The 57,671-nt window shown below is 50.5% G+C and carries 49 protein-coding genes and 1 tRNA gene (2 of these 50 only partly in view); 28 read left to right on the top strand and 22 right to left on the bottom strand.

The genetic code is table 11. The features are described from left to right. From cdd to COW20_07355, 6 genes are all read left to right on the top strand, one after another. Positions 1-87: the 3' end of a cytidine deaminase gene (gene cdd / locus COW20_07330; protein ID PIW48926.1), read on the top strand. 363 nt of this gene lie to the left of the window's left edge; only the last 87 of its 450 coding nucleotides appear in the window; its start codon lies beyond the left edge, outside the window; the stop codon is at positions 85-87. 72 nt (positions 88-159) lie between these two features. Beyond that, the gene (locus COW20_07335) at positions 160-1,011 is read left to right on the top strand and encodes a 3-hydroxybutyryl-CoA dehydrogenase (protein ID PIW48927.1); all 852 of its coding nucleotides are present in this window, start codon (positions 160-162) and stop codon (positions 1,009-1,011) included. An 86-nt stretch (positions 1,012-1,097) separates the two neighbouring features. Further along, the gene (locus COW20_07340; protein PIW48928.1) at positions 1,098-1,397 is read left to right on the top strand and encodes a hypothetical protein; all 300 of its coding nucleotides are present in this window, start codon (positions 1,098-1,100) and stop codon (positions 1,395-1,397) included. Between the two features lie 55 nt (positions 1,398-1,452). Further along, positions 1,453-2,034: a hypothetical protein gene (locus COW20_07345; protein ID PIW48929.1), complete on the top strand. Its 582-nt coding sequence runs from the start codon at positions 1,453-1,455 to the stop codon at positions 2,032-2,034. A 64-nt stretch (positions 2,035-2,098) separates the two neighbouring features. Next, positions 2,099-3,886, top strand: coding sequence for an ATPase (locus COW20_07350; GenBank protein ID PIW48930.1), 1,788 nt, complete (start codon positions 2,099-2,101; stop codon positions 3,884-3,886). After that, on the top strand, positions 3,840-4,373 hold the full coding sequence (locus COW20_07355) for a GNAT family N-acetyltransferase (protein PIW48931.1): 534 nt from the start codon (positions 3,840-3,842) through the stop codon (positions 4,371-4,373). Before COW20_07350 ends, COW20_07355 begins: the two co-directional genes overlap by 47 nt. Before the next feature lie 104 nt (positions 4,374-4,477). On the opposite strand, the gene COW20_07360 is transcribed toward COW20_07355, so the two are convergent. Beyond that, positions 4,478-4,732 carry a hypothetical protein gene (locus tag COW20_07360; protein PIW48932.1) on the bottom strand — a complete coding sequence of 85 codons (255 nt, stop codon included), beginning with the start codon at positions 4,730-4,732 and terminating at the stop codon, positions 4,478-4,480. 106 nt (positions 4,733-4,838) lie between these two features. On the opposite strand from COW20_07360, the gene COW20_07365 reads away from it, so the two are divergent. After that, positions 4,839-5,627, top strand: a complete 789-nt coding sequence (locus tag COW20_07365) for a histidinol phosphate phosphatase (GenBank protein PIW48933.1) — start codon at positions 4,839-4,841, stop codon at positions 5,625-5,627. On the opposite strand, the gene COW20_07370 is transcribed toward COW20_07365, so the two are convergent. Continuing rightward, the gene (locus COW20_07370; GenBank protein ID PIW48934.1) at positions 5,618-6,052 is read right to left on the bottom strand and encodes a Fe-S metabolism protein SufE; all 435 of its coding nucleotides are present in this window, start codon (positions 6,050-6,052) and stop codon (positions 5,618-5,620) included. The genes COW20_07365 and COW20_07370 overlap by 10 nt on opposite strands. 64 nt (positions 6,053-6,116) lie before the next feature. Beyond that, positions 6,117-7,556, bottom strand: coding sequence for a hypothetical protein (locus COW20_07375; protein PIW48935.1), 1,440 nt, complete (start codon positions 7,554-7,556; stop codon positions 6,117-6,119). Positions 7,557-7,806: 250 nt separating this feature from the next. On the opposite strand from COW20_07375, the gene COW20_07380 reads away from it, so the two are divergent. The 4 genes from COW20_07380 to COW20_07395 all read left to right on the top strand — a co-directional run bounded on the left by COW20_07380 (position 7,807) and on the right by COW20_07395 (position 14,443). After that, entirely contained in the window at positions 7,807-8,277 is a 471-nt protein-coding gene (locus tag COW20_07380; protein PIW48936.1) for a hypothetical protein, read from the top strand. Between the two features lie 286 nt (positions 8,278-8,563). Continuing rightward, positions 8,564-9,295, top strand: coding sequence for a glutathione peroxidase (locus COW20_07385; protein PIW48937.1), 732 nt, complete (start codon positions 8,564-8,566; stop codon positions 9,293-9,295). Positions 9,296-9,318: 23 nt separating this feature from the next. After that, the gene (locus COW20_07390) at positions 9,319-10,764 is read left to right on the top strand and encodes a dihydrolipoyl dehydrogenase (protein PIW48938.1); all 1,446 of its coding nucleotides are present in this window, start codon (positions 9,319-9,321) and stop codon (positions 10,762-10,764) included. Positions 10,765-10,864: 100 nt separating this feature from the next. Then, the gene (locus COW20_07395; GenBank protein ID PIW48939.1) at positions 10,865-14,443 is read left to right on the top strand and encodes a hypothetical protein; all 3,579 of its coding nucleotides are present in this window, start codon (positions 10,865-10,867) and stop codon (positions 14,441-14,443) included. Positions 14,444-14,445: 2 nt separating this feature from the next. Here the strand turns inward: COW20_07395 and COW20_07400 are convergent, their stop codons facing one another. From COW20_07400 to COW20_07410, 3 genes are all read right to left on the bottom strand, one after another. Then, complete coding sequence (locus COW20_07400; protein PIW48940.1) at positions 14,446-15,471, bottom strand: hypothetical protein; 1,026 nt, start codon at positions 15,469-15,471, stop codon at positions 14,446-14,448. An 81-nt stretch (positions 15,472-15,552) separates the two neighbouring features. Beyond that, positions 15,553-16,695, bottom strand: coding sequence for a glutamate 5-kinase (locus COW20_07405; GenBank protein ID PIW48941.1), 1,143 nt, complete (start codon positions 16,693-16,695; stop codon positions 15,553-15,555). Further along, positions 16,692-17,576 (bottom strand): hypothetical protein, encoded by an 885-nt coding sequence (locus COW20_07410; GenBank protein PIW48942.1) that lies wholly within the window; start codon positions 17,574-17,576, stop codon positions 16,692-16,694. Before COW20_07410 ends, COW20_07405 begins: the two co-directional genes overlap by 4 nt. A 152-nt stretch (positions 17,577-17,728) precedes the next feature. Here COW20_07410 and COW20_07415 point away from each other — a divergent pair, with 152 nt between their 5' ends. From COW20_07415 to COW20_07425, 3 genes are read left to right on the top strand one after another with little or no spacing between them, the layout of a single operon-like run. Then, positions 17,729-19,747, top strand: coding sequence for a sodium:proton antiporter (locus tag COW20_07415; protein ID PIW48943.1), 2,019 nt, complete (start codon positions 17,729-17,731; stop codon positions 19,745-19,747). Further along, positions 19,710-20,840 carry a hypothetical protein gene (locus COW20_07420; protein ID PIW48944.1) on the top strand — a complete coding sequence of 377 codons (1,131 nt, stop codon included), beginning with the start codon at positions 19,710-19,712 and terminating at the stop codon, positions 20,838-20,840. Before COW20_07415 ends, COW20_07420 begins: the two co-directional genes overlap by 38 nt. Before the next feature lie 12 nt (positions 20,841-20,852). Beyond that, positions 20,853-21,644, top strand: coding sequence for a hypothetical protein (locus tag COW20_07425; GenBank protein PIW48945.1), 792 nt, complete (start codon positions 20,853-20,855; stop codon positions 21,642-21,644). A 179-nt stretch (positions 21,645-21,823) separates the two neighbouring features. Here COW20_07425 and COW20_07430 read toward each other — a convergent pair whose 3' ends face one another. Together COW20_07430 and COW20_07435 are read right to left on the bottom strand one after the other, a co-directional pair. Next, positions 21,824-22,486, bottom strand: a complete 663-nt coding sequence (locus COW20_07430) for a hypothetical protein (protein ID PIW48946.1) — start codon at positions 22,484-22,486, stop codon at positions 21,824-21,826. Positions 22,487-22,566: 80 nt separating this feature from the next. Then, a complete protein-coding gene (locus tag COW20_07435; GenBank protein ID PIW48947.1) occupies positions 22,567-24,483 on the bottom strand; it encodes a hypothetical protein in 1,917 nt (638 codons plus the stop codon). A 112-nt stretch (positions 24,484-24,595) separates the two neighbouring features. Here COW20_07435 and truA point away from each other — a divergent pair, with 112 nt between their 5' ends. Beyond that, a complete protein-coding gene (gene truA, locus COW20_07440; GenBank protein PIW48948.1) occupies positions 24,596-25,459 on the top strand; it encodes a tRNA pseudouridine(38-40) synthase TruA in 864 nt (287 codons plus the stop codon). Position 25,460: 1 nt separating this feature from the next. Here the strand turns inward: truA and COW20_07445 are convergent, their stop codons facing one another. The 4 genes from COW20_07445 to COW20_07460 form a co-directional block, all read right to left on the bottom strand. After that, the gene (locus COW20_07445) at positions 25,461-26,393 is read right to left on the bottom strand and encodes a hypothetical protein (protein PIW48949.1); all 933 of its coding nucleotides are present in this window, start codon (positions 26,391-26,393) and stop codon (positions 25,461-25,463) included. Continuing rightward, the gene (locus tag COW20_07450) at positions 26,393-27,463 is read right to left on the bottom strand and encodes a hypothetical protein (GenBank protein PIW48950.1); all 1,071 of its coding nucleotides are present in this window, start codon (positions 27,461-27,463) and stop codon (positions 26,393-26,395) included. Before COW20_07450 ends, COW20_07445 begins: the two co-directional genes overlap by 1 nt. An 84-nt stretch (positions 27,464-27,547) precedes the next feature. Continuing rightward, complete coding sequence (locus tag COW20_07455) at positions 27,548-27,730, bottom strand: hypothetical protein (protein ID PIW48951.1); 183 nt, start codon at positions 27,728-27,730, stop codon at positions 27,548-27,550. 99 nt (positions 27,731-27,829) lie between these two features. Beyond that, complete coding sequence (locus COW20_07460; protein PIW48952.1) at positions 27,830-28,048, bottom strand: hypothetical protein; 219 nt, start codon at positions 28,046-28,048, stop codon at positions 27,830-27,832. A 167-nt stretch (positions 28,049-28,215) separates the two neighbouring features. Between COW20_07460 and COW20_07465 the strand changes: the two genes are divergently transcribed. The 5 genes from COW20_07465 to COW20_07485 all read left to right on the top strand — a co-directional run bounded on the left by COW20_07465 (position 28,216) and on the right by COW20_07485 (position 31,669). Beyond that, on the top strand, positions 28,216-28,980 hold the full coding sequence (locus COW20_07465) for a hypothetical protein (GenBank protein PIW48953.1): 765 nt from the start codon (positions 28,216-28,218) through the stop codon (positions 28,978-28,980). Positions 28,981-29,088: 108 nt separating this feature from the next. Continuing rightward, entirely contained in the window at positions 29,089-29,712 is a 624-nt protein-coding gene (locus tag COW20_07470) for a hypothetical protein (GenBank protein PIW48954.1), read from the top strand. A 27-nt stretch (positions 29,713-29,739) separates the two neighbouring features. Then, positions 29,740-29,817 (top strand) — tRNA-Val (locus COW20_07475). Next, the gene (locus tag COW20_07480; protein PIW48955.1) at positions 29,808-30,605 is read left to right on the top strand and encodes a hypothetical protein; all 798 of its coding nucleotides are present in this window, start codon (positions 29,808-29,810) and stop codon (positions 30,603-30,605) included. The genes COW20_07475 and COW20_07480 overlap by 10 nt, the downstream gene beginning before the upstream one ends. After that, positions 30,605-31,669, top strand: coding sequence for a Holliday junction branch migration DNA helicase RuvB (locus tag COW20_07485; protein PIW48956.1), 1,065 nt, complete (start codon positions 30,605-30,607; stop codon positions 31,667-31,669). Before COW20_07480 ends, COW20_07485 begins: the two co-directional genes overlap by 1 nt. Here COW20_07485 and aroQ read toward each other — a convergent pair. Beyond that, positions 31,645-32,097: a type II 3-dehydroquinate dehydratase gene (gene aroQ / locus COW20_07490; GenBank protein ID PIW48957.1), complete on the bottom strand. Its 453-nt coding sequence runs from the start codon at positions 32,095-32,097 to the stop codon at positions 31,645-31,647. The two genes, COW20_07485 and aroQ, sit on opposite strands and share 25 nt — an antisense overlap. Beyond that, on the bottom strand, positions 32,091-33,929 hold the full coding sequence (locus COW20_07495; protein PIW48958.1) for a hypothetical protein: 1,839 nt from the start codon (positions 33,927-33,929) through the stop codon (positions 32,091-32,093). The genes aroQ and COW20_07495 overlap by 7 nt, the downstream gene beginning before the upstream one ends. A gap of 113 nt (positions 33,930-34,042) precedes the next feature. Here COW20_07495 and COW20_07500 point away from each other — a divergent pair, with 113 nt between their 5' ends. The 3 genes from COW20_07500 to COW20_07510 all read left to right on the top strand — a co-directional run bounded on the left by COW20_07500 (position 34,043) and on the right by COW20_07510 (position 39,850). After that, positions 34,043-34,486, top strand: coding sequence for a hypothetical protein (locus COW20_07500; protein PIW48959.1), 444 nt, complete (start codon positions 34,043-34,045; stop codon positions 34,484-34,486). Positions 34,487-34,492: 6 nt separating this feature from the next. Beyond that, a complete protein-coding gene (gene cpaB / locus COW20_07505) occupies positions 34,493-35,812 on the top strand; it encodes a Flp pilus assembly protein CpaB (GenBank protein PIW48960.1) in 1,320 nt (439 codons plus the stop codon). A 282-nt stretch (positions 35,813-36,094) separates the two neighbouring features. Further along, positions 36,095-39,850 carry a hypothetical protein gene (locus tag COW20_07510; protein PIW48961.1) on the top strand — a complete coding sequence of 1,252 codons (3,756 nt, stop codon included), beginning with the start codon at positions 36,095-36,097 and terminating at the stop codon, positions 39,848-39,850. A gap of 78 nt (positions 39,851-39,928) precedes the next feature. On the opposite strand, the gene COW20_07515 is transcribed toward COW20_07510, so the two are convergent. Further along, positions 39,929-42,100: an ATP-dependent RecD-like DNA helicase gene (locus COW20_07515; GenBank protein ID PIW48962.1), complete on the bottom strand. Its 2,172-nt coding sequence runs from the start codon at positions 42,098-42,100 to the stop codon at positions 39,929-39,931. A gap of 112 nt (positions 42,101-42,212) precedes the next feature. Between COW20_07515 and COW20_07520 the strand changes: the two genes are divergently transcribed. Further along, the gene (locus COW20_07520) at positions 42,213-42,479 is read left to right on the top strand and encodes a hypothetical protein (protein PIW48963.1); all 267 of its coding nucleotides are present in this window, start codon (positions 42,213-42,215) and stop codon (positions 42,477-42,479) included. A gap of 9 nt (positions 42,480-42,488) precedes the next feature. Here COW20_07520 and COW20_07525 read toward each other — a convergent pair whose 3' ends face one another. Genes COW20_07525 through COW20_07535 form a run of 3 tightly spaced genes read right to left on the bottom strand, consistent with a single transcriptional unit; the run spans position 42,489 to position 47,429 of the window. Beyond that, on the bottom strand, positions 42,489-43,901 hold the full coding sequence (locus COW20_07525; protein ID PIW48964.1) for a hypothetical protein: 1,413 nt from the start codon (positions 43,899-43,901) through the stop codon (positions 42,489-42,491). Continuing rightward, positions 43,898-45,241, bottom strand: coding sequence for a transporter (locus COW20_07530; protein PIW48965.1), 1,344 nt, complete (start codon positions 45,239-45,241; stop codon positions 43,898-43,900). The genes COW20_07525 and COW20_07530 overlap by 4 nt, the downstream gene beginning before the upstream one ends. Position 45,242: 1 nt before the next feature. Continuing rightward, the gene (locus COW20_07535) at positions 45,243-47,429 is read right to left on the bottom strand and encodes an ABC transporter ATP-binding protein (protein ID PIW48966.1); all 2,187 of its coding nucleotides are present in this window, start codon (positions 47,427-47,429) and stop codon (positions 45,243-45,245) included. Positions 47,430-47,783: 354 nt separating this feature from the next. Between COW20_07535 and COW20_07540 the strand changes: the two genes are divergently transcribed. From COW20_07540 to COW20_07555, 4 genes are read left to right on the top strand one after another with little or no spacing between them, the layout of a single operon-like run. After that, positions 47,784-49,010: a sporulation protein gene (locus COW20_07540; GenBank protein ID PIW48967.1), complete on the top strand. Its 1,227-nt coding sequence runs from the start codon at positions 47,784-47,786 to the stop codon at positions 49,008-49,010. A 34-nt stretch (positions 49,011-49,044) separates the two neighbouring features. Continuing rightward, entirely contained in the window at positions 49,045-50,073 is a 1,029-nt protein-coding gene (locus COW20_07545; GenBank protein ID PIW49097.1) for a tRNA preQ1(34) S-adenosylmethionine ribosyltransferase-isomerase QueA, read from the top strand. Between the two features lie 58 nt (positions 50,074-50,131). Further along, positions 50,132-50,518 carry a hypothetical protein gene (locus tag COW20_07550; GenBank protein PIW48968.1) on the top strand — a complete coding sequence of 129 codons (387 nt, stop codon included), beginning with the start codon at positions 50,132-50,134 and terminating at the stop codon, positions 50,516-50,518. A 19-nt stretch (positions 50,519-50,537) separates the two neighbouring features. Continuing rightward, positions 50,538-52,673: a hypothetical protein gene (locus COW20_07555; protein ID PIW48969.1), complete on the top strand. Its 2,136-nt coding sequence runs from the start codon at positions 50,538-50,540 to the stop codon at positions 52,671-52,673. On the opposite strand, the gene COW20_07560 is transcribed toward COW20_07555, so the two are convergent. The 4 genes from COW20_07560 to COW20_07575 form a co-directional block, all read right to left on the bottom strand. Further along, entirely contained in the window at positions 52,670-53,980 is a 1,311-nt protein-coding gene (locus COW20_07560; protein ID PIW48970.1) for a hypothetical protein, read from the bottom strand. The genes COW20_07555 and COW20_07560 overlap by 4 nt on opposite strands. 68 nt (positions 53,981-54,048) lie before the next feature. Beyond that, a complete protein-coding gene (locus COW20_07565) occupies positions 54,049-55,092 on the bottom strand; it encodes a hypothetical protein (protein ID PIW48971.1) in 1,044 nt (347 codons plus the stop codon). Then, positions 55,089-56,951: a hypothetical protein gene (locus tag COW20_07570; protein PIW48972.1), complete on the bottom strand. Its 1,863-nt coding sequence runs from the start codon at positions 56,949-56,951 to the stop codon at positions 55,089-55,091. The genes COW20_07565 and COW20_07570 overlap by 4 nt, the downstream gene beginning before the upstream one ends. Before the next feature lie 94 nt (positions 56,952-57,045). Then, positions 57,046-57,671, bottom strand: partial view of a bifunctional homocysteine S-methyltransferase/methylenetetrahydrofolate reductase gene (locus COW20_07575; protein PIW48973.1) — the final stretch only. Its footprint extends 1,219 nt past the window's final position; the window shows 626 of its 1,845 coding nt (coding positions 1,220-1,845); its start codon lies beyond the right edge, outside the window — the gene reads right to left on this strand; its stop codon occupies positions 57,046-57,048.

The following is a 57,671-nucleotide window of genomic DNA, read 5'->3' on the forward strand; positions in this document are numbered from 1 at the left end:
AGCGCTCAGGTGCTGCCGATCGCTGAAATGCTGCCCTATACCTTTACCGGAGAAGACCTGCGGCGCTCTGACGAAGAAAGCGACTGAAACCAGCCCCCAATCCCCTCCCTGTTTGTGTTAGGATGCCTGCAGATATTTTTTGAGACAGGAGAGAGTGTCATGTCTGAAATCAAAACGGTTGCCGTATTGGGCATGGGAACCATGGGCTCTGGAATAGCCCAGGTCTGCGCCCAGGCCGGCCTGAAAACCCGCTGCTATGAAATCAAGCAGGAATTGGTCGACAAAGGTCTGGCCATGATTCACAAAAATTTGGATTTTGGCCTGAGCAAAGGCAAATTCACAGAAGAAAATGTCAGTACCGCCAAAGCCAATCTGCACCCCAGCACCGATCTGAAGGATCTGAACGATGTGGATCTGGTGATCGAAGCTGTGGTAGAGGATATCGCCATCAAGCAAGAAGTTTTTGCCCAATTGGATAAAATCTGCCCCGAGCACACGCTTCTGGCCAGCAATACCTCCTCCCTTTCGATCACTGAAATTGCTGCGGCCACCCAACGCACCGACCGGGTCCTGGGCTTGCATTTCTTTAATCCTGCCTATCTGATGAAATTGGTAGAAGTGGTCAAAGGGCTCGAAACCAGCGAGGAAAGTGTCAAGCTGGCATACAGCTTTGTGGAAAAGCTGGGGAAAACCGCTGTTTTGGCCAAAGACACCCCCGGTTTTATTGTCAACCTGCTGCTGATTCCCTATCTGCTGGATGCCGCTCGGGTCTATGAAAATGGCCTGGCCACCGCCGTGGATATCGACAATGCCATGAAGCTGGGCGCAGGTTATCCCATGGGCCCCCTGACCCTGATGGATATGATCGGCATTGATGTCTGCGTCAAGGTCGGAGATATTCTCTTTGATGCCTACCACGAGCCCAAATACAATGTGCCCCCCCTGATGCGCCGCATGGTCATGGCTGGGCATCTTGGCCGCAAGTCTGGCCGGGGCTTCTACGCCTATTAAACCAGAAGCAGGCCGGAGCAAATTTTCTGGCCTGCTCTCCGAGAAAGTATAGATACCCCATTGCACGCTTTTGAAAGGATTTTTGAATGCCGTTTTCTTTTAGCCTACGCACGTTGAGCACTCTTTGTGTGTTTTCTCTGCTCTCATTTTCTCTCATCAATCTGACAGCATCAGCCCAGGCACAAACAACAAAGATTCCCGTTGCCGTTCTGGATTTATTGGCAAAAGGCGATGCCATGGCCAGTGAAGCAGGTATATTAACGGATCGGGTGCGCAGTCTGGTGGTGCAAAGCCAGACTTATCAGGTCATGAAACGTGAATCCATGGACAAAATCATGCGTGAACAGGGGTTTCAAAGCACCCAAGACTGTACCGGAGAAGCCTGATCGATTCAAATGGGCCGACTCTTGGCTGTCAAACAAATCATGACAGCCAACACGTTTGAACCAAAATTATGCCCTCACCCTGCGCGTAATCGATGCCGAAAAAGGTTTAATTCTGAGAGAAGAGTTTTTAGATTGCGCTTATAATCTCGAGACCCTGACCCGCGATCGCCTGCCCAATTTGGTGGCTTTGCTGATGGGGGCAAAGCCCACCCCACAGCCCGAAACCAGCCACAAACCCATACGTGTTCTGCGCCCCTGGCTTCTGCTTGGAGAAGGGGGGAATATCAACGTGGGCAAACTGGGCGTTCAGTTCAACTTCAATGAATATTTCGCTTTGCATGGGGGACCGGGTTATGGTTTTGCCAATAATCTTCAGATTAAATATCCTGGCGATTTGGGATACGACTTCGCTCAACCCATGGGTTTTGGCGGGGTTAAAGTCTATTTCAACCCCCATGATCTGGCAGGTTTTCTCGATCTGGATTACGTCAGCACGAATTTTATCAATGGCATGCTCGGGCTTGAATATCGCCACCCTCAAGGCCTGACCTTTTCAGCCTCTGGGGGATTGGGCTATGATATCCGCGTAAACAGTCCCCGGTTGATATTTGGCGGCGGCGTTGGGTTTTCCTTTTAAGATAAGTTGACACGCTGGGCTTCTTCCTGGGTTAAACTGCGTTTACCAAGGAGAACCCCCTGCCATGTCCATCATTGCCCCTCCCATTCGTCAACTTTTCGCCTATCTGCGCCCCGATGCACTGCGCTTTCGCTGGGCCAGTCTCTGCAGTATCCTCAATAAAATCCTAGATCTGATGCCGCCTTTGCTGGTAGGTTGGATCACCGACTCTGTCAGCGGCAAGCCTCCTGGCTGGATCCAAGCTGTCATGGGTCAGGCCAGCCCCTGGAACATGGCTGTTTTTCTTTCGATTCTGGCCGTCTTGATTTTCGCAGGCGAAAGCCTGTTTGAATGGCTCTTTCAACGAGAATTTATGAGCCTGGCCCAAGACGTGCAACACCGTCTGCGGGTTGAAACCTATGCGCGGATTCAATCCCGTGAAATCCGTTTTTTTGAGAACCAGCGCATGGGTGAAACCTTGGCCATACTCAACGACGATGTCAATCAACTCGAACGCTTTCTCAATACCGGCTTCAATGAAATTTTGCAGCTGATTGTGCTCTTTGTTTTTTCAATGGTGGTCATGCTGACTGTTTCCTGGGAGCTTTCGCTGATTGGGTTGATACCCATTCCCTTGATTCTTTTGGGCAGTGCCCTCTACCAGAAAAAAATTGCCCCCCGCTACGATCAGGTGCGTCAGGCTGTAGGAGCTCTGGCCAGCCGGCTTGAAAACAATCTGGGGGGAATTCTTGTAATTCAGAGCTTTACCGCTGAAGCCTTCGAATTGGAAAGGGTTCAAAGCAGCTCTGAAGATTATCGCAAAGCCAATCTCGATGCGATTCGCCTTTCCGCAGCGTATATTCCGATCATTCGCATGGCAATTGCCTTGGGGTTTGGAGGCGTGCTCCTGATCGGGGCCTGGTGGGTTCTACAGGGAACAGGCCGTGTCAGCGTGGGCGAACTTGTGCTTTTTTCAATGTTGGTTCAACGTTTGCTCTGGCCCATTACCCGCCTGGGCCAAACCTTCGACCTCTACGAACGGGCCCGTGCCAGTGCCAAGCGCATTTTTGAACTGCTGAATACTCCCGCTGAAATTCAAAGTCCCCCTCAAGCCAAGCCCCTGCTGCGGGCCGAAGGTTCCGTTCATTTTGAACAGGTCCATTTTGCCTATGACCCGGCCCTGCCTGTTCTGAAAGGCCTGGAATTTGAAATTCCGGCCGGAGAAATGGTTGGCTTTGCGGGTACGACAGGAGCAGGCAAATCAACCTTGATCAAACTGCTTCTGCGACTCTATGACCCCAGCCAGGGAGCCGTCAAACTCGATGGCATTGATCTGCGTGACCTGGATTTGCGCGATCTGCGACGCCAGATTGCCCTGGTCAGCCAGGATGTCTATCTTTTTCATGGCAGCCTGCGTGAAAATATTGCCTATGGCCTCAGCGAGGTTTCAGATGCTGCAATTGAAGAAGCTGCGCGCAAAGCCGAACTGCATGAATTTATTGTCAGCCTGCCCCAGGGCTACGCAACCCTGGTCGGAGAACGGGGAATCAAGCTTTCAGGGGGTCAGCGTCAACGCTTGAGCATTGCCCGCGCCCTGCTCAAAAATGCCCCTGTACTGGTATTGGATGAGGCAACGTCTTCAGTCGATACCGAAACCGAACGCGCCATTCAACGCAACCTGCATACCCTGGTACAAGGACGCACCGCCCTGGTGATCGCCCACCGGCTGTCGACCATTCGCCACGCCCACCGCATTCTTGTTCTGCGGGAAGGCCAAATCGCCGAGCAGGGCACCCACGAAGCCTTACTTGAACAGGCCGGAATCTATGCCGATCTCTGGCACTTACAATTGGGTGACGCCTATGTCAGTTGAGATTGTCTATGCCCGCCCCGAGCTGTTGGAATCCTTTTGGCAAACCCTGGATACGGTGGCGCGGGAGCGCATGTATATCGAAATGACCGAAGCAGCACCGCTGGAGCAGATTACCCGGTTTCAAACCCAGATGATCGCAGCCCAGATGCCTGTTTATTATGCCTTGAAAGATGAAAAAGTGATCGGTTGGGTGGATATCTGCCCCCCGGGCAACCCCCGCTTGGCCCACCGTGGTTTTTTGGGCATGGGGCTTTTGCCCCAAGCCCGTGGGCTGGGCCTGGGCCAAAAATTGCTTGAAACCGCCCTTGAACACGCCCGCAAAAAAACGGCGCTTGAGAAAATCGAACTCTTGGTCTTTACCAGCAATATTGCAGCAATAGGCTTGTACCGCAAACTGGGGTTCAGTGAGATCGGCATTATACGCCACTTTCGAAAATTAGACGGGGTTTATTTTGATTGCCTGGAAATGGAGCTTTTTATAAAATAAATGAACAATCATTTATTAATGAATTGTTATTCAATAACTTTTCAAAACCAAAACTATTTTAAATGATCGTTCAAATTTAGTCTGTGGCAGAGCACACTTTTGCCTCAAACCAGGGCTGAAAAACCAGCAAAAAAGCAAGGGGTTTCAAACGATAAGCTGAAAGCGCCTCGCAGGCGAATATCGGCATCAGTGGCGCCTGCCTGTTTGAGAACCTCCACCAAACGGTTGACTTCTTTGGCCTGGGTCAGGGCAGCACGCCCAAAACAGAGCAGCCCTTCACCACAAGATGAAGGTCGACAGCATGCGCAGCCACCTCCTTGCTCGGCTTCCAGTTCAAGATAGGGTTCAGACTCAGGCAAAAGCTCCTCCAGCACAGTGATACACTTAATCATCGCAGCTATACGCTTGTTTTAGAGCTCGGCAAAGCTTAAACTGCGCTCAGAAAAAACTGAAAAGGAAAAAAACATGCCCTTGCCCCCCTTACGAGACTTGTTGGATGTGGCCATGGAAGCAGCCTGGACAGCTGGACGGCAAACCTTGGGCTGGTTCAATACCCGGCTGGAGATTGAGTGGAAAGCCGATCTCTCCCCTGTGACCCAGGCCGATCGCGAAGCGGAACGCAGCCTGCGCCGGATCATTCACGCCGCATTCCCTGATCACGGAATTCTGGGCGAAGAATATGGTGAACAACCCGGCACAGAGCCTGTGCGCTGGATTTTGGATCCGATTGACGGCACCCGCTCCTTCGCCCGCGGCATTCCCCTCTATGGCGTACAGGTTGGGGTAGAAGTTCAAGGAGAACCTGTGGTCGGCGTGATTTATCTGCCCGTTCTGGATCAAATGCTGGCAGCCCATCAAGGCGGTGGCTGTACTTTGAATGGACGCCCCTGCCATGTCTCTGACGTGTCTGAACCCAGCCAGGCCCTGCTGATCGCCCATGACCTGCATTTGATCGAGGCGCGCTGGGAGGGCCTTCCCCACCTGGCCTCAGAAGTGCAAAATTTTCGCAATTGGGGGGATTGTTATTCTTTTTTTCAAGTGATCACAGGCAAAGCTGAAATGGTAATCGAACCGCGCATGAGCGTCTGGGACAATGCCCCCCTGCTGACTCTGCTCGAAGAAGCCGGAGGCTGTTTTAGCAATTGGCAGGGAAAGCGCACCATTCATGGCGGAGAAGCCTTGGCCAGCAATGGCAGGTTTCACCCCTATTTGCTCGAAAAACTCAGGAACAGCCGGCCTCTGCCTCAGGCTTGAGTGGCGACGTATTCAGCGGCGTAGCGCTTCATATCACGAATCATGGCGACCAGGCCATTGGAACGGGTGCTGGACAGGTGTTGATCCAGACCAATCCGTTGAAAGACATTCAATTCGGCCTGTAGAATTTCAGCGGGCGTATGACCAGAAAGCATACGCACAAGCAGACTGACCAATCCTTTAACAATCATGGCCTCGCTGTCGGCCTGAAACTGAATCACACCCGTTTGGGGATCAAACTCAGCATTGAGCCAGACATTGGATTGACAGCCGAGAATACGCTTTGCTTCAATTTTATGCTCTGGGGCCAAGGGGGGAAGTTCCATTCCCAATTCGATCAAATATTCGTATTTTTCAGACCAATCTGAAAAATCAGAGAAATCCGCAACAATCAGATCCTGGATTTCTGTAATGCTCTGGCTCATATACCGCCCCATGTATTTAGACTTGCTCTATTTTAGCCCCAGATTGGGGCCAGGGGGAAGCAGATCAGCCCATCAGCCCCTTGATCCAGTTCAGGACAAAAACCCCATTGGTCTTAGACACCTTGGGGTCGGCCTTCATTTGCGAAAGGCGTTCCACAAAGACCTGTTTTTCTTCAGGCTTCATATCCCCACGGCCCTGCCATTCAAAGAAGGTGTCCTGGGCCATCTGGGTCACGGTTTCAGGCGTTACTTCTGTCACTGCGTCTATTTCTTCATTTGAGAAATTGCCCTGGATATGGCTCATGGCCGATTCAATATCCTGATCGAGCAGAGGTTTGTCTTTGTCTTTTTCAAGCATTTCAATCTGACGCACCAAGGCCGCCAATTGAATCTTATGAATAATGCCTTTATCTGCCAGCATTTTATCGAAAGGCACCACGGTTCCCGCTTTAACATCGGCCTGCAGGAAAGCAAACCCCACAGGTTTGTCTTCGTGGTTGAGGTTATACGATTTCACCAATTGTTTCTTTTCAATATCTATCTGGGAAATAATCGGCGTAAAAAGCGCGCCCTCGTCGGTATAGGTCATCACCATCAGGCTCTTGCGATCTGGGCTGATGGCAATCAGATCACAGGGGTCATCCACTTCGCTGAAGCGTTTGCCGGGCAGCAGAATCGTGCCCTGGTGGCTGTAATCTTTAATCGAGAAAATCAAGACAGCCGGTTCCTTGCTGGCATCTGCCAGAACAGCAAAAATCAGGCCCAGTTTATCATCCAGGGTTAAATTCCCCAAAATGCCATGCTCGGTATAAATCCGCTCTTTCTGGCGGTTGCTGGGGTTGATCACCAGAATATCCGGGGTATGGTGGTCGGTGATATAAATGGTTTTGGTCTGTTGTGAATAGGCCACATTGATCGCTTTTTTACTGCCGGGATCGCGCACCTGCAATTGGGCACTGGTCTGGCTGAGCGTAAAATCCGACATAAACAACGTGCCTGCGGCACGATCGATCAGAAAAATCCCCGTGTTCTGGTGCGGAGGAATAAAGAAATCATAGGGCCCACGCTTCACATCATTGACAGGCACCATCGTATTGAGCAGCATATTCATCTGGTAAGCCTGGTTTTTCAGCCAGACATAGCCCCCCTTAAAACTGGGGGTGATTTCTGAATGGCCACGATCCTGTACTCCAGTAAAAACACCCTTTTCATTGAAGAGTGCGACTTTATTCGAGGCATAGGGTGCCCATTCTCCCTGAAAAGCTGGGGCGGGCATATCAAAAGAAGCCCATTCATCCATAGCCTCATTGCCAGCGGGTGCGCTGCGATCCCGCAGCAGGAGACGGCCACTGTTGTGCTCAAGCAGGTAATTGCACTGCAGGGCTTCAATTTTCATCAGAATATAGGTCTGAACCGCGATGGCCAGTTGTGAGGCAGAGGCTAAATTCTGCTGAACGGCCAGAGAGCAGAGTTTCTGAACGGATTCGCTTGTTGTAATTGGCATATCTTAATCAAACCAGAGTTCCCAATTTGGCATTCCATCAGTTATACCACGCCCTGTGCGGTTTTCACGAATCTGCGAGACGAAGCGCTGTTTAACTGGTAAATACATTGTACCCCGAATTGACAAAAACCATGTGCGCGAGGGCACATGCACGATCTTTCCTGAAAACTTATTGCAAATAGCTTGCATTTGAATTTTGAGCTGGCTATACTAAAGATATCACCTGCGAATCATAGAAAGATTCACTGCCATGATCCTCTCCGATCGCCCCTTAAAATATCTCGACCAACTGGGTGCCACGCTTTCACTGGCCTGTGCCGTGCATTGCGCCCTGCAACCACTTTTGCTGATAGCACTGCCCTTGATGGGCCTGGGCTTTCTGATGGATGAAACCCTTGAAACCGTTTTTCTGGCAGTGACCTTGAGCATGGCCGGTTGGGCCTTTTTCTCTGGCTTTAACCATCACCGCAAAGGCTCTGTGTTTGTCTTTTGGGGCTTGGCTGCCCTTTTAATCGGTGCCAGCCGTGTGCAGTTTCTTGAAAGCTATGAAATGCTTCTGGCTGTCAGCGGCGCTCTGGCCTTGATGTCTGGGCATCTGCTCAATCAGCATCTTCACCGCCAATACCATCTGCAGATCGCACCGATTCGCGCCACCATCGCAAAGCAGCTCGGCACGGGGCTTTTAAAAACCGAGAAGATCAGCCACTCCTGCCAGCACTGAAGTGCGCAGCCTGCCTTCGCAGACCTGCAACGTGCCTTCCTCTGTTTTATCTCACACAACGTAAAACTTCAGCATTCTGGGCACCCTTGGTGTGCGGGCCAAAGCGTTCTGCCCGTATGACATAGAATATCCCTCAAGGGGAACCCCATCAGGCCCGGCCAGCAAAGCTGGCTAAATTGTTATTTTTAATAGAAATTATCTATCAAAAATTAAAAAATAAACGATTTTACAAATCATAAGATTTCCTGCATACTCACATTAAGCAAACAAACAGGAGATCAAAACCATGAAAAACAGTGAAGGCCAAAAAGTTCCCCAGGTGGTATTCAAAACCCGTACCCCCGAAGGGCAGTGGCAAGACGTTTCAAGCGATGAGATTTTCACGGGCAAAACCGTGGTGCTCTTCGCTCTGCCCGGAGCCTTTACCCCCACCTGCTCAAGCACCCATGTCCCCGGCTATAATGCCCTGGCTCCCGTCTTTCGTGAGAATGGCGTCGATGAAATTGTCTGTCTTTCTGTGAATGACGCCTTTGTCATGGATGCCTGGAAAAAAGATCAGGGGGCCGATCAGATCCGCTTTCTGCCCGATGGCAATGGTGAATTCAGCGAAGCCATGGAGCTGCTGGTCGATAAAAGTGAGATTGGCTTTGGCAAACGCTCCTGGCGCTACTCCATGCTGGTACGCAATGGCAAGATTGAAAAAATGTTCATTGAACCCGAAAAGCCAGGAGACCCCTTTGAGGTCTCTGACGCCGATACCATGCTGGCGTATCTGAATCCTGAAGCCAAAGCACCTGAATATATCAGCCTGATCACCCGTGCGGGCTGTCCGCACTGTACCCGTGCCAAAACCCTGCTCAAAAACCGGGGCCTGGCCTTTGAAGAGATCGAACTGAACGAACAGATCACCACCCGCTCGATTGAAGCCATTACGGGCCGGGCCACCACACCGCAGGTCTTTATCGGCGGTCGGCATATCGGCGGTGCCGATGAATTGGCTGCCTTCCTGGGCGAATAGGATAAAAAGAGAGGATTGAAACCATGCAAGTACGTCATGTTGATGTCGCTGTAATTGGCGGAGGAACCGCCGGACTCGCCGCCTGGCGGGAAGCCACCCAAGCAGGAGCAGAGGCCCTGCTGATCGAGGGGGGCCCCTATGGCACAACCTGCGCACGGGTAGGCTGCATGCCCAGCAAACTGTTGATTGCTGCAGCAGAAGCCGCCCGAGCGGTACGCAAGGCACCGGCTTTTGGCATTCAATCCTCTTTGCCCCAGATTGACGGGAAAGCCGTCATGGCAAGGGTTCGCAGTGAACGCGACCGCTTTGTGGGCTTTGTGCTCGAGGGCGTGGAGGCCATTCCCGCCGAACTGCGGATACAAGGCTACGCCCGCTTTCTCAGCCCTACTCGCCTGCAGGTCGGTGACGATCTACAAATTGAAGCCCAAGCCATTGTGATCGCCACCGGTTCGAGTCCCTGGGTGCCCCCTCTGCTGCAAAATCTGGGCAATCGCCTGATCGACAACGAAGCACTTTTCAATTGGGAAGATTTGCCTGAATCTGTAGCGGTTTTTGGCGCTGGAGTGGTGGGGTTGGAGCTGGGACAGGCCCTTCACCAGCTGGGGGTACGGGTACATCTCTTCGGCGTGCGGGGAGCTGTGGGTGCGCTGACCGATCCTGAGATCAAAGCAGAAGCCCAGGCCCTGTTTGCGGCTGAGTTTCCCTTTCAGACCGATGCTCGGGTAGAACGTGTTGAGCGCAGCGAAACAGGGGTTCGCATCAGCTACCTGAACACCCAGGACGAAACCATCAGCGAAAGCTTTGACTATGTCCTGGCAGCCACCGGCCGCTGGCCCAATCTCAGCCGTTTGGGGATTGAGGTTCTGGGCTTGCCACTGAACCGTTTGGGCTTGCCAGAATTTGACCCCCACACCCTTCAAATCGGGCGTTTGCCGATCTTTCTGGCGGGAGATGTCAACAATGACCGCCCCCTGCTGCACGAGGCTGTGGATGAAGGCCGGATCGCGGGTGCAAATGCTGCGCATTGGCCCCAGCTACAGGCGGGCCAGCGCCGTTCACCGCTTTCGGTAATCTTTACCCACCCCCAGATCGCCATGATCGGTCAAAACTACAGCCAGCTCGATCTGGCCTGTAGCGCGATTGGCGAGGTCTCTTTCAAGCGTCAGGGGCGCAGCCGGGTCATGCTCGAAAATGAAGGGCGTTTGCGCATCTACGCCGATCACCGCAGCCGCCGTCTGCTCGGTGCAGAAATGATCGGCCCCCGTGCCGAGCACCTGGCCCATTTGCTGGCCTGGGCGCACCAGCAGCAGCTGACCATTGATCAGTTGTTGGAAATGCCCTTTTACCACCCCGTGATCGAAGAGGGGGTGCGCACTGCGCTGCAGGAAACTCAGAAGGCCCTCAATCTGGGACCCGCCCGTGGCAAATGCGATTGTGGACTGCCTGAACCCGAGTTGATGCTGGGATAATTTTCTCGACACAAGCAGGGGTTGAAAAGCCCCTGCTTGTGTGTTTTGATATATGATATTTTCATTCATCGATATCAGCAAGCCAGAGTAAACTCAACAAATGCACTTACCATCTTCATTTAAAGCCGTTCTTTTATTTACCCTGATAGGACTTTTTAGATTTATTGTTCCTTTACCCAGCCAAGCTACTCAACCCGAATTAAGTTTTCAGAAATGGGCTTATCCTGAAGCCATGGAAGTAAGCCCAGATGGACGGTTTCTTCTCAGTATCGGCAATGGCTCTCTTCAAGTTTGGGATGCCCGTACAAGCAAACAGTTGTATCAATTAAATGATGTAGTTGCCTATTGTAACCCGCCACTTTGGATCGCTCCAGATTCAAGTAGCTTTGCATCTAATTGCAGTAACGATATCTTGAGCTCAGCACAGAATCTGAGAGTCTGGAAAATGAGCAGTGGACAGAAAATAGAATCCACAGCAGATCTTCAGATCGCTCTGAATACCCCCTTTGACATCAGCCCGGACGGCCAATATCTAGCAATACTCCAAAAAGTTAAAGAGAAAAATAACTTTCGTATCGCAATCATTGATCGAAAAAACAATGAAATTAAACAGGTAATAGATAATCTCGCTGTATTACCTGAAATCATCCGTTTTATAAATCAGGGCCGTTTTCTTGTCTTCAGCATGGGAATTCCCGAAAAAGAGAAAGTTCCCTTTGGCAACTCAGGTAAGGTTGAAAAAGATCCCTATTTGATGATTTGGGATCTTCAAAATAAAAAACCGGCCAAAACCTTGCAAAACAAAGGCTGGACAAGTCAGGCCAGTACGCCTGCAATTACTCAACTAAACCCTTTAATTGATCAAGCGGGAAAAATAATGGTCATCTTTCCTGGAAATACCTTTTCTGGAATTGAAAATCAAAACACCCCTGAAATATGGAGTTTAGAATCTGGAGAGCTTCTCCATACCCTGCCAACCAGAACAAGCACACAGAAAATGCAAACCCTCAGCAAAGACGGAAACCTACTAGCCTATGAAGATAAAAACCAACTCCTCCTTTACCATCTTCCTTCTCAGCGTTATCTCTTCAAAAAAAGCCTTTCTGAAAAACCAAAACCACTGAGTTTTTCTTACGACAATCGCTATCTATACCTGGCAAATCTTAAACAAGGAATTCAAATTCTAGATATAAACGAACAGAAAATAACGCAAAATCTTCAGGGGCATTTTTCTCTCAATCAACGCTCTGAATACAGTCCAGAAGCAGGTATTCTTATCCAAATGGGTTTAGATTGGATCCAAGATATTGACAAACCTTATATACAAATCTGGAATATGCGTCAGGGAACACGCAGTTTTGTTGTTACAAACAAAACAAATCCCAATCCTCCAGATGATTTCAAACTCAGCAAAGATGGTAAAACCTTAGCGGTTCTGAATCGACACAAAATAGCTACTTCTGAAAATGGCTATGAACTCAATCTGTATACCCTTCAAAATGGAATTCCTCAAAAATTACGCACCCTTACGTTTCCTTACCTTGCACAAAGTCGCTTCATTAAAGAACAAGGCTTATCAAAAAAACTTTGGGAATTCAGTTCAAACGGCAAATTCATTTATTTTGCCGAAAATTTATATCCTCCTTCACCCAATCAAAAGGTCATCATCAAACGTTTAGATCTGCAATCGGAAAAAATTGAAACGCTGATACCCCTTTCAGCTTTGGAAAGTTTTCATATTTCGCCCCAAGAAGATCTTCTGATTGCAGAAGAACAACGCAAAACCCAATTTTGGTCACTTCAAAACAAAACACTTTTACATGAAAATCAATTCAATGGCCCAACAAATTCTTACCGTTTTATTTCCCACCAAGCCTTCAGTCCTGATGGAAAATTCTATATCCTCAATTCAATTTCCCATCCGACTGAAATTTGGTCCCTGAAAGATTTAAAAAAAATACAAACCTTAACCCCTGCAATGTTTTTCACGAGCAAAGAACAAGCACAATTGCCTTTAAATCATATATACAAAAGCCTATTTTCACCCGATGGGAAATATTTAGTGACTTTTTATCCCGCCAAACCCGATATGATTACAAATGGCACAACACAACTAGGCATAGCCATTTGGCGAACCTCCGACTGGCATTTAATTGCAAATAAAGAGGTTCCCAGTTTCTGGGGGCTTCCCCCTGGAATCAGCTTTAATAACGAGAATCAAATCTGGGCCTATACCCCTAGCGAAATTCTGGAATGGAATAGTAAAACCGATGCCATCACCCGCTTTTACTTGACTGGATCGGCTCAGGGCTGGGTTCTGGCCACAGATCAGGGATACTACCGAGCCTCTCAAAATGGGGTGGATATGTTTGCCTTTCATGTTGGCGAACACGCTTTTCCCTTTGAACAGTTTGATCTAAATTTCAACCGACCTGATAAAATTCTGGAAGCCTTAAATGCCCCAAAAGACGAGATTCAACTCCACCATCAGGTTTGGCAAAAACGACTGCGGCGCTTGAATATCCGTGAAGAATGGCTGAAACCCAGTTTTCACCTGCCCGAACTTACTTTACTCACCGAGCAGATTCCACCAGCAACTTCAGAACCCCGTCTGAAACTCAAGGTGCTGGCCAAAGACTCAGATTTTACTCTGGACAGGCTGATGGTCTACGATAACGATGTGCCGATTCACGGACGCAAAGGCCTCTCTTTAAACGCCGAAAACCTGCACAGTCTGGAACAAGAAATTGAAATTCCCCTGGTGCCTGGTACCAATAAAATTCAGGTCTCTGTGCTGAATCGAGCAGGAACAGAATCACTGCGTGAAACAGTCAGTATTCATTTCACGGGCCAAACAGCCTCACCGGTTTTACACCTGATCACCGTTGGTGTTTCCGATTACCGCCAGAAAAACTTTAATCTGCGTTATGCAGCCAAAGATGCCCAGGATATTCACAACTATTTCAAAACCAAAACCACTTTAAAATATGAACTCCGACCGACCCAGTTGCTGAACCGCCAAGTCAGCCGGGAAGCGGTTCTCAAACTGCGAAAGCAACTGGAACAGAGCCGGCCTCAGGATCGTGTAATTCTCTTCTTTGCGGGTCATGGCCTGCTTGATCAGGAAAAAAACTATTATTTCGCCCCCCATGAAATTGACTTCGATCACCCTGAAAAACAGGGGCTGCGCTTTGAAGAAATCGAAGATCTGCTCGATGGCATTCCCGCCCGCGAAAAGCTGCTCCTGATTGACACTTGCAATGCCGGTGAATTGGATAAGGAACTCCAGGCTGAACAGATCAGTTTCACTCAACCCCAGGGACAGGTAAAAGCCCGGGCAATTCGCGGTTTCAAGATCACACAACACCTGGGCATGAATAAACTCAATCAACTGCTTGAAGAGAGTTTTCTGGATCTGCGCAGGGATACCGGCGCAACGATCATTACCTCCAGCCAGGGGCTTGAATACGCCCTGGAATCTGCCCAATGGAAAAACGGTGTCTTTACCTTTGCCTTACTCGATGGCCTGAAAAGCAGAAAAGCCGATCTCAACGCCGATGGCGAGGTCAGAGTATCTGAACTCAAGAGCTATATTATCCAAAAGGTTCAGGAGCTGACCCGTTCTGCACAAACCCCCAATTTCAGGCGTGTCAATCTCAACAATGACTTTACGTTTTAACGTTAATTGTGCAGAAAACGAAAGACCCTGACAGCGTTTTGATTGCCTTGCACCCATTCTTCAAGGGCTTGAACAGAAACAGCAGGCGTCACTTGGTAATTCTGAGCTTGTCCAGTACTGATCTGACTGATACCCCGGACTTTTACCATCGCTTCCAGCACTTCAGCAGGCTGAGAAAAATAGCTCTGTTGTAAAAGAATTTGAATATCCGGTTGTGGTGCATGCGCAGCAATCAGATAAAGCTTTTCTTCTCCCCGGTTTTGATCCAATTGATAAAATTTTCCTGGAGCAGGTAAAACATAGGATTTTCCAGCTTTCAGTGCATTATTCAAAAGCCCATCCGGGTGAGGAATTAAAGCAAATACCTGCCCTTGACTGTCAACGCTGGCACCATAGAGATAGCAGTCCTGCTCAGGGCGAAAATGAATCTGAAACTCAGCACCTGAGGACAAACTCTCTCCCTCTTTCAAAATCTTCTGTTGGTATTGCTTGGAACTGTCTGTTTTAATCTGAATCCCGCGCACACCCGCCTGAACAGGCTCCCAGGCAACAAGATTAAAACTGAATTTAAGAGGGGCCAAGGGAGAACTGCCACTTTGTAAACTGTGGTTCAAACTCTGTAAAAGAGCCTGGGCAGCAACCGTTTGAACTTCGGCTTTAATCTTGACCCGAATCAGAAAAGATTTTTGCTCTTCATCAAATTTCGTCTGGGTTTCAAGCACCTCCAAAACCTTGACCAGACCTTGGGCCATGGTTTTAACCTGATCGCGCTGCAAAACATAATTTTCAGTTTCTGTTTGTGAAAAAACCAAGGTGCCAGACTGCTCCAAGGCATTGCGACGGGCTTCAGCAAGTGCTTGGTTTTTGATCTCCTCAAGCGTCGAACCTGTTCCCCCTGAAGCCTCTCCCAAGGCAAAGACAATCTGTTTCTGGGCCTCTGCTTGAGCCGCAGAAGAAGTCTCGGCCTTCAGTTCAAAAGACTGTAAAAGTGAAAAACAAAACAATAAACCTGCCAGCAAAACTCTCATCACTTACCCCACTTTTAAATACCAGCTTATGGGTTCCAGTATCTCAAAGACCCCATCTGAGAATCAAGAGAGCGAGTCGTTTTAATCAAGTATTTGGCCCGTAATATTGCCGGGGCCAAAGCCCAAAACCACCAAATCATCGCGGTGAACCACTTCAGCCCCATGGCTATAACCCAATACAGCCTCAATCTTGTCTGAGCGGCAGCCCTGAATCAGGCTTAAATCAGCCGCATCATAGCGGCTCAGCCCACGGGCAATCTCACGCCCATCCGAGGCAAAGATCCGCACGGTCTGCCCCCGCGAAAAACTGCCAGAAACAGCAGTAACCCCTGCAGCCAAAAGGCTTTTGCCGGATGCTAGCAGGGCTTTGGCTGCCCCCGCATCCACACTGAGATGACTGGCTGTCGCGGTTTCAGATAAAATCCAACGTTTACGTGCTTCCAGGCGTTCAGCATGGGGTTGAAAGAGGGTGCCCACGGCCTCGCCCTGAACAGCCCGCAAGAGAATATCCGGGGCATCCCCCAGCACAATCCTGACCGCCACGCCACTGCGCGTGGCAATCTCTGCGGCCTGAATCTTGGTCTGCATGCCTCCTGTGCCGCGATGACTGCCCACGCCACCTGCCAAAGCCCAAATCTGATCGGTAATCTGGGCCACTTCAGGAATCAGCTCTGCCTCAGCATGGGTGCGCGGGTCTGCCGTGAACAGCCCCTCGCAATCGGTGCAAATCAGCAGCAGATCGGCTTCTACCAGCGAAGCCACCTGGGCAGCCAGATTGTCGTTATCGCCCACTTTGATCTCTTCTATGGCGACCACATCATTTTCATTCACAATCGGCAGCACGCCCTTTTCCAAACAACCCCAAAAGGTCGTGCGGGCATTGAGATAGCGGCGACGGTCACGAAAATCATCACGGGTTAAGAGGGTTTGTGCCACTTTGATGCCATAGATTTCTGCCATCTGGGCATAGAGATGCATCAACTGGCTCTGGCCCACCGCCGCCAGCAATTGTTTTTCAGCCAGGGTACGTTTGCGGGCCGGAAACCCCAATTGCTCCCAACCGGCCAGAACAGCCCCAGAGCTCACCAAAACCACCGCATGTCCCGCCTCGCGCAAGGCGGCGATCTGACGTAGCAGATCCACCATCCGGGGTCGGCAGAGCCGATCCTGTCCGCCGGTTAAAACGCTGGTGCCCAATTTAACAACGATGCGCAGGGGTTTCATACAACCAGGGCCTCGGGTTCTGCCACCAAGCCCTCATAGAGAAAATCCAGGGCCGTGGGCAGGCGGCGGTGCCAGCTCTGCTCATTGTGCAGCCCCTCTGGGTCGGGGTTCCAGAGCAGGTTTTCACCGGGGCGAAAATGCATGACCTCAAGCAGATCAGCCAAAAGCTTGGATTGTTCAAAGCCCAGATTACCATGGCATTCACAGCCTTCTTTGCCCCCATGGTCGATATACACCCGAACCGCTTCATGGGGCTGGGTCAGCATCAGGGCATTGTAGATCGCGAACTGGTTGACCCAGAGCGCAGGCGACATGACCAAACCCCGCCCCAAATGCTGAGGGTAATGAAAGAGTGCATAGAGTGCCAGCAGCCCCCCCAAAGAAGAGCCGCCAATCAGGGTGTCCTGCGGTTTTTTAGAAAGATGCAGCTTGCGGTGCAGGCGCGGCAAAAGCCAGTTCAAGATCCAATCGAGCTTGCGTTCAGCCTTGCCCCGTTTGCCAGGATAGGGGTCCCAGGGGCTCATTTCAGCATCGCGATCGGGGCCATGGTGAATACCCACCACCACCGGCACGGTTTTGCCTTCGCGAGAACGCTGGTCGAGTACCCGGTGCAAATGCCAGCCTCCGGCCATGGTGCCCTCATCCTCATACAGGTTCTGACCATCAAAGAAAAAGGCCAAAGGATAGGTTTTATCTGCCAGAAAATAATCGGGGGGCAGGTAAAGCGAAACCGGGCGTTCGCCATCCAAACCTGGAATTTGAAAGGTCTGGGAGCGGTAGATCAAGCTGGACCAATGCTTAACCCGTTCAAAACGCAAACTCAACTGAGACATGGCACTTCTCTCCACAAAAATCTTTGCCGCTCTTTCTATATACAACATCCCCCGGCTGGTGGGAATCCTTTGCCACGGAGCAGTGAATTTTTTAAGATCCGTTTTCAGCCCCCCTCTGATCGGGTATACTTAGCTGACGGCAGTCTTTGCCCTGCATTGCATCCTATCAATTGAATTCAACAGGGGGGGGGTAAACCGTCTTGGCCAATCGGCGGCTCAAAACCATACTCACGCTTGGCATCTTTTTTCTGGTCTGCTTTTTCCTCTGGAAAGCCAAACCGGATCAGGAATACCTGCGCGTTCAACAGTTTAAGCTGCTGCTGGACAAAGAATTTGCGCATTTGCTGAAAAACACGCCGCAACGAACGCTAACCCTTGAACCCGGCACGGTTTTGCCTGAAACAGAAATGATGGATCAGGCCCGAAAAATGCTCAAGAAACACAATGCCGCCCTCAAACAAGTCAATGGTGCCCCTTTGAGAATCAAGCTCAAGCTGATCGAACAAGGGGGGCAAATGGCCCTTGAAACCACCCCCCAAAAAGGAGCCGCACATCTTGAAACCCGCACAGCCACCACCTGGTTGAGTGTTTTGCCGCCCCTGGTGGCGGTTGTGCTTGCACTTTTACTCCACCGCCTGGTTTTGGCCCTGTTTATCGGGCTCTTGTTGGGCAGCTTTATTTTTCAAGGGTTTCACCCCCTGCCCAGCTTGCTCGAAACCTTTGGCAACTATCTCTGGCATGCCGTCAGCGACTCCTTTCACGTCAAGGTCGTGCTCTTCGCGGCGGTGCTGGTGGGCATGGTCGGGGTCATGAATGCCTGTGGCGGCACCCGTGGAATTGTCGATGTCTTCCGCAAATATACGGGCAATCGCCGTTCAGCCCAGATGATCGCCTCGCTCATGGGTATCTGTATCTTTTTTGATGATTACGCCAATTCGTTCATTATTGGTGGCACGATGCGGCCCGTGACTGACAAGCTCAAAATTTCCCGCGAGAAACTGGCGTATATCGTCGATTCTACCGCAGCACCTGTGGCTGGACTGGCGATTATTTCCACCTGGATCGGCTACGAGGTGGGGCTTTTTCAAGAGGTTTTAACTTCATTGGATCTCAAGATCAGTGGCTATTCAGCATTTCTCAGCGCCCTGCCCTTTCGTTTTTACTGTATTTTCACCCTGGTTCTGGTCTTCATCGTGGTCTGGACCCGCCGTGATTTTGGCCCCATGTACCACGCCGAACGCCGGGCCCTGGAACACGGGCTGGTGATTCGCGACGGCGCAACCCCCATGACCTCTGGCGCGATGGGCAATCTCGAGAGCCGCGAAGACATTCCTGCCCGTTGGGTCAATGCCGTGCTGCCCGTGGTGCTGGTGATTGGCATGACCATTGTCGGGCTCTATGTCAGCGGTGGAGGCTGGGCCAAGTTCCAGGCCAACCCTGCCAATCTCTTCAGTTTTCAGGTGCTCAGCGACAGCTTTTCAGGTGCCGACAGCGCCAGCGTGCTGCTGCTGGCCTCGTTGGCAGGTTCTGCCCTGGCCATTCTGCTCGCCCTCAGTCAACGCCTGCTCAGTTTCAAAGAGACCTTTCTGGCATGGGGCAAGGGGGTTTCCTCGGTTTGGCTGGCCTGTCTGATTCTGGTCGTGGCCTGGGGCTTGAATGGGGTCTCTCAGGATCTGGGCACAGCATCATTTCTGGTTTCGATCTTTAAAGATTCGGTACACCCGATCTGGATTCCCATGCTGATCTTTTTATTGGCCGCCGCGATTGCCTTTTCCACCGGCAGCTCCTGGAGCACCATGGCCATCTTGATTCCCATGGCCGTGCCCCTGGCCTATGAACTGGGCGGGGTGCCCCTGATGCTGATTGCCATGGGGGCCGTTCTGGATGGCTCAATTTTTGGCGATCACTGCTCCCCCCTGGCCGATACCACCATCCTGTCTTCGATGGCCTGCTCCAGTGGTCACCTCGATCACGTACGCACCCAATTGCCCTATGCATTGCTTGGCATGGGCATGGCCACTGCAATGGGCTATCTGCCAGCGGCCCTGGGCCTGATGCCGATCTTCTCAATTGGGGTGGGAACAGGGCTGATGATCCTGATTGTGCGTTTGATTGGCCGCAATCCTGAAGAAGGACTGTTTAGCCCGCCACCGGTCACCGCCCAACCCAATTTGCCCGGCCATGAACCCGTCGTCACCCGACGCTACAGTCTGGAGTAGGCCCATGGAAGATCCACGTTACCACCATACCAGCACCTATCTCACCCGCCTGGCTCTTTACCTGACGGTGATTGCACTTGCTCTGTGGATGCTGAAACCTTTTATCATGCCCTTTATTCTGGCTTCGATTACCGCCAGTATTTTTCTGAAGCTCAAACCCCGTTTGCCGGAAAAGCTAAGAAATAACGCCAATCTTTTTGCCGCGCTGGCAACCTTAACCGCTCTCTTGGTCATGGTTCTGCCGATCTTTTTGCTCTTATTATTGGCGGGGTTTGAAGCCGTGCGCTTTGTGCAGTTTGTACAGGATATGTTCCAAAGTGGCGGTTTCAGTCTGATCGGCAAACGCCTGGCAGGGCTGGAAACCCAAATCAACGCCAAGCTGAAGGTTTTTGGCACCGCCTTTGATTTGCAATCAGTTCAACAAGATGCCCTGGCGCAATTGCAGAATATTGGCTCACTGGTCTATAACAATGCCCTCAATCTGCTTAACAACGCTTTTATGGTGGGTTTGACCACCTTCTACTTCCTGTTTATCTGCTTTTTTCTGATTCGCGATGGAGAAAAGATCATTGAGCTGATCAAACGCCTGCTGCCCTTTGATCGTAAAACCTCACAGGGGCTGGTCGACGCGGTGGAACACGTCGGGCAAACGGTTTTGGTAGGCGGCATGGTCTCCTCCCTGATCTTTGGCACCCTGATGGCCATCGTCTTTGGTTTATTCGGTTTTACCAGCCCCCTGATGTGGGGTATTCTGCTGGGTATTCTGGCCTTGATTCCCCTCGGCACCCTGGCCGTGTATATTCCCAGCGTGCTCTATCTGCTCTTTGTGCAGCCCTGGTGGGTCGCTGTGCTTTTTCTGATCATTGTGGAAGTGATTGAACAAATGCTCTATTACGTGGTCATTCGCCCCAAATTCATTGATGCCCGCACGCGCATGTACCCACTTGCAATCTTTTTGGCAATCGTCAGTGGCATTACCACCTTTGGCCCGATGGGGCTGGTCTATGGCCCTCTGATTATGGCGGCGTTACTGGCCTTAATTGAACAACAGCTGCGCATGGAGGCCCAGACAGATGATTCGTCATCAGACTAGAAAGGCAAAAACGTGAAACGACGCCTGCGTCTCTTTCTCTTGGCAAGTCTTTTGCTGCCAAATCTGCCCGCCTTGGCCCAGCAAACACCGCAAAAGATCTATTCCGTGCAGCGCTTGAAACACAGTGAAGGCCCCTGCGAAAAAAGCTGCGCCCGCTTTCTGCTCGAATTTCCGATCATTGAACGGGCCGCCTCTGCTCAGATCACAGAGAAGCTGAACACCCAGATTCAGAAAGCCGTTGCTCAACAGCTTTCGATGGGCGAAAACCAACCCCAAACGATTGAGCAGGCGGCTCAAAATTTTTTTAGTTGGTACCGTGAAATTCAAGAAGAGGAAGATCTGCCCGATCTGGATTATGAACTGCAACTCCAAGCCCAGGTCGAAACTTTTTCCGAACGCTTTTTATGCCTGCGTCTCAAGAGTTATTTTTATAGTGGGGGTGCACATGGCATGCCCTTTACCAATTTTTTGGTCTTTGATTTAAACACCGGCGAGCCCCTTCAACTTGAAGATCTGCTTCAGCCTTGGAGCCTCGAACCCCTGCGCAGAAAGCTGGAACGCAATTTCCGGGTTCAAAAAGACATTTCCCCTGAAGCCCCCTTAAATCAGGAGGATTTTCTATTTGAGCTTAAAAAACTGCCTTTTTCAGGCGTTTGGGGCCTGGGAGAGCGGGGGCTGATCTTTTACTATAATGTCTACGAAATTGCACCCTATTCCTCAGGCAGCATCGAAGTATTTGTCTCGGTCTACGAGCTTGAGAATATTCTCAAACCGGATCTGCTCAAGCACATACAAGAGGGCTAAACTCCAGGCCTTTTTCAAAGCCAAAACGCTAAACACGATAAAAGGCACAAAAAACATCCAGGCACAGACAGATTTTTCCAGCTTTCCAGTGTCATGCTTTGAAACAGGGCATCAAGGGTTCAATCCTTAGTAATATCGAAACCAGCCAGTATCACCTAAAACAGACTGATTCCAGCTCTTTAGCTGGCTTTCTGGTAAGTTTTCAAGGTCTGCCTGACCCAGCGCATATAGCTCTCATAGGAGCCAGAAACCCGGCTGATCTGATAATCCTCGCGCAGAATCCGACGAATCCCGGCGACCGGACTGGGGCTTTTCGGCGCAGAGCTGAGCACTCTCTGGGTTCGAACGGGCCGTGTCTGCCTCACAGAAACCCGAACCGCTTGCTGGATTCCAGCCCCTGAAAACGAGCCTCTGAGGTTCGCTACGCGCACAGGAGCCTGAACTTTTGGCTTCAGAGCCTGAGTTAGCAATGAACGAGCAGGCTTTGCGGGAGGCTTTACTGTTCCAGGCACCCCGTTCTTCGCTGAAGGCCGTGGCACGGTCTGTTCGGACAAGGCTCTTGCCACAGGCTTGCGTTGAACCGTCTGCTGACTGATACGTATGCTGGAAAGCCCCATCACCTGCCGGAGGGATGGGGCCAGCGAAGCGCTACACATAAAAATAACCAGCAACTGCAGAATAAAACCACTCTCTTGATCCAAGCGGCGCCCCAAAGGGCGCAAAATGTGGAGCCCAAAACGAAATTTTGACGAATTGATTGCAGGTTCTTTTCGATAGGTGGGCGGCTCTGCTTCTGGGTGAAAGCCAGCAGACAAGTCACTATTTTCATCTGAAGATGACATGACTTTTTACCTCCTTATCTGAGTCAAGCTAATCAGTATTATAGCGAAGAGGCCGATCAATTGTAAAGCTTCATTAACTTTTACAAGACTAAATTTACAATTCTGTCGAAGGGAGGCCCTGAGCCCAGTTTTGAATAATGCACGGCCCCTGGTCGCAATTCCAGCACCTCCCCCAGCAACCAGCTTTGATAGACCTCCCAGAGATTCCAACCCAAACGCAACTCCCAAGGCCTTCCTGTGGCCTGGCTGAGAAACAGACGGTGGGCCAAAGTAAGACTGTCTTCGAGCAAGCCTGCAGGCAAACTTTTGCCTGATTCTCGCAAAAGCTGTTTCAGCACCACCAGATTTTGTTGGTAAAAGAGCTCAAGACTCTGACTCTGAAGCATGCCCATCATCACGTAGTCATGCGCTTCCAACCATACCTGCAAAGGAGAGTTGACGGCCAAAGGCCCCAGACAAAAGGGGGTTTCGCCCTGACTGGCGGCTGTCGCTTTGCGCTCAAAAAAGCACCAGATTTCTTCAAGCATCCAGGCCGCCTCTGGCTGGGGGCGCATATACGCTTCAAACAAGGCACGATAAGAAAAGCCTGCCACTTGCTGCAAGAGCATCAAGGGCAATTGCAGCAGCTTGCGATTAAAATACAAAAGCTCGCTAAACCAGGCATAGGTTTTCATTTTGACCCAGTCAGTGCGGGTATAGCTCGAACAGGCCACCACCATCTGCTGCTCTTCACCCAGACCATCACGGGACTCACTGACCGCGTCATTCGAAAAAACATAGGGAATCGTGACGTACTCTACGCCATAGCGCGCCTGGTAATCCGGGTTGCCCAATTCAGCATTGGGCAAAACATAACAATTAAAATAGCGGATATGGTGGTGCTGGCCCTCGGCAATCACCTGGGCAATGCCCTCGGCAAAGGAATCATAACTTTCACCCGGCAGACCAACGATCATATCCGTATAAGTCTGCACGCCATCACGGCGAAAACGGCTCTGCAATTCACGGTAAGAATCCAAGGAAATATTCTCGCGGCGAATCGCCTTTAAAACCTCAGGGTTCATCGATTGCAAAGACAGGGTGGCCGATTGGTTCAAACCCGTTTCGCAAAGCCGCTTCTGAATCTGGTAGGCCCGCTCGGTGACGTTCTTGGTATTCTGAATCACGAAGGTACGTGGATACCCTGTCTGCTGATGGGCTGCAATCATGGACTCTGTCAAAGCCTGATCGCGCTTGAGAATCCCAAAATTAGCGTCACAGCTGAAAATCACCTTGACGCGGTGGCGGCTGAACCAGGCAATTTCAGCTTCCAGACGTGCATCGTCAAAGCCCACGACCTTGCTGCGCGTGGCAGAACCCCAATCGCAAAAACTACACGAAAAAGGGCAACCCCGATTGGTTTCCCAGAGTGCAATCCAGTCTTCGTTGGGATTCGCTTTGAACAAAGCGTCAAAAGCCCCACTCAGGTAAGGCGAAGCAAGGTTCTGTAACGCCTTCAGCCGGGTTGCCTGCGGGTTTCGAAAAAAAACGCCCTGCTGAAGATAGCTCACGGAAGGTATCTGGCTCCAGTCGCGTTCGGGCAGGCTTTCTAGCAGAGCTAAAAATATCTGCTCACCTTCGCCATGCACACAGAGATCCACCGCAGGATGGGCGCGCAGGAAGGCCTCAGCCCGTTCTGGCACCTGGGGCCCCCCGACGACAATCAGGGTTTCGGGTTGACGGACTTTCAGCTCCCGCGCCACGGCCAGTGAAAAATTCACATTCCAGGTATAGAGGCTCAAGCCTGCCACATCCACATGGCGAAAAGCCTGGACTGCCTGTTCCAGACTCTGGCGACGGAACAAAGGGGACAAAAACAAATAACGGGAAGGATTCTGCGCATACTGCCGCACATAGCTCTCAAGCAGCCCGGCAGAATAGGGCAGATAAATTTGGCCCATATGGGGCTGATTGACCTGCATCAGGCGGATAATAAAACCGTTTGTCAGTTGCCCCATGTTTGCCCTCAAATATGCTTTATTGTAGCACAGCCAAATGCTTGGATTTTCAGCGGATCAGCCCTTGAAAAAGCCTTGTAGAATGCGATACTGAGGATATTGGCAAGAAGGAGTGAAGCGGGTGAACAACCAAACCGATTGGGCTTTACAGGTGGCCTATGAAGGCTCTGGCTTTCAAGGTTTTCAGGCTTTGCCCCAGGCCCGCACCGTGCAAGGGGTGCTCGAAAAGACACTGGGTCAAATTCTGAAACAAACCTGCCCAGTAGTAGGTGCCGGACGCACCGATGCGGGGGTACACGCCTATGGACAGGTTGTGGGGTTTCAAGCCCCTTTGCCCTTTGCCCCCGAACGCCTTTTGTCTCTCTTACAGCGACGCTTGCCCGCCGATCTGACAGCAAAAGCTCTTTGGCCTGTTCCAGCGCATTTTCATGCCCGTTTCAGTGCCCGTGCCCGGCATTACCGCTATTTGCTCAGGTTGAACTGTCCGCCCTCTCCTTTCGAGGCCCGTACCACTTGGACGTATCCCTACCCAATTGAGCCCGAAAAACTGGCGCAGGCCTGGGCACAATGCCAGGGCCAGTTTGATTTCAAACCCTTGGCAAGAGCCCAGGCCGGTCAGCACGCCACCCAACTCAATATCTGGTTGAGTCAGATGCGCTCTCAAGGAGACTACCAGATGCTCGAGATCGTGGCGGATCGCTTTCTCACCTCTCTGGTGCGCCGCTTGGTGGGAACAGCCCTGGATATGGCACGGGGCCGCTTGCCCATGGATTATTTGGAACAGGTTTTAAAGGGTCAAATCCAACCTACTGAACCCCAAGGCCGTTTGGCTCCCCCACAGGGGCTGTATCTCTGTCAGGTGTTTTACCCACCTGAATTTGGCATTCAGCCCCCCTATCCCGATCCTCTCAGCCCGGAAAGCTGTGCTCTGATCCCTCAACAGGCCCTGCAGGATCCGGGGCTTTGGTGGGATTGAGCTAATTCAAAGGCAAACTCACGGTAAACGTACTGCCCTGATTCGGGCCGGGGCTGCTGGCCTGAATCCGGCCCTTGAGCTGGCGCAGGGTTTCCTGCACAATAAACAGACCCAGACCGCTGCCTTTTAAGGCTTCATGTCCTGAAAGGCGATAGAAACGGCGAAAGACCTTTTTTAGCTCAGCTTCGGGAATTCCCAAGCCCTGATCCTGAATCTCAACCTGCACCCCCTGACCATTTTCGGGCTGCCAGCGAATCTGAATCTGTGGCAGAGCCTCGCCGGAATACTTGACCGCATTGTCGAGCAAATTCATAAAGACCAGACGCAAGCCACCGGCATTTGAGCGCATCAGCAATTCAGGGCCTGTCAGCTGCAGAGCGTCTTCGGGCAATTGGTAACGCCTGCGCAGGGTTTCGGCGCACTCCTGTAAAAGCGGCTTGAGCGCAACCTCGCTCAGATTTTCACCCTGGCGACCATATTCTACCCGCACAGCTTCCAGCACATGGCTGACCAACTGGTCCAAATGCTCAATATCCTTGAGCATGGTATCGAGCAGCCAGGCTTGTTTTTCAGGGTCTACGCGATGCCTTTGCAAGGTTTCCACATACAGGCGCAAAGAGGTCAGCGGCGTTTTGAGTTCGTGGGTCATGCTGTCGATAAAATTTTTCTGCAATTGATTCACAATAATCTGGCGCGACATAAACACGATAAACAAAATAATCCCGGTAATAATAATCACGAAGAGCGCTGAGCCCACGCCCAGGATCACCCACTGCGACCAGATATTCTTAAGGTGCGGGCCCGCATAGGCCTTCAATTGCAAGGCATTGTAGATCAGCACGATATTCCAGAGCGTGGTCAGTGCCAGACAAAAAACCAAGAGGATTGAACCCAGGGTAATCGTCAGGGGCAAAGCTTTGCTGCGATTTTTCATCAGCGCACCACTTTCCCGGCCTGTTGGGCCTGCCTGAAGCGCAAGCCGGTTTCCCAGATTGCCTTGAAATCTGCCTCAAAAATCTGGGGTTGGGCGTTCCAGAGAGCGGCATGGTAACCCTGCGGGTAGTGCACAAAACGCTTGGGCAGATCTGTCGGCAAAGCCTGATACACTTTTCGCGCCATTTCAGGCGAAACCAGATTGTCCTGACCGGGCATCTGTACCAGCGTGGGGTACCGCCATTGCCCCAATTGATTCACAGGCGCACAGTGCCCAAAGTCAAGGCCGGTTTGCAGCCCCGCCAGAAACGCGGTCAGGTCATAGAGAAAACCCGGAAAGTGGGGCTGGCGAAAGGCCATCAGGTCGCGCACAGAACTGGGTGGGTTTTCCAGCACGGTGGCCACAATCCGAGCGGCATAGGGGCGCTTATTCAAAATTCCTGCAGCATTCGCAATCGCCATGGTGCCCGTTGAGGTGCCTGCCAGAAAAAGATCGGCCTGGGGATAGGCTTGAGCCACTCGATCCAGCAAAGCCACCACGTCTTCTTTTTCACGACAACCGAACCCCAAACCCTTGCCATTATTGCCCGAAATGCCGTGGTTACTCATATCCAAACTGGCCAGATTAAAACCCAAACGACGGGCCATGGGCAGATAGCGAGTCGCATCCAGCCAGGTGCTGGTCGCCCCCGAGATATACACCAACCAGGGGCGTTTCGCATCTGAACCCGTCAGATAGCGCACCGTATGCAAAGGCAAACCAGAGGCATTCTGAACGGTCTCTTCCTGTTTGGGCTCCTGCAGAGCCGCTTCACAGGTCAATTCCAGGGGAACTTCGCCCGCATGTCCTGGGCGCAGATCCCCATAGACCCACTTTTTACGCGCCGGGGTACAAGCCGCCGGGCGTTGCTGCCCCCATTTGGCCTTGCCATATTTAAAATACACCAGCTTTTCAGCCTGCTGATTGAGATAGAGCAGCCCTGCCAAAGGCAGGGCCAGGCACAAGAGCGCCAAAATTTCCCAATAGCGGCGCAGAATACGCTGACGGGGTGAAGAAGGTTCTGCTGACATGCTCCGATTTTAGCATGAGATCAGAGTCTCTCAGCAGGGACTGGCACGACAGAGGCGTACTATCCGTCATGCCAAATACGGACTTCAGTGTGAATGGGGAAAATGCTCACTGACCAGCAGTTTGGTTGCACGCACGTCACGGCCTCTCAGGGTTAAATGGCTGAGATTCTGAATCACCAAGCCACCGGTATCCTTATCCCGCGCCAGATAGGGGTTTTTAGGGGGCAAAGGCCATTGGCTCAAAAGATAGGTATTGGGCTCAAGCACAATCGTGCGGGCGGGCCAATCGCGGCCAAGAATTCCGCTGCATTATGCACATGCACCGTCCGGTGCGCAACAGAACGGGCCGGAACGGGGCTCAGTGCTTCAGAAAAAGCCAAAGGCGCAGCCCAAGCCAAGGCCCCCAAAACACATGCAAACCCAGATTTTTGAAACGGTGTCATGGCGAATCACCTCACGGATTTTGAATGCACAAGTATAGCCCCCCCAAAAAATCTGCTCTTGTTCAAATTTCGTAAAAATGCCAAAATATGAGGGGAATAAGCGTGCAGCCGTTTTGGTATCACCAAATCTGGTTTTGCCCATCGCCCCACAAACAGAATCAAAAGCTGTTCTGAGAACTGGGTTTGAATCCCGTTGTCCGTGCCCCAAGATCCGTCTGACGACAGCCGAAAACAGGGCTTTGCAGGTTCAGACCTCCGCCCTCACTTCGGGATCTTGGGCACGGGCATCTCAAACAAAAGGAGAAATTCATGAATCCCACACTGCTGCTCAGTCTCTTCCTGCTGGCAGGAGGGCTGAGTTTCTTTTACCAAAGGCTTTTCGAAGCCGTCACCGTCTATGAATATGAGGCCGGATTTCTCTACCGTCGCGGCTTGCTCACCACAGAACTGGCCCCTGGCCGTTACCGACTGCGCAAAGGCATTAGCGAAATTCGCAAGCTGGATCGACGCCAACAAAACCTCAGCATTCCAGGGCAAGAAATTCTGACCCAAGATTTAATTCAGCTTAAAATCAGCCTGGTGATCAGCTACCTGATTCAAGACCCACGTAAGGTACTACAGGAAATTGAAAACCTGCGAAACAATCTCTACCTTCATCTGCAGATTCTGCTGCGCAGCGTGGTTCAAGCCGAAAAACTCGAAACCCTACTCGAAAATCCCAGCCCTTGGATCACCCATTTGCAAGAACAGGCCCGTAAAGAACTCGCGGCCTGGGGAGTCGAGCTTTGCAGCCTTTCGCTCAAAGACCTGATGTTGCCTGGAGATCTGAAGCGGGCCTATGCCCAGGTTTTCAAAGTACAAAAAGAAGCCCAGGCCCAGCTTGAAAAGGCACGGGGCGAACAGGCGGCTTTGCGCAGTTTGGCCAATGCCGCGCGCATGCTTGAAAAGAATCCAGAACTGCTCAATCTGCGCCTGATTCACACCCTCGAAAACAGCCAAAACTCACCCACGCTCGTTTTTCAGGTCGGTTCAGGCTTTCTTCGGCCCTACGAACCCCCTGCAGAGAAGGGCTAGCTGCCCGCCACGCAACACAAAAGGGGTGTGGTACAATTTTTTCAGGTGGAAGGGGTTGGCTGAACGCTGATCTCATTCCCCGATTAAAACTCAGGACAGGCATAACACGTGTTTGGTGACAAACTGAAAGAATTATTTCAGCGCTTCTGGCCCGTTTCCCCGCATGAACCCGTAGAACCGCACCGCTTAGGGCAAATTTTACTGCGCATGTCAGCCCTGACTGAAGAAGAACTTCAACGCGCCTTGCTGATTAAAGAGCAGCAATCCCATAAACTGCTGGGGCAAATCCTGATCTCAGAAATGATCTGCAGCCAGGAGCAGATTGCCCGTGCGATTGAACAACAACGTGAAGAAACGCGTTTGGGCCAGGTTTTACAGCGCAGTGGCATTGTCAGCCAGGAACAACTGGCAGAGGCGCTCGCTGAGCAGAAACGCAGCGGCCGTCTGCTCGGCTTTATTTTGGTGGAACGTGGGTTGTGCAGCCCTGAACAACTGAAAGAAGCCCTGCGCCAGCAACGCCATGACAACCGTTTGGGCGCGATTTTACTGCGTGAGCGAAAAATTACCGAAAAGCAATTGGAAAAAGCCCTGAGCCTGCAAGAAGCCTCTCAGGTACTGCTCGGGGAAATTTTAATTCAGTTGGGTTATATCAGCTCCGATGAGCTGGAACAGGTGCTTCAACGCCAGGAAGCCATTCTCTTCAAATTGCCCACCCCCTCCCCTCTGGACTGATTCCAGGCTATAATTAAGTCTGATTATGGGCACTTAGCTCAGTTGGTAGAGCGCTGCCTTCACACGGCAGAGGTTTCGCTGGTTCGAGTCCAGTAGTGCCCACCTTTTATTTTTTGGGCGCCATGATCAAAAACAAACTGTTTTTTTCCAGCTTATTCATCTTCAGTCTGCTTCTGAACGGCTGTGCAAACAAGGTGCGTGATATCGCGAACTTTAATAAACGCGTGGTGTTTCAGTTTTTTGTGCAGGGCAAATTGGCCTTAAACAATGAAAATGTGACCTACTATATCCTCATCAATGCCCCTTCAGGTAAGAAAGACGTGCCCCTCAACCCCTCAACCAACGGGCCCCGCGTCAACGCTCCCTCGCTCAATGACGGCCCTCAATTTCTCGCCGGTCGCCTGCCCTTTATCGGACAACTGCCCGGAGATATCGCATCAGAATGGACTGATTTCTATTATTTGCAGGGCACAGCAGATGGGCAGGGCACCATGGGCCGGGGCCGTTTTAACAATGCCACCAAAGCACCTGAAATTATCCAGCGCAACTACCCGATCAACAATCTCTGGAGCAAAAAAACAGACTCCAGCTTTGAAGTTCAGATTCTGGTCAACGACCTCACCAGTGGCACCGACACGCCAGGCAATCTCGTTTTTAATCTGGCCACCAGCGACAGCATCGACACCGGCCAGGGCTATGTCTACGACTACTGGCGTTCAAATATACCCTTCTCTGTTCAGACCAAAACCATCAACAGCCAGATTCAGGACCAAGATCCCAATGGCCAAATCATCATGCGCCAGATTCCAGGCAAACCCTTGCCTCAGCTCCCAATTGGCGTCAATCAAGCCGATGTGAATATCGTCAGCTATAATTACCGGATCATTCAGTAATGGCGATAGTACCCGCCGACGCGAATGGAGCCCGCGCTCAAGCGCCCGCTCAACGCGTTGTCCAAGCTGAGCCTGTCCAGGAGGATCAGGGCGAGCAAAGTCTGCGCCCGAACACGCTAAATGAATACCTGGGCCAGGAAGAACTGAAACAAAGCCTGGGAGTGACTCTTGCTGCCGCTCGCCAACGTGGCGAACCGATCGACCATCTGCTCTTTTATGGCCCCCCTGGTTTGGGCAAAACCACCATCTCCATGCTGATCGCCGCCGAAATGCAAACCCAAATCCGTATTACCTCGGCTCCCGCCTTAGAACGCCCCCGCGATATTGCAGGACTTTTGCTCTCACTGCAGGCCGGTGATATTCTCTTTATTGATGAGATCCACCGCCTCAACCGGGTTACAGAAGAAATGCTCTATCCTGCCATGGAAGATTTCATGCTGGATATTACCATTGGCAAGGGGCAGGCCGCCCGCATCAAGCGGCTGCCGCTCAAACGCTTTACCTTGATCGGCGCAACCACACGTGCGGGTGCAATATCAGCACCTTTGCGGGCCCGTTTTGGACTGGTACACCGGCTGCGTTTTTATACCGATACCGAAATGCAGAAAATTCTGCTGCAAAGTGCCGGTTTGCTTAAAATTCCTCTGACTGAAGCTGGCGCTTTGGCGATCGGTTCACGTTCACGTGGCACGCCCCGCGTTGGCAACCGCCTGCTCAAACGGGTCAGAGACTTTGCCCAGGTCAAAGGCAAGCTTGAAATTGATGAAAACATTGCCGTGGAAGCCTTGGATTTATTGCAGGTCGATCGTTTTGGCTTGGACCCTACCGACCGGCTGCTGTTAAAAACCATTATCCGCAACTACCAGGGCGGCCCAGTCGGAATTGACACCTTGGCCGCCGCGATCAGCGAAGACGGCAGTACGATTGAGGAAGTCTATGAGCCCTTTCTCATGCAAGCCGGTTTTTTACAGCGCACCCAAAGAGGGCGCATGGTCACCCCACAGGCCTATCAGCATTTGGGCTTTGATTTGCCAGGCGGTCAATTGCCGCTCTTTGAAGCCTGAAGCCTTTGCGTAAGAGCTTCAAGCGCTAAAAAATAGCCTTGAAGCCCCAAACCGCTGATTTGTCCCAAAGCCACAGGCGCAATCCAGGAATGGTGGCGATAGCTCTCTCGCTGATAAATATTGCTGAGATGCACTTCGATCACGCTTAAGCGGGCCGCGCGAATCGCATCGGCCAAGGCCAGGCTGGTATGGGTATAAGCTCCGGGATTAAAAATAACTCCCTGCGCCCAATCACGGGCATCCTGCAAAAGGTCGATCAAAACGCCCTCATGGTTGCTTTGCTTGCAAACCACTTCCAGACCCAATTCAAGCCCTCGATTGCGCAGACTTTCTTCAAGTTCTGGCAAAGTCGTGGCACCATAAATTTCAGGCTCGCGTTCACCCAGCAAATTGAGATTCGGACCATTCAAAACCAAAATTTTCACAATAGGCTTCCCAGAATTTTTTGTGTGTATTGTGCCTCAGTTTCAGTCAGCATTTCCTGATAATTTTCACAGGCACTGGCGATCAAGCGACGCGCCCTTTGGCGATCATGGCCCGCATGCCAGAGCAGCGAATCCTTGGCTTCTTCAGGCTCCTTGTCTGCCACATAGCGCAAAAGCAAAGCTATCGTACGGTTTAAATCCCCAATTTGAATATATTTCAACATGGTCGCCAATTTACGTTTGCTGATCCCCAAGGGAGCCGGAAAATGATTGGCCGCATGAAAGACAAACTCCATATAATCATTCACAGCTTCGTTTCGGCCAGCAGAGTCGACCTCCTGCAGAACCGTTACCAATTTGTATTTTTTTTCTTCACCCACCCATTTAACTGCCGTCTGAGACTCCAAACGCGCTGAATAATCAGCCATCAGATTGCCTTCCAGACGGTTGCCTCGGTAGTCAAAAATCTTATCGCGGAAGGCATACATGCCACAGGCACGCAGAATACTCATTTCAAGTGAGGAAAAAGAAACCTGAACCCCCTGTCGGGGGACTTCACCGCTGACAAAACCCACAACGAAACGTTCCCCTGTCCATTCTACGTAATTGCGAATCGGTTCAATCAGCACCGGCGGTAAGATCGGAGAGCCAGCTTCATCCTTTTCAAAGAGATTGACATGGATGGAGAGAATTTTTTCAAAGGCCGCTGTGGCATTCTGCAAAGTCGCATAACAGTCTGAAAGTGGTTCCGGACAATGTTTGCTATGCACGTCCAAGAGAATGCGAGAGGTGCTTTCAGGAATTTTAAACGGTGATTTACGGGCCCCCGCCACTGCATAATTGCCTGTATTGGCAATATTGTTTTTAATCAGGCGAATGGTTTCTTCATCAAAGATCAAATCATCGCGATCACGTACACTGCCAATATCCTGGGTGCCCGCCTTGATCAGTTTGCCTGTAATTTCTTTGAGTTTTTTACTTTGAATATCTATCTCAAGACTGTTTTCGCGCACCTGATCCATAACCCGCACCACGTGTTCAGCGTAAACTTCAAGATCTTGCCCCAATCGCCTATAGCTTGGATCACGCATAATCTGAGATATTTCATCGCGTTCTTCAAAGGGAATTTCACGCATTGCGATCACATGACTGTAATGCTTGGCCTTGTTCAAAAGTTCATCAATTTGCGCAATCTGACTGGCAGAATATTTAAACTCGGCAACCAAGTTCTCCAACTTACGAAAAAGCTCTTTGTTCTGCCCCACCATCGCATAATAGGTATTGTTTAAAATCGTGGTCTGTTCCCGTGACATGGCAATCTGGGTGTCCAAGCTGCGGGTGGCTCTGAATTTCGCCAAACTTTTTTTGTCCAGACCTTCGGGTTCTAAAACACCCAGCGCAATTGCATTAAACTGGTCTTCACAACGGTAAATGGTGTGGCTCCAGGGGGGCAGGGTATCGCTTTTGAAATCAAGAATAGCAGCACGCAAACTGCGATAAAGTTCGGGGTCCAGTAATTGCAGGCCGAATTGTCTACCCTGTTCATCTTCAAAGGTAATCAAATCAGCAATCGCGCCCGTATTCAAAAAAACCCGCTGGGAGGGATTCAAGTGGTTGAGATTGTGTTCAACCAGATAATTGACAAGCGAGGTATAGGCATAACGAATCGAGTCAATTTTTTCAGCATAGCTAAGATGTGCATTCAAGCCTACGCTTTGTGCCAGTTCATCACTGAGAACCGCCAAGGCATCGATCACGACCGAGGAAATATCCTCGGGAACCCCAGCCAGGGTTTCATTTAAATAATGGTTGATTTCAAGTATTTCTTCTGACATAAGACCGACTCTAAAAATATGCAAACAATTATAGCACCCCCCTCTGAAAACACTTCCGATCGGATTGATTTTCAGACAGAAAAACGGCAGAATCAAATCAGGGGGCGCTTCAAATGTTTTTAAAATCCTTGCTTTTGTCTGTTCTTCTCTTGACAGGCCTGACCTCGTCTGCCTGGGCCACTCCCCCTGTAAAGGCTACCGAAGATTTGTTTTTGCCAAATCTTCCCTTGCGCACCCTGCAGGCAGGCTCCAGACAGCCGGTTTATATTCAGATCAGCCCGCAAAATCACGCCCAGGTTTTAAAGCATTACCTGGCCCTCAGCCAAACCCCCGACTGGCATCTCGATTTCCCCTCAGAAACAGAAGCTCAAATCTGGATTGAAACCTTAAAAAAAACAGGAAAAACGCCCGTCTTTATCTTGAGTTTATCCCATTTAAAATCAAAACTTAATGCACACTTAACCATAGGAGCCCTGCCAGAAACAAGGGAACTCAGGGGGCAGACTATAATTACCATATATACAACGCCTTATCGTTTTGGGCGTTCAGGGAGGTAGAGCGACGTGTCATCAATCGATCATCTGCGCAATAAATTGCGCTCAAATCATCAGGATACTCAGGAACTAACGCCTGAAACCGGGGCCCATGAGGCCCCCAAAAGTTTTCGCCGCCCATCCCCTGTATTTACTGACGAACTGCCAGGCACTGCAGATTTAGATGCTTCCGTGTTTCAAGAACCCGCCTCTCCCTCCACAAACGCAGCTCCGGTCAGCGAAACCCAGCCCAAAAAAGCCAATCCTCTGCTCGAAAAACTGAAACAACTTGAAGTCAACCGCAAAATGCTGATCATCGCGCTCGGTGTGGCGGGTTTAGCTACTCTTCTGTCCATGAGTTATATCAAAGGCATTGCAGAACCTCTGAGAGGGCAATCCAAATTGATCAAGGTCGTGACCCTGGTCAAAGATGTTCCGGCCCGCACCCCCCTCAAAGAAGACATGGTGCAAATCAAAGAAATTCCTGCCGCCTATGTACCTGAAGGAGCGACGCGCGTAGAGCCAGGCAAAACGCCTGTTGTTTTGGGAATGCTCACCGTGACCGCTCTGTATAAGGGTGAAATGCTGATGAAAGAACGCATGTCAGACCCCAATGCCGCTACAGGTCTGGCGACACAAATTCCCGAAGGGCACCGGGCGATTACCGTACGCACCGACAATGCCTATTTAATGAAGCCCGGCGATTATGTTGACGTCATTGCCGCCATCAAAGATCTGAATCCCGTGCGCCGTGGAAAAATCATCTCGATTCCCGTACTCCAACGCGCCAAGATTCTGGCGGTGGGCAATCAATTTACAAGCGAAGCCGGTAATAGCGGCAACAGCAACAGCATGCCGCGTGAAATCACGGTGGCTGTTCCCGATGAGCGAGTCAATCTGATGAGTATTCTCGAGCAAAGCAATGGCAAGTTCAATGTGATTCAGCGCGCAGCGGGTGATCAACATATTCAGACCGAGCTGTATACAATTCAGGAAATTGAAGATGCGCTTCAGGGCAAATTTGAATCGACGCCAACCGCCGATACCACCACCCCAACCAAAGAAGTAAAGCCAGCCGCTAAAACAACCAAAGAAGAAGATCCGACGGAAGAAGATATTTCCAAACTGGTCGATCTCTCTGGAGGAGCACCCGCAGCCCCTGCGGCGCCGGCTTACCGCGCCCCAGCCTACCGTGCGCCCGTTTACAGAGCTCCTGTCCGCCAGGCTCCCCGCCGTCCCGCTGCGGCCCCAGCCCAACGGCCCGCAGCAGCACCGGCACGTGCCCCCGTCCGTCCCTACCGTGCACCCACTGTAATTCAGGGGGGCGTTCAAACCCAGGGTGGAGAATAAATCTTCACAAGGCTCAAAATAAAAAAGCCCCGCTGCATAGCGGGGCTTGAGCTTTTTGGCGGCTCGGTTCAAGGGTTACGCATTTAGTATGCAATAAAATAAATCCAGGTACAGCGACGAAGCCAACACCCAGAGTGAGAGCTTGGTCACATTGCCCCTCTCTGAAAAGGGGTAAAAATAAGGGTGGGAACCTCTATTTAGCAATCTTTAACAAGCAAGAGAAAACGCTCTCACCATCACCGTCTAAGTAGGCTAGAGAAATCCCCAAAAACCTGTGCTAAAATGAAAACTGTCTGTTTTGGGACTGAAAATTCGCCATTGATCAAAAAGGAAACCTTCATGAGCAAACGAGCTGGAAAATCTGGTGCTGTATTATTATTGTCTGGAATCGTCGGATTAATGACCAGTTGTGGACCGGCCCCGGCCCCCACCGTGAATGTCAAACCCATCCCTACTACGGTTCCACCGAGTATTGCCCAGACGCCTTTACCTGGCTCCAGCCTGTTGCCCATTCCCAGTCTTCCAGGTCAGACCCCCACTCCGGGTTCTTCGGGTACCCCAGGAACGCCCATTGCCACTCCCACCCCCATTCCAGGCCCAGGCCAATTGGCGATCAGTTCATCGACCTTGCCCACCGCAGCCTTAAATTTCACCTATAACGCCGCGTTAACAGCCGTAGGCGGCAGCGGTTCCTACCGTTGGAACCTGGCCTCAGGAACCTTGCCCAATGGCCTAATCCTTGATCAGGCAACCGGTCAAATTTTTGGAAAACCCACTCAAACAGGTACCTTCAGCTTCGAAGTTCAGGCAATTGACACCGCAGCCAACGCCGCACGCCGCAGTATGTTTATCCTGGTTTCAGACACCAATAGCGGTGTCAATTCTGTCGGCGTACTGACCACCAGTCTGGTCAGCGGCACGGTCGATCGGCGCTATTCACAAACCTTGAATGTGGGCGGCGGTGTTGCCCCCTATTCCTGGAGTATCAGCAGCGGCGCTCTGCCTGACGGGCTCGAAATCAACCCCACCACTGGTGAAATCAGCGGAACCCCCAAACTGCAGGGCGAAGAAACCTTTACCATCAAAGTCATCGATGCCCGTGGGCAAGCAGCGACCAAAACCCTGAGTATAACCATTAACCGTACCGATTCCAATATCGCCATTCTGACCGATACGCTCCCGATCGGGATCCTCAATAAAGCCTATGTGCGCACAGGTTGTGGCACAGCTTTTTCAGGTCAACTGGCTGCCACAGGTGGTAACAATACCTATACCTGGCAAGTCAGCAGCGGCACCCTGCCCACCGGCTTAACCCTGGCCAGCAATGGAGCCCTGACCGGCACCCCCACAGCCACAGGCGCCTCAACCTTCACCGTACAGGTTTCGGATACCGATAACAACCGCACCAGCAAGGTTTTTACCGTCGAAATCCGAGATATTCTGGTTCACCGCTTCTCTCCCAATGCAGGTGGAGAAGGTTTGCGAATTGTGGTAGAAGGTGAAAACTTTGGCAGCAATGCCGACAATTACAATGTGGAATTTGGAGGCGTCAATCAGGCCACCATTGCAGCCAAAGACACCACCACAGACCCAAATTGTCATAAATTGACACTCGCCATTCCTGCAGGAGCCAAAACCGGTATGTTGCTGGTAAAAAATACCACCACAGGCAAAAACGGCTCAAGCACCATTCCTTTTCTTGCCACAGACGTGGTCATTAACGAAGTCTTCACCAATCCTGACAGCAGCGGCAATCAATTCGTTGAGCTGCTCAACAAAGGCACCAGCTCAGCCAGCATTGCCGGATGGCATCTGCGCTATACCGATAAAAATGGCACGCTTGCAGACTTCACCATTCCCGCAGAAACACCTCCCTTGGCCCCTGATGCTGTGACTGTCATCAATATCAACAAAGCAGGTGGCAGCTCAGCGACCAATCTGTATACAGGCACAGGCCTTGCAGAAATGCGCTTTGACCCCACCAATGCCACGGCAAGCAGTGCACTCACTCAGATTGCCCTCTGTACAGATTCAGCTTGCACAGTCACCGCAACCGATACCAATTACCGTGATTATCTCCAGTTTGGCCCCAACGCAGCCACCGATGGCGGCGCACTTGAAAACAATGCGGTCACCTCAGGTATTTGGACAGATAACGCAACCCTCGATGTCACCACCCTAAAAGGGGTTTTGGATACCGCCAATATCAACAATACCAATGCCCACAACGGTACCAATGATGGCACAACAAACCAAGGCCTGTTGCTTTCTGCAGCAGATGCCGCTAAATTTGCAGTCAATGATGTGATTGTCTTTGACAACGCTGCCACAGGGGGTAAAATCACACGCCAAAAACGTACCGTGCCAGCCAAAAATGGCAATCGCGTGACCCTTGACTCTGCCCTCTTTACCTCTACCATTCAAAGCACCAATACAGGCAACGGCACGACAGGCAATGGTATTTTGGTTGACAAAACCACCGACACCTTCAGTTCCATGAGTGTGTCTGATTTCGTCAATGTCTTGGCCGGTGGCACGATCCGCACTGTAAGTGCACTTCCCGCTGGCCCCAAAATTGAATTGGACAATACCATCAATACCTTTGTCGATGCCAACAATACCAGTGATGGCTTGCTCGCCAATGGCGGTTTATTGGTTAAGGCCGGTACATCAGCCACCTTCCCAGCATCCTCTGTCGTCACCATTACCGTAGGTCAAGGCACTACCGCATTTACGGTAAACCGCAATGTGGTCAGTCTGCCTGATGCCAACCATGTGGTGATTGACCAGGCGCTGGCAACCGCTCCTGTTTCTGCAGCCAATACAGGGGATGGCACCTTTGGAAACGGCATTGATGTCACCTCAGCCACCAATTTCTTAACGGGTCGCAAGGTCTTTATCAATGGTCAAACACGTGTTGTCAGCATCAACTCAACACAATCTACCAATAAGTTTGAGCTCAAAGATACTTTGGGCAATTATCAGCCGATTGCCAGCATGAGCATCGCAACCAATAATACAGGAACAGGTGCTTCTGGCAGTGAAATTTCTGTAGCTGCCACAACAGGCTTCAGCATTGGCAGCAAAGTGCGCATCAATGGCCAGATACGCACGATTGCAGGCATGATTCCTGGCCCCAAACTGCAATTGGATCAACCATTGTCAATGGTCATCAGCAATGCCTTGGGAGATGGAAGCACGGGCAATGGCGTCACGGTATCTTCCACCCAAGGTTTTGCCAGCACCAACAATATCCTGATTGCAGGTCAGACCAAAACGATTACGGTGGTGGGCAGCACCCTCGAGTTCGCCCCGATCAGCTTCACCCCCAATACAGACGTTGACGGAACCAGCTCAGCCCAAATCGTGCTGGATGCCACCGTCGGTGGCATTGCCAAAGTAGGAGACGGCCTGCGTATCCCCGGTAAGAACGTCGTTCGCAATATTGCAACCAAAGCAGGCAATAATGTCACCTTGAATGCGCCTTTCGTAACCACTACTTCAGGAGCAGCTGTTACCGTGGCCACCAACACACTGACTGTGGCAAGCACAACAAACTTTGCTGCGGGTGATAAAATCCGTTTTGCGGGGGGTGGAAATGGCGGTGCGATTGCAACCATTCAAAGCGTAACGCCAACCTCTATTACCTTCACTGGAAACGTCAACAATATTGCCTTGGGAGAAACCCTTAACCTCGATGTCAATGGCGTAGCACTCAACTATGTCCCCATCTCGGGAACGATTGTGATGCAAGGCAATGCCAGCAATACAGATTTCGTAGACACTTTGCATCTGGTGCCCACAAGTGGCTCCTTTACATTGGTGCCCTTTGATACAACGGCCTCAACGCCCAGTACGCAAAGCACCAATAACGACGATACCGATGGCGTACTTTCGCGGGTTCCCACCAGTGGAACCATTCTGGTCGCTCCGAAATCTGGAACCATCAGCAAATACTTCTCAATCAAGTATGACGGTTCAGGCAACGCGACGACCGACTTTACAGCCACTTCGGCCCCCACTGGCGGAACGAAGTAGTTTCAAGAGCTTAAAAAAGGGGGCTTCGGCCCCCTCTTTTTATGGGTTCAGAAAGACTTTTCCCCTGAAAACAGCCGCTTAAGCTTGCTCCAGGCGATCCGCCAAATGGCTGAAGCGCTTGTTCTGGCCCTGGTTTTTCACCGCCAGCGCCAGCGCCTTGCGTTGGCCCACCAGAATCAAAAGACGCCGGGCCCGCGTCATGGCGGTATAAATCAGATTGCGCTGCAGCATCAGATAATGCTGCATACTCACTGGCAAAATCACCACAGGATATTCACTGCCTTGCGATTTATGCACCGAAAGTGCGTAAGCCAAAGCCAGTTCATCGCTGTCAGAGAAATCATACTCTACAACTCCCTCAGGAAAGCGCACACGCAGAAGCTGATCTTCGGGTTCAAAATGCACCAACTCCCCCATATCGCCATTAAACACTTCACGATCATAATTATTGCGCAGTTGAATTACGCGATCTCCCAAACGCAAGGTGCGGCTCCCGCGGGTCAATTCGCTTTTCTGCGGGGTTGCAGGGTTTAAAATGGCCTGTAATTCCTGATTCAAACGATGCGCCCCGATCAGCCCTCGGTTCATCGGACAGAGCAATTGAATCTCTTCAGCACTGAAACCGGCAGCAGGCAAACGGCGCGCAACCAAATCCAAGATTTGTTCCAGCACCTCTTCAGGGGTTTCTGCAGGAATAAAAAAGCAATCTTCAGAGCGATGCGCACCTGTGGGAGGCAAGAGTTCAGGCAAATATCCCTGATTCACGCGGTGCGCGTTGCGAACAATTAAACTGGCCTGGGCCTGACGAAAAATCTGCTGCAGACAAACGGAGGGAATCACCTGAGATTGAAGCAAATGTTGCAGAACAGCTCCCGGCCCCACAGAAGGCAGTTGATCGCTGTCTCCAACCAGAATCAAATGGGCTTCTGCTGGCAAGGCCTTGAGCAGAAAATGAAAAAGAGGCAAATCAATCATACTGACTTCATCAAGAAGCAGAACATCAACCTCCAGCGGAAAATGCTCATCCCGTTTAAAGGCCTGGCGGGAAGGATCAAACTCCAATAAACGGTGAAGCGTTTTTGCGGGCCGCCCCGTCACCTCATTCAAACGCTTGGCTGCCCGCCCTGTGGGAGAAGCCAGCAATAATTTGCGATTTTGAGCCTCAAACCAGCCAATGATCGCCTTACTGACGGTTGTTTTGCCTGTTCCCGGCCCCCCTGTCAAAATAAATACCTTCTGGCTGGCCGCCTGTCGAACCGCTTCACGCTGCTCGGGAGCCAATTCCATGCCCTGCCTCTTTTCAAAGCTTTCCAGCCATTGCAGCAAAACCTGAGGATCGGGGGGTTCACTCTGGGCCAAAAGCCCCTTGAGGCGACGTGCTACACCAGCTTCGGCATGCCAAAGAGAGGCAAGATAAATGGCTGGATTATCGGGCTCACCTTCTAAAATCACCTGATCGGCCTGCCCCAACTCAGTCAAAATTTCTGGCAAAAGCCCAGGTTCAATCGCCAAAAGTTCAGCCGTATTTTCAAAAAGTTGACTGCGGGGCAAATAGAGATGCCCCTCATCTGTGGCGCGCTGCAGCGCATAAATCAGGCCTGCACGCAGTCGAAACGGGCTGTCTGGCGCATGCCCCAGCTCCTGCGCCAGTTTATCCGCAGTTTTAAAACCAATGCCCCAAATTTCTTCCGCCAAACGGTAGGGATTGGCCTGCACAATCGCAATCGCTTCATTGCCATATTTTTTGTAGATTTTCACGGCATAGGTCGTTGAAACCCCGTGCTCCTGCAGAAACACCATCACGTTCTGAATTTCGCGGTGTTCAAACCAACTGCGCACAATCATATCGCGCTTACGCGGCCCAATTAAAGACACTTCCAAAAGACGTTCTGGGGCCGTTTCAATCACGTCAATAATCTCAAGTCCGAACGCTTTCACCAGACGTTTTGCCGTAACAGGCCCCACGCCTTTGATCAAACCTGAGGCTAAATACTTTTCAAGCCCAACAGCGGTAGCCGGCATCAGTTTTTCAATTTGAAAAGCTTTAAATTGCGCCCCATGCTTGGGGTGAAGCCCCCAAATACCAAACAGGCGAACAGATTCTCCAGCATACAAAGGGGGCATATTGCCTACCACAGTGGCCAAATCCTGACTGCGCGGAACTTTCAGTTTAAAAACAGCATAGCCAGTTTCTTCAGCCTGAAAAGTGACGCGCTCAATAATGCCTTCAAGGGTTTCTTGTTTTTCCATAGTAATGCCAATGTCCCTATTTTAACCCATCTGGTGCGCTGAGAAATCCAGCCCAAGCAGCTTGTGCTAGAATGAGGCCTGTCAGTGTTTTATTTCGTTGAGGAGATCTTGTATGTCAGCCAAAACTTTACCCGAAAAAGAGCAAACCCTGCAAACGCTTTTTTCGCGTTTAAAAATTATCCGCAATCTTTCTTTGGGTGTCAGTACACTGGGAACAGGCCTGATGGTCGGCGCTATCAAAAAACCTTTGGGTGCCCCCACGATTGTTGCTGCAGCCACCCTGACAGCACTGGCACTAACTTCTGCGGCAACCGCTCAGGTTCTGCTGAGTTTGAACGAACAGCTTGAATCCATGCTGAATCAACCCAACGCACAGTAAGCAAACGCTTTAGGGCAAGCCCAAAACACTTTCCTGCACCAACCCCAAGGCAGCCAGATACTCTGCCCAGGCCTTAAACCAGGATTCCAGGGCCTCTATCTGCTCATTCACAGCATCGCCCCGGCTTTGCTCGCGTAAATTAAGCACCAAAAGCGTCGTGGCTCCCAAAGCAAAGCGTTCCTGCTCCGCAAGCTCCAGTTCCTGAGCGACCTGGACCTGCTGACGCGCCAGATTCACCCGCTGCTGGGCTGCTACAAGCGCAGTCACCACACTTTGTAACTCAACCGCAATCTTTTCATGCCAAAACCCATACTCTAATTCAAGTTGTTTCTGTTTGGCAACCAGCTCCTGCAAAAGCCCTGTGGCCTTGCGGTTTTGCACAGGCCATTCCAGCCCCAAACCAGCCTCAAGCTCCAAAGGATCACGGGTCTTGTCACTTCCGCCTAAATCCTTCGAAATCGCGAAATTCAGATCCAATTGGGGTTGCTTTTGATTCTCAGCCCAGACACGGCTCAAACGGTTTTGCTCTAGCTGCACAAGATAGCCCAAAGGTTCAGGTCGGCGCGCAAGCGCCTGGGTAAGCGGCTTCAAAAGTTGATCTGCCGCTCGGTTCTGAACCGGCGGAAAATCGGCAAAGGCTTGTGCCCCGGTAAAAACCGATGCGGTTTGCTTGCGCAAATACAAAGACAGTTCCCAGGCCATGGTTTGCTGTTTTTGGCGGGTTTCAATCAGCTTGGCCTGGCGCTTAAAAATTGAAGTTTGATTTTCTATTTGGGCAATGCGGGGCAATTGCCCCAATTGGATACTTTTGAGAATATCCTGATTGCGCTTCTCAGCCAGGTGCAACAAATCTTCTGCCAATCGGGTTTTATGAGCTGCGGCGACCCAAGACCAATAATATTTACTGGCTTCTTTGACAAATTTTAATTGTTTTTCAAAAACGTCCAAGCGTGCCAATTCCAATTCCAAATCAGCCTGCGCAATCTCCAAACGCACCTGATCAATCACCCCATCCCGCAACAAAGGCAGGCGAAACCCGGTTCGAATCTCGCCCAACCCATCGGTCTGTTTTTTTCCATCGTAGGGCGCAATATTACCGGCTCCCAAACGGTAACCGCCAAAGAGGCTCAAGCCCCAGAGAGGCAAGGCCTGCTCGACTTGACTATCGAGCACGATTTGCTCGTAATAGCCCAAAGGAATCGCACTGCCTTTGGCCTTGAGCTTAGTATCAAAGGCCCCTTGTTTTTGTAAACGTTTGCCCTTTGCCATTTCCAATTTCTGCCGCGCCGCTTGCAAAGGCGGGTAATGCTGATCCAAGGATTGCAATACGCTTTCCAGACTCAAATTTTGGGCAAAAATGGGCTCTGCCCCCATCAAAAGCCAGGCAACCAGCATGAAAAAAAACCATTTGCTTTGTTTCATTTTTTGGCCTTGCGTTTCACAACTTCTGAACTGACTTTCTTTTCTTGACCCGGCTCATCCAAAACGCTGGGTGGAAACCCATTAAACTGACGCCAGAGTTCATACCCCAAAGGCACTTGGTTCAAAAGCACCCATCCATTGGCACGTACCCCCTGACGTAAAAAACGGGCCTGAGGCCATTCAGACTGTTTTTCGGGTATGACCACGATTCTGAACTTTCCTTTGCCGTTATCAGTGGCATCAATAAAAGCCACTTTCCCAGCAAAAGTGCCGACCGCGACAGAAGGCCAACCCGCAAACTGTAAAGCTGGCCACCCTTCAAACTGCAGACGCACATGCCGGCCGGGCGTAATCAAAGGAACATCGTTGCCATTCATATACAACTCAACCGCGCGTTGCTGGGTATCAGGCACCAGGTAAGCCAGCACATCTCCTTCTTTCACAAAGACACTTTCAGCAAAGGTATTTAACTTTAAAACCGTCCCATTGCGGGGCGCACGTATTTCCTGGGTAGACTGACGCGCCAATTGCACATCCAATTTAATCAATTCAGCTTTGTTTTTTTCAAGGCTGGCACGTGCCTCCTGCAAAGTCGCTCGGGTACTGTTCAAAGAGGCTTTGGCCCCGGCATCTGCTTTGGTAATTTCAGCCCGTGCCGCAGCCAAATCACTCTGAAGTTCCTGAAGCTTGGCCCGTGATTTTAAGACATCTGCCTGGGATTTCTGAAAACTCAGTTGGGTCAATTCTTTGTCCCGCTGAGAGGCCAAACCTTTCTGCTCAAGTGCATTGACCCGTTCCTGATTCAAACGGGCAGTTTCCAAAGTCGCCAAATCAGCCTCCAATTCACGTTGGGCTGCCTCCTGCTTGGCTTTTATGGCCTCGGATTTGGCCCGTGCAGAATCAACTGAAGCAGAACGTGAAAGCCCCAAATCTTCCAGCCTCAATTCATAGGCCAAAATCTTGGTACGGTTTAATTCCTGCTGATTCAACAGGGTCTGACGCTCTTGGCGTAGACGTTCCATATATTGAGGATCTGTGTCGATAATATCGGCAATGCGATCCCCTTTTTTAACCACCGTTCCTTCCTGCACATACCAACGCAAAACCCGCCCTTTAATCGGTGTTTCAATGGGCTGTTCCCGTTCCAAAGGCGAAAAGGCGATCACACTTCCCGTTCCCCTCAAATTTTGTTGCCAGGGAGTAAAAACAAGACTCAAGCAAAACAACAACAATAAAATTAAACTGACCCAAGCCAAAACCTGTAGAGAACGGGGGGATTGAACCTTGTGCAAAACAGGCAATTCTTCAGGAACCTGCTCAAAGATAAAAGGTGAAAGCATCTCAGTTCCCCCCCTGTGGTGAAATTTCCTGCTGAAACCTTAACGATTCAAGTTTTCCCTGGGCATTCAAGGCATAGGCTTGATCACAGAAACTCAGAAATTCCTGTTTATTGGTTAAAACCAACACCGTCATGCTGGTTTCTTCAAACAGATATTTCGCCAGGGGGCCCTTTTCACGCCAATCCAACTGGTCCAAAACCCCATCCAGAATCAGCAGGCGGGGACGCAAAAGTAGAGCTCTCGCCACCATCAAGCGGTGCAACTCTTCAGGCGCCAAGGGAAAGCCACTTAAACTGAGAGGGGTCGCCAAACCCTCTTTTAACTGCTGAACACGCTCGAAAAGCCCAACCGCCCTTAAGGCGGTCTGTAAATCCTGAGCACTCAGGTCGATTTGCCCGAGTCGTAAATTGTCCTCAATACTGCCCGAAAGTATATCCAAGCCACGTACCAAAGCCACCTGCGAACGCAAATCTATCGGCAAGAGCTGGCGCAAATCCCGCCCATCCATCTCTATTCTGCCCTGATCCGGTATTTTACTGGCATAGAGCGCATCAGCCAAAGCCTTGGCGGCCCAACTGTTCGCCCCCAGAATCCCCACTCTTTCTCCCGCTTTCAACTCAAGGCTCAAACCACTCAAAAGCGTGCCTCCCGCAGGCGAGTTCAAGGTAATCTCAGACAGGCTCACCTGAATGCCTTGGGCCTTTGGCACCAATAAACCGGGTGAGACCTGCTCTACAGGCATTTCAAATAAATGGCCCAACTTATCAAGGGCAGCCAGCAAATCATAATAACTTTCCAATTGTTTCCCAAATTTCGCAAATCCATCAAGCAAGGTAGCCACCACCAATTCAGCAGCCACCAATTGACCAATACTCAGCTGTCGTTCAATCACCAGCCAGCCTCCCAAGCCCAGAAGCGAAGCACTGGCAAAAGCCTGTAATAAATAAGCACCAATATGCTGACGCTGTACCACGCGAAAATGCAGCTGACGGGCCTTCAGATAATGACGCAGCAATTGATCTGTACGCCGCCTGGCAAATTGGTGACCCGAATGCGAACGAAAGGGCGTGAGGTGACTCGACATTTCTTCCAGCCAGGCGGCCACATCATATTTCATTTTTGACTCTTTAATCGCCGTGGGTTCAGCTTTCCAGCCCAAGACAAAAAGAATCACGCAAATAAATACCATCAGCATCAAATCAAAGCCCAGGAGAAAAGGATGATAAAAGGCCAGTAAAAGCATGCCCGTAAGGGTTTGTAGAATAATCGCAAGCCCATCAACCAAAAGCAAAGCCGTACTTTTCTGAACCGTTAAAACATCAAAAAAGCGATTGACCAATTCCGGGCCGTGACGGGAATCAAAGAAAGGCAATTTTACCTGCAGCAGTCGTTCCGAAAGATCCGCTGCTACCCTTACAAAAATCCTACGCTGAATAATTTCAACCAAATTCAAGCGCAGCGTACGCAGCAAGGCCAAAAAAGAAAGGGCGCCAAAAACCAGCAGCGTCAAAATAACGATTGGTTGCAAAAGAGCCCCAAACGCCACATTGTTCACCAGAGCCTGAATGGCAACAGGCACGACCAAAGAGAGCAAGCCCGTTAAAAGCGAATAAATGACAACAACAAACAGATCTCTTCTTTCCAAACGCATTAGACGTATCAGATGCTCTTTGGGAGACAGATGGCGCGCGACAGTTTCCTTTTCTCCCCAAAAAACCTGTGCTTGGGGCATGAGACAGTCTAAGCGCTCTTCAGCTAATTGAAGGCCCAAATAATGCTTCAGTTGATGCCAAGGCAACCAACGGGTCAGCGTGCCCTGCTCAGAAAAAATAACCACCTGATAATGAAAAGCACGGTAAGCCGTTAAGGCCATCAAGATATTCTGTCCGGAAACAGGCTTGCAGAGCAAAATCATTGGTTTTTGAAGTTTTGCATGCATCAGAAGCTCTTTTAAAGTCAGGGAAAGCGCATTCAAACAGCCCCCCGTTACCCCCGCCACATACCGCAAAGATTCCAAAGGCTGCCGAGACATCCCCGGATGATGTAAAGCCTCGCTTAATGCCAAATCCAATTGAGCAGAATCACAAGACATTAAACCAGCGTCAGAGAGCCAAAGCAAAGCTTCGCGCAATGAATCCGCAGAAAATGAAGATTCTGAATCTTGCCGCTGCATAGTGTGATGCCCCATTTATTTTTTATCATTCTAAAATCAGATCAAGCCTGATGTTCAGGCTAACAGAAATATCGCTCACAAAACAATTAATTAGTATTAATATATTAATCAATTTTTCTTGGTAGACACAAGTAAATAACGAAGTCTTGACTTCTATTTTAGAGCTCTGTTTTCGGTCTAAAAAACTTGAAAAAGCAAGTGATTGAATCAAATCCTGCAACTTCTAAAAATTGCGAAATGATCGCAGGTACTTGATCTTCTGACCAATTTTAAGAATAATAGGAGAGTAGATTCAATCTTTCCCGATCAGGGTTTAAGTTGTGAATTACATCACATTCTGACGGGTCGAATGAGGATAAACAGCAAAGAATGAAGCGCTTACAATACAGCCTCGTAGCAAGTACAGCCTTGGGCCTGATCTTTTCACTGGGTGCTCCAGCACAGGCAGAAGAAGATATTCCCATTCGCGTAGGCCTCGCAGATAGCGTAAGACAAGTCAGTCTGCGTGTTTCTACCAGCACCCCTGTAGAGGTCTTGGGCAATATCGGTTGGCAACGTCTGGGTCACCTTTCTGCCAATACAGCTCTGCAAGTCGATTTCAATCAAGGTCAAATCAAAGTCAATATCCAAAGCAATAACCAAACCTTCAAAGCCTTGAGAATCGGCAGCACCCAACAGGACGGCGCACTGGTTGCCCTCAATAATGCCTGGTATCGTGGAAATCTCACCCTGATGCCCTCTTCAACGCGCAAAGGCATTACCGTCGTCAACGAAGTGCCTCTTGAGCACTATCTTTACAGTGTCGTACCGTCTGAAATGCCCTCCTCCTGGCCACTTGAAGCACTGAAATCTCAGGCAGTAGCGGCACGCACCTATGCCATCAGCAGTTTGGGAAGCTATAAAAACAAAGGTTATGACGTGGTGGCCACCACCGCCAGCCAGGTCTATCAGGGAGTGAAAGCCGAAAGCTCTCTCAGTACCCAAGCAGTGGCGCAAACCGATGGTGAAATCATGAAACATGGCGGAAAACCCATTCACGCCTATTTCCACTCCTGTTCAGGTGGTCAAACCGAAAGCGGCGTAGATCTTTGGGCCCCCTTTGCCTACCTAAAGTCTGTGCCGGATTATGATCAAGCATCTCCCAAACATATCTGGAATACAGAACTCAGTCAGTCCGAAGTCAAAGCCAAATTAAGCAATTTGGGTATCCGGGTCGGCAATATTCTGTCCTTAGACCCCCTCAAACGCACCAACAGCGGCAGAGTCAAAACCATGCGGGTTTTAGGCAGTCAGGGCCAAAAAAGCGTCGATGGCGCAAAACTGCGCATGGCACTGGGATTAAACAGCACGTTTTTTAATGTGGGTGCAATTAACGCCAATGGAGAGCTGCAAAAACAGCCTGACGCCAATGCAACCCCTGTCTCCTTTCAATTCGCAGGTCGCGGTTGGGGCCACGGCATGGGCATGTCACAATGGGGGGCCCGCCAACTGGCTCTAAATGGGCACGCTTACCGCAATATTCTTCAGCACTATTATCAAGGCGTTCAAATCGAACGCCTGAACAAAACCCAATTCAGAATGGCCTATAACCCTTAAATTGGAAATGCACGCCACTGAAACAGCAGAAGACCTGCTTCTGTCTTCCTATGACTATCCTTTACCAGAGGAGCTGATCGCACAAACACCTGCCGATCAGCGCGATGCTTCGCGCCTTTTGGTCTATGAACGCCGTACGGGTCAATACCAGCACCGGATGTTTTCAGATCTGCCTGAACTTCTGCAGCCAGGCGATCTTCTGGTTGTCAATAATACACGGGTTTTCCCGGCACGCATCTTTGGCACCAAAGCCCATACCGGCACCCGCTTTGAATTTTTACTCACCCGCCAAATCGAGGCCTTGGAGTGGCAGGCCATCGGTAAACACAGCCGCCGTATCAAACCGGGCTACAGTTTTGAATTTGCAGAGGGCATCCAAGCTGAAATTTTGGCAAGCCATCCAGGGGGACAGTTGGATCTGCGTTTTTCAGGACTGAAGCCCTCTGAATTTATGGCCTGGCTTGAGCGTCATGGCGAAATACCCTACCCCCCTTATATTACCGCGCGAGAAAGTGAAAAAGAACGCTACCAGACCGTCTTCAGCCAAACCCATGGTTCAGTAGCCGCCCCCACAGCAGGCCTACACTTTACCCCTGAGCTCTTTGAAAGTCTGGCTCAAAAAGGCATTGAAAAACTCGAGCTTACCCTGCATATCGGCATTGGCACCTTCTCACCTGTACGCACACAAAATATTCAGGAACATACCATGCACCAGGAATGGTATACCCTGCCCGCAGAAACAGCAGAGCGCCTGAATCAGCAACGACAGTCCGGAAAAAGAATTATTGCGGTGGGAACCACCTCTTTACGCACCCTTGAAACGGTCTGGCGTAAATTTGGTTCCTTTCAGGCCGACAGTGACGAAACCCGTATTTTTATTTACCCTGGCCAGTCGATTGAGGCCATTGATGGCTTGATCACCAATTTTCACTTGCCCCATTCCAGTTTACTGATGTTGGTCGCAGCCTGGATTGGACGCGAACGGATGATGAAACTCTATGCCGAAGCCATTCAGGAAAAATACCGTTTCTTCAGTTTCGGCGACGCCTCACTTCTGCTTTAAAACCGCAGGGCCGTGAAATAAGCTACAATATGGGCATCCTCATCAACAAAGGTTAACCATGCAAGAAGCCCTGGCAGCCATTCCTTTGGACTTTTTCCGCAATTTACGACAAAAAAACTACGATAAAGCTTGGAAATTACTGAGTACTTACAGCCAACGTCTGTTTGTGGAGACGCTGTATAAATCGCTAAAACCTGGGGCCTGCAGTTTAGAACGCCTGCAAACCGATTTTGAATCCGGCAAGGGCTGGGCTGAAAGCTATTGGAGCCAATTTACCCAGCATTTACAATTGGATCATTGGCTAAGTCAAAATTACAAAGAATATGGCGTCTCCCATCAACAGGCTTTGGTACGTGCAACTCCCTCGAATGCCCTTTTACTGGTTATTCAGGAAGAAAAAGGCTGGCGCTTTGGCTATTTTGAAACCTTTTTAGATAATTATTAATTTACAGAGAGATGATTCTATGCCTATTTCCCAGAAGTTACTCATCACAGCCTTGCTCATCGGCAGCTTAAGTGCCTGTCAGGCTGTTGACAATCTTCTCGTGGGCATTGGCGGCCCCCCTAAAAACCAAACTCCTTCCAGAAGCACCTCCACTTCAGCCAGCGAAAAATTTTCTTATCCTGATCTCTATCCTGTTCCCTACAGCGCCAAAGATCGTCAGTTTTTAGCGCGCTGGAATGGGCAAAGTTATGAAAATTTTTATATCAAAGGCATCAATTTAGGCATCGGACTGCCCGGAACCCAAGCAGGAGATCTGGCCGCAACCCGCGAACAATTTGCACGCTGGTTCAAACGCATGGGAGAGTTGGGCTTCAATAGCCTGCGTGTATATACTCTGCATTTTCCGATCTTTTATGAAGAGCTGGCCCGTTATAATGCGGCCCATGCCGATCACCCGATTTACCTGTTTCACGGGGTATGGCTCGATGAAGTAGAACAGGCCCATGATCTCTATGCCACGACCTCTCAGTTTGATGCAGGCATGCAGGAAGTGGTCAATGCCGTGCATGGCCAAGGCACCATTGCCACCCGCCAAGGGCGGGCCTTTGGTACCTATACCGCTGATATCTCCCGTTGGATAATGGGTTGGATTATCGGGCGCGAAGTGTCTCCGGATGAAATTCTCATGACCGATCAGAAACATGCAGATAAAACCAGCTACAGTGGTAAAAATGTCAAAATCAAAGGAACCGCAAGTGAGGTCTGGTGGACGGAACGGATCGACAGATTGATGGAGTTTGAACGCAATACCTACCACGTGGATCGCCCCATCAGTGTTTCCAGTTGGCCGACCCTGGATCCCTTGAAACACCCCACTGAAAATTCACAATATAGCCAAGAAGATATTGCCCAGATTGATTTGGGAAAAATTGAATTGCTCAATGCGCCGGCTGGCTATTTTGCAAGCTATCACGCCTATCCCTATTATCCCGACTTCATGAATGACAGCCCTGAATATCTCAAATACAGCGACAGTGAGGGCGTCAATAACTATATTGGCTATCTCAAAGCACTTAAGGCCCATTACCCTAAAATGCCCTTGGTCATCGCAGAATATGGTGTGCCTTCGAGCTGGGGCAATGCCCACTACAGCCCCAGTGGCATGCACCATGGGGGCCACGATGAAGAAGCCCAGGGGCGCTACAATGCCCGTTTAAGCAAAGATATTCATGAAAACGGCCTGGCCGGTGGCATGGTCTTTGCCTGGATCGATGAATGGTGGAAACGCACCTGGATTGTGGACGAACGCTCCATGCCGCGGGATCACTACCGTTTCTGGCATAACCTGACCTCCCCTGAAGAAAATTTTGGTATGATCGCATTTGATGTAGAAACACCCCCCACACAAGCCTTGGCAGAGGGCAAGGGCCGTATCCAGTCTGTCAAAACCTCAGCCGACGCCACCTTCTTTCATATCCGGCTGGAACTGAACAGCCCGCTGACCCCCCAGGAAGAACTCGTGATTGGGGTGGATACCTACCGCGATGATTTGGGAGAAGTGATCTTGCCCAATGGGGTTCGCACCGTGCGCCGCAATGAATTTGCGCTGCGTATTCAGGGCAACGAACGGGCCCACTGGCTGGTCACCCAACCCTATGATTTGGTCGGAATCTGGCATAACTCCTCAGGCCCACAACAGATGTATCAGTCCCGCCCCACTGAAGGCGCTCCCTGGATGCCTGTGCGCTGGAAAAATGGTCAGGAACACGTCAGTACAGATGGCAGCCTGACCTTCCCCAATACCTTTTTCCCGATTGGCGAACTGCAGCTGCGCTTGCCTGGCAAACCGCAAAGCTCCAAAGATGCGGTTTTTCTCAATGGAAACAGTGTAGAGATCCGCCTGCCCTGGACCCTGCTACAGTTTACCGATCCCACCACCCTGACGGTTACCCACGATGATCGCGCTACCAAAGGCGTAAGAGAAACAGCGCCCTCTGAGGGCATTGGTCTCAGTGTCTCTTTGGGCAGTGAACTGCTTGAAACAGCACGCTATCGCTGGGCTCCTTGGAGCACTGCACCCGCAGTACAGGAACGGGAAAAAACGGGAGTCCATTTTCTGGCAGAAACACTCAAGAGCATTCCTGATCAACCTTAGTCTGTGGTTATCTCCTGGAGACCCTCTCCCACTTTAACCACCGCCAGGTTTTGCTGCTGAATATAGTCGAGAATATCTTTGTACTGCTGAAGCGAAGTGGTATACTCAAAATCGCCTTCGCCGTCTTTCAGATCGTGAAAGAGCAGAATCAACCAGGAATTGCTTTCCTTGGCCGCATCTACCCAGCTCTTCAGTTCAGCTGTCGTCGTACTCTTTGTAATCGGAAAAATACGCAAGCGGTAGCGATTGGCTGAACGGTCATTCAAACCTGCCAAACTGGTTCGCGCATAGCTCAAAAAGCGTTGGGTTTCTGTTTCTACTTTTTCATTGAAATCGCCATAGGGATAGCCTATCCCCTGGGGCTCCATCCCCTTTTTACGCAACCAATCGGTTGAGTAACGCAATTCATTGATAATATCATTCTCTTTCAAAGACGTCATCAAAACATGGCTGAAAGAGTGGGTTCCAATTTCATGACCTGCGGTATAAAGGCTTTTAATCGCTGCGGTATCGGCATAAACCCCTTTTGTGTTTTCTGCAAAACGGGGCACCACATAATAGGAACCTTTCATGCCCCGTTTTTCCAATTCGGCCTTCCCCTCCTGAGCAGAGGTGGCCCAGATATCATCAAAACTGATGCTGATTAAAGGGCGTTTTAAAGGCTGAGCTGACACTTCCACCCATTGATGGTGATCCGTATGTAGCCAACCATTGCGATCAAGCACATGCATCACCGTCGGATCACAGGTTTGACCGCTGGGCACATAAAAGCGAAAACTGTTGCGCTGCCAAACAGGAGAGGCATGGGATTGCCAAGCCGTTCGGTAACTGTTTTCACCTGTCAGGGTATCTTTACAGGCAATAATCAAGCGGTTGCGTCCATCTGAACGATAGAAGTCACTGTACTCATACCACTTTCCACCCAGCAAATGCCGGGCTGGAGCCACCCATTTACCATCTCCTTCTCCTGAATAGGCTTCAATGCGTGCCGAAAGATATTTCTGTCCCGAATAAGCCCCCGTACTTTCCCAGCTTAAATAAACCTTCGAAGCACCCCAAAAATCAGGGGCCCAATCAGCGGGCTCAGAATCCGTTCCGGCTTCAGCGCCGGGATTGGCAATCAAATTGCCTTGAGCCGGGCTCAAAAGCGCAGAACTTCGCGCCGCAATGGCAGAGGCAGGCAGCGCAGTCGGCACAGGCGCAAGCGAAGGAGAGGGAGAAGAAATATTTGCAGTGGGAACAGACGCCGGCTGGCAGGCTGCTCCACTCAAAACAAGAGCAAAAACAAGCAGATGAAATCGGTGCATCAAGAATACCTTTTGAAGTGAAAACTATTTTCTGATATTACCAGAAAATAACTTGAGCAGCGCTGAATTTATTCCTCTTCGGGCACTGTTTGGCGGTACAATTCGCGCAATAACTCTTCTTTTTCTTCCAGCATAGCTTTAAAAATATCTCTGAATTTGGAATAAAAATCGTAGACATTGTGTTTGAATTTGTCTTCGCGCTGCTGAAAATCCTGTACCAATTGCTCGTATAAAGCACGCGCGTGCTCTACTTCTTGCGCACGGGCCTTGCGCTCCCGCAAAAGCCCTTGTAATAATTCATTTTTTTCACGCCGCTCCCGCAAGAGCATCTGTTCCTTGTCTTGAAGGGCTTCACTGTATTTATCCATTTGCTCACGCAGCAAAGCATTGGCATGTTCAATATTTTCCATCAAACTTTCATAACTGCTGCGTTGCTTGTCCTGTGCACGCACAGCCGTACGCAATTGCTGCAGTTCTTCACGCAGACCGTGCAAGAGTTCATCTTTATGGCCCAACTCTTCACTGAGCTGTTCCAAGCTGGATTTCACATTTTTGATCTTGTAAAAAATACTGGCCGGCATGCCAAAGGCCATTTGCCGACAGTAAAGATCTTCGCTGTCTAAGGCTGTTTCGAGAATCTCAATGGCTGGAGAATCCGTGAGATCAATCGCTTCATAATTGGCAAATAAAACCAAAAGCCGGGCTGCTTTGACCCGCACCCGCTCACTGCTGTCTCGCAACAAACGCTTAAGCGGAATTTCAATGCCCTGATCAAGATAGGCAATATTACAATCCAGTACATCCAAAGCCAAAAGACGCAATTGCGGATCCTCCTGAACCAGAGAATCCAAAGAAAAGCGAATGGCCTGCTCAGGATCTTTTTCCGAAAAACGATGAATCACGCGAATTCGCGCCAAACTGTCAGGATTCATCAACTCCTGATAGGCCAAAGGATTGCGAAAAACGGCATCCAGTGAATAACGGGCCTGCTCAGGTTCTTTTTCGCCCATCGCATCCAGCAGCGCCAAAATACTTTTTTTATCTCCGGTCCGGGCTAAAAAATCCCAACCGCGCAAGCGCACCAAAGACGCATCAGCCTGCTCTGAATTCAACGTGTAAGTTCCTCTACCAGCGGATCGACCAGGCTTTCATAGCCCGCGTTGCGAATACGCAGCAAACGCTCAAAGGCATACTCGACCACATCCTGTTCGGTGTCGCGAATAAAATCAACCAGCAAAGGCACCACGTGCCCATAGAGCAGGTAGGTTTGCCCCATGTAACACAGCACATCAATCAGGTATTTGCGCAAAAGACGATTGCTTTCGCGGTGCGTTTCCAATAAGTCCAGCCAGGCCAAGGCATCGTCAGGCCCTTTGATAATATCACAGAGATCGCGGATCAGAAGAGCGCGAATACTGATCTCCTCATGATTTAAGACCGCCTTGAACAAGGGTTTGCACAATTTCACTTCCGGTGCGCCCGGCAAATGCATCAAACTCAGCATTTCTCTTACAGCCGCCAATTGCTGACTGCGGGAGCCCTGTTCCAAGACATCCTGCAAATGCCGCGCAGGAAAGGCCTGTGGCACCACGGGTTCTGAAACAGACCTGCGCACAGGATGAGAACGTCGCATTGATTTACTCACAAAAGCAATCACTCCTTCTTTCCAGGAAGACTTGGGCACCGAGCTTGGTTCAGAGGTCTTCCAATGCAAGGGTGGGCCAGGAAACCAAGGCAAAGTGTTCAGCCGTTTATGCCACTGCGCTTCAGGGGGAATGAGCTGACACACTCGCCAATTGCCTGTATCCGTTATAAAAATTCTGCCCAAGGCATCAATCGCAATGCCTTGGGGTCGGCAAAACTGATCCTGCTCATTCCAGGGAGTTTCAGCATTGCGGTAACCCGCCACCGTCGAAACCCAACCTTCAGGAGAAACACGCCGAATACAGTGGTTCTGACTGTCCACCCAATAGAGGTGCCCTTGATCGTCCAAGGCCAAACCTGCTGGTTTTTCAGTAGAAAAAGCAGCAGCCTCCTCTGGCTTATATCGCAAGGAGATCAGACTCAGCTCCCCTGAGGGAGAAAACTTAATCAATTGACGCTGTTCCAATAAATAGAGGCAGCCTTGACGGTCCAAAGCCAAATCCAGCCAACCATCTCCACGCGAGCGAACACCCGACAGCAAAGAAAAAGGCTTGAGAGCATTCTCCCGCTCACAGAACCAAGGGTTAAACGGCTTGTATTCATCGCCCTTGCGATAGGGTTTCCAACTGAACTGTCCTGCTTCTTCCACCAAAATTTCACTGTCTCCAGCAAGAGAAAGACGGCAGACCGCCAGATAATGCTGATGGTTTAAATTCAATTCAGTCGTAAAATAAACAAAATCATCCGGCCCGCAGCCAATGCCACCCAAGGGACGGCCTGGAATATTCAGGGTTTCGGTTTCCCCCTCTGGACTGACTTTTCGCAAACAGGCGTTTTGACTGTCCACCACATAGAGATCTCCCTGGGCATTCAAAGCCAAACCCGTGGGGTGGTTAAAACGCGCCTGTAAACCTTTGCCATCGCACAGTCCGCGCTCTCCATTGCCTGCAAGCGTGGAGACTTTTCCCTGACGAGAAAGTTTGCGAATACAATGGTTCAAACTGTCCGCGATATAGAGAACGCCTTGGGAATCCACCACCAGACCCGTGGGTTTATTAAACAAAGCTTGACGTGCCTTGCCATTGCGAAAACCACTGCGCCAGACAGGCACACGTTGTGGAAAGGCACGCAGACCTTGGCGCGCGATCACTTGATCCTGACGCCCTGCAACCGTTAAAACTTCAAAGGCAGAACGCTGAACCACTTGGGGCAGGGGGGCTCCAGGCCAAGGAATAGGCGCATAAGGCCCCTCCTGAACCGGCAAGGTGATCCGGAAAGCAGCAGGAACCCCTAATTTTGCATAGATAGGCAGATTTTTTGAGCGCATACTTTTATTATAATGAAAGAATCGTTTTTTTCATCCGCTCATTAACCAAGATTTTACCCTGAAATGCAGATTTTTCAAAATCTGGTTGAGAAACCTAGTTTTCTATCGCTTTCATCACTTCGAAAACAGGCTCTAAACGCCCAAAAGGTGCGCTGATCTGAATTCCCTGAATATGGGGGCGCAAAAACCTGACCATTTCCTGTGCAATGCGAACCCCTTCCTCCCGACCTTCACCGCGCTCTTCAGCCTCATACATGCGCTGCATAATGACCTCAGGAATCACCACACCCGGCACCTCGTTGTTCATAAACTCGGCATTGCGATAGCTGGCCAAAGGCCAGATTCCCGCTAAAACAGGGATACGGTGCGAGGCTGTTTTGCTCAAAAATTCTAAAAGCGCTTCCACATCAAAAACCGGCTGGGTAATCGCATATTCAGCCCCCGCTTCCACCTTGTAAAAATAGCGGCGAATCTCACGTTCCAGATCCACAGCACAGGGGTTAACACCCACGCCAATGAAATAGCCTGTGGGCTTGCCGATAGGGTTTTGCCCCAAATCATAGCCGTGATTCAACCCCTTCACAATATTGGTCAAACCAATGGCATCCACATCAAAAACAGCGGTTGCATCTGGATAATCCCCCAATTTAGGTGGATCTCCTGTAATCAGGAGAATATTGTGAATTCCGGCACTGTACAAGCCCAGCAAGTCAGACTGCA

Source organism: bacterium (Candidatus Blackallbacteria) CG13_big_fil_rev_8_21_14_2_50_49_14 (assembly GCA_002783405.1).
Classification (GTDB): domain Bacteria; phylum Cyanobacteriota; class Sericytochromatia; order UBA7694; family UBA7694.

Coding starts and splice junctions, on each gene's coding strand:
- COW20_07335 (PIW48927.1), top strand. CDS start 160: ATGTCTGAAATCAAAACGGTTGCCGTATTGGGCATGGGAACCATGGGC.
- COW20_07340 (PIW48928.1), top strand. CDS start 1,098: ATGCCGTTTTCTTTTAGCCTACGCACGTTGAGCACTCTTTGTGTGTTT.
- COW20_07350 (PIW48930.1), top strand. CDS start 2,099: ATGTCCATCATTGCCCCTCCCATTCGTCAACTTTTCGCCTATCTGCGC.
- COW20_07355 (PIW48931.1), top strand. CDS start 3,840: ATGCCGATCTCTGGCACTTACAATTGGGTGACGCCTATGTCAGTTGAG.
- COW20_07365 (PIW48933.1), top strand. CDS start 4,839: ATGCCCTTGCCCCCCTTACGAGACTTGTTGGATGTGGCCATGGAAGCA.
- COW20_07370 (PIW48934.1), bottom strand. CDS start 6,052: ATGAGCCAGAGCATTACAGAAATCCAGGATCTGATTGTTGCGGATTTC.
- COW20_07375 (PIW48935.1), bottom strand. CDS start 7,556: ATGCCAATTACAACAAGCGAATCCGTTCAGAAACTCTGCTCTCTGGCC.
- COW20_07380 (PIW48936.1), top strand. CDS start 7,807: ATGATCCTCTCCGATCGCCCCTTAAAATATCTCGACCAACTGGGTGCC.
- COW20_07385 (PIW48937.1), top strand. CDS start 8,564: ATGAAAAACAGTGAAGGCCAAAAAGTTCCCCAGGTGGTATTCAAAACC.
- COW20_07390 (PIW48938.1), top strand. CDS start 9,319: ATGCAAGTACGTCATGTTGATGTCGCTGTAATTGGCGGAGGAACCGCC.
- COW20_07395 (PIW48939.1), top strand. CDS start 10,865: ATGCACTTACCATCTTCATTTAAAGCCGTTCTTTTATTTACCCTGATA.
- COW20_07400 (PIW48940.1), bottom strand. CDS start 15,471: ATGAGAGTTTTGCTGGCAGGTTTATTGTTTTGTTTTTCACTTTTACAG.
- COW20_07405 (PIW48941.1), bottom strand. CDS start 16,695: ATGAAACCCCTGCGCATCGTTGTTAAATTGGGCACCAGCGTTTTAACC.
- COW20_07410 (PIW48942.1), bottom strand. CDS start 17,576: ATGTTGTATATAGAAAGAGCGGCAAAGATTTTTGTGGAGAGAAGTGCC.
- COW20_07420 (PIW48944.1), top strand. CDS start 19,710: ATGAACCCGTCGTCACCCGACGCTACAGTCTGGAGTAGGCCCATGGAA.
- COW20_07430 (PIW48946.1), bottom strand. CDS start 22,486: ATGTCATCTTCAGATGAAAATAGTGACTTGTCTGCTGGCTTTCACCCA.
- COW20_07435 (PIW48947.1), bottom strand. CDS start 24,483: ATGGGGCAACTGACAAACGGTTTTATTATCCGCCTGATGCAGGTCAAT.
- COW20_07445 (PIW48949.1), bottom strand. CDS start 26,393: ATGAAAAATCGCAGCAAAGCTTTGCCCCTGACGATTACCCTGGGTTCA.
- COW20_07450 (PIW48950.1), bottom strand. CDS start 27,463: ATGTCAGCAGAACCTTCTTCACCCCGTCAGCGTATTCTGCGCCGCTAT.
- COW20_07460 (PIW48952.1), bottom strand. CDS start 28,048: ATGGGCAAAACCAGATTTGGTGATACCAAAACGGCTGCACGCTTATTC.
- COW20_07465 (PIW48953.1), top strand. CDS start 28,216: ATGAATCCCACACTGCTGCTCAGTCTCTTCCTGCTGGCAGGAGGGCTG.
- COW20_07485 (PIW48956.1), top strand. CDS start 30,605: ATGGCGATAGTACCCGCCGACGCGAATGGAGCCCGCGCTCAAGCGCCC.
- COW20_07495 (PIW48958.1), bottom strand. CDS start 33,929: ATGTCAGAAGAAATACTTGAAATCAACCATTATTTAAATGAAACCCTG.
- COW20_07500 (PIW48959.1), top strand. CDS start 34,043: ATGTTTTTAAAATCCTTGCTTTTGTCTGTTCTTCTCTTGACAGGCCTG.
- COW20_07510 (PIW48961.1), top strand. CDS start 36,095: ATGAAAACTGTCTGTTTTGGGACTGAAAATTCGCCATTGATCAAAAAG.
- COW20_07515 (PIW48962.1), bottom strand. CDS start 42,100: ATGGAAAAACAAGAAACCCTTGAAGGCATTATTGAGCGCGTCACTTTT.
- COW20_07520 (PIW48963.1), top strand. CDS start 42,213: ATGTCAGCCAAAACTTTACCCGAAAAAGAGCAAACCCTGCAAACGCTT.
- COW20_07525 (PIW48964.1), bottom strand. CDS start 43,901: ATGAAACAAAGCAAATGGTTTTTTTTCATGCTGGTTGCCTGGCTTTTG.
- COW20_07530 (PIW48965.1), bottom strand. CDS start 45,241: ATGCTTTCACCTTTTATCTTTGAGCAGGTTCCTGAAGAATTGCCTGTT.
- COW20_07535 (PIW48966.1), bottom strand. CDS start 47,429: ATGGGGCATCACACTATGCAGCGGCAAGATTCAGAATCTTCATTTTCT.
- COW20_07540 (PIW48967.1), top strand. CDS start 47,784: ATGAAGCGCTTACAATACAGCCTCGTAGCAAGTACAGCCTTGGGCCTG.
- COW20_07550 (PIW48968.1), top strand. CDS start 50,132: ATGCAAGAAGCCCTGGCAGCCATTCCTTTGGACTTTTTCCGCAATTTA.
- COW20_07555 (PIW48969.1), top strand. CDS start 50,538: ATGCCTATTTCCCAGAAGTTACTCATCACAGCCTTGCTCATCGGCAGC.
- COW20_07560 (PIW48970.1), bottom strand. CDS start 53,980: ATGCACCGATTTCATCTGCTTGTTTTTGCTCTTGTTTTGAGTGGAGCA.
- COW20_07570 (PIW48972.1), bottom strand. CDS start 56,951: ATGCGCTCAAAAAATCTGCCTATCTATGCAAAATTAGGGGTTCCTGCT.